This window comes from Arthrobacter sp. MYb227, from assembly GCF_002975435.1.
Taxonomy (GTDB): Bacteria; Actinomycetota; Actinomycetes; order Actinomycetales; family Micrococcaceae; genus Paeniglutamicibacter.
This window is the reverse complement of sequence record NZ_PCPT01000016.1, coordinates 1-57,671: the sequence shown is the minus strand read 5'-3', so window position 1 is coordinate 57,671 and position 57,671 is coordinate 1. Positions and strand designations below refer to the sequence as shown.

Below are 57,671 nucleotides of genomic sequence, written 5' to 3'. Positions count from 1 at the left end.
CTTATTGGTTCGCTGATTATCCGTCGCTCCTTAGCTGCGCTACAGAGAGTCTCTGCCGTGGCATCATCGGTTGCCAATGCCGAACTCGATTCCGGAACGGTGGCTTTGGAAGCTCGAGTGGCTCCTGGCGATTCAATTCCTGGAACCGAATCCGGCGATGTTGGGCATGCCCTCAATGCCCTCTTAGATAACGTGGCCACGGCTTTTGCCGCCCGTGAGGCGTCCGAGGCACAGATGCGCCAATTTGTTGCCGACGCATCTCACGAACTACGCACCCCGCTTTCGGCAATCCGTGGGTATACGGAACTGATAAGTGCCACCGAGCATTTCAGTGATGACGGTCAGCGGTCCTTGAACCGCGTGCTTGAGCAAAGTACCCGGATGAGTTCGCTGGTGGAAAATCTTTTGCTCTTGGCACGGCTCGATGAGAAGCATCAACTCAAAACCTCCGAGGTAAATTTATCTCAGCTTGCCAGTGAAATCACCGAGGATTTTAAGATCACCACCCCGGATCACCAATGGGTCGCCGAGGTACCGGAAGAACCCGTGATGATTTCTGCAGATGCCGGCGCGTTACGCCGGGTCATCACCAATTTGTTGGCCAATGCACGTAAACACACCTCGGTGGGTAATACGGTAACCGTGGCCCTGCACCGGGATACTGCAGCTCATGAAGCAGTTTTGAGCGTCACTGATACCGGTGAGGGTATCGACCCAGACTTCTTACCGCATGTGTTCAAGCGCTTTACTCGTGCTGATGCTGCACGCTCCGGAGCCGATGGCACGACCGGGTTGGGTTTGCCGATCGCTCAAGCGATTGTTGAGGCCCACCATGGGTCAATCTCGGTGGCATCGGTACCAGGTAATACGGTCTTCACGGTGCGTTTACCGCTACCCGCGCAGATCCCACCCAAACCGCTGGTACCACCTAGACCTGCCAAGGCACCCAAAGCGGGGAAACCTGCGCGTTCGCCGCGTTCCTAACCAAACCTGCTTCGTTACCGGTAGAGAAGAACCAACGCGCTACGCTCAAGAACATGCCCATTACCTTTCAGGCCATGCAGGCCGCCGATACCGCGCAGATCGTTGAATTCCTCTGCTCAAATACGTTCCCGTTCCATGTCCAATCTGCACCGCAAACGCAGGAGATTCGGGCCGGGGTCGAGGAAGGTCGCTGGTGGAATGAGGAGACTCAGGGCTATTGGATTTTCCAAGATGATCAGTTACTGGGAATGGTATCGCTGGAAGATTTGTGCGACGCCACCCCGCTCTTCGATCTTCGCTTGGATCAAAAACATCGCGGACAGGGGTTAGGCGTTGTAGTTCTCAAGGCTCTCACCGACTTTGTTTTTACCGCTATGCCGCAAATCCTGCGTTTTGAGGGGCAGACCCGGGAAGACAATATTGGGATGCGCAAGACTTTCCTTCGAGCAGGCTTCCTCAAGGAAGCCCACTACCGTTTGGGATGGCCCACCGGTGATGGCAGTTATGTGGCTTCACTCGCCTATGCCATCCTGCGCCAGGATTGGGAATCGGGTAACGTCACTCCCTTTCTGTGGGAAGACCTCAGCGCATAATCCATTGAGCATGCTCCGGCACACACAAAAGCCGTGGGGCTCTTTGTCTCTGGGACTACACGTCCACAGGCAAAGAGCCCCACGGCTTTAAGCCAAAAATTTAGCTTATAGATTTAGTGGGCAACACCGTACAGGCGATCGCCTGCGTCTCCCAGACCGGGAACGATATAGGCGTTTTCGTCAAGCTTCTCATCGAGCGCTCCAAGGATCAGGTGAACCTTGTCGTTATCGCCGTAGGCTTCTTCCAGACGTGCAAGGCCCTCGGGTGCTGCGATTAGGCAGATGCAGGTAACATCCTCGGCACCGCGATCAAAGAGGAACTTGATAGATTCGATCAAGGTTCCACCGGTAGCAAGCATCGGGTCAAGCACGAATACCTGACGGCCCGTCAAATCTGCAGGCAAACGCTCGGCGTAGGTGATGATGTCGAGGGTTTCCTCGTTACGAGCCATCCCTAGGAAACCAACCTCAGCGGTTGGCACCAAGCGGGTCATTCCCTCGAGCATGCCCAGACCCGCGCGCAGAATCGGGACCACCAGTGGGGTTGGCTTGGCAAAGGCGATACCGGTGGTCACTGCCACCGGGGTTTCAACCCTGACCTCAACGGTTTTGACCTCACGGGTCGCCTCATAGGCAAGCAGGGTCACCAACTCGTCGGTCAGCTGCCGGAACACCGGCGAAGGGGTGTTCTTGTCTCGAAGGACCGATACTTTGTGGGCCACCAGCGGGTGGTCAATTACCTGTACGCGCATGCACCAAAATCTACCAGCCTGATCTGGGAAAAACCGTGTTTTTTGCTTCAATCGCTCGTGATTCCCGCCATTGTCTTTCGGCAACACCTATTAGAGTGGTTGGCACCATGATTGACCCAACACACCTGCGCCTAATGGGCCTTGCCCTAAATGAAGCCCGAGCCGCCCTGATCACCGGAGATGTCCCGATTGGCGCGCTCATCCTGGGACCCGATGGAACGGTGCTGTCCACTGGCAGGAACGAACGCGAAGCACACGGTGATCCCACCGCCCATGCGGAGGTTATCGCCATTCGTGCTGCCGCGGAGGCTATGCGCGCTTCTGGCATTGATGACGGTTGGCGTCTAGAAGACTGCACCTTGGTTGTCACACTCGAACCCTGCGCCATGTGTGCCGGGGCCATTGTGCTCTCCCGCATTCCCAAGGTGATCTTCGGGGCGTGGGATGAAAAGGCCGGCGCTGTCGGCTCGGTATTCGACATTTTGCGCGAACCTCGATTGAACCACTGGGTTGAGGTCTACCCGGGCGTACGCGAAGAAGAATGTGCACGCCTACTCACCGATTTTTTCCGCACCAAACGCTAACCTGCTTTCGGGTCACAGCATACTCATCAGGCGTTTCTACGCTCATCCAAGACCGCAATGTTCTTGGCTCTTGATTTTGGGGAATCCAAACTGAAAGATCGAAAATCCCCTAAATCTTCGGCGATCCAGGCCTCAACCAGCGCAATTTTCTCTTTCACCGCGGGGGTGACCGGAGCAAAGGTCCACCAAGCAATCCGCGCATTTTCAGGATCGTACTGCCACAGGCCAATAATGCGTCCCCGATCAAGGATCGGGTGATCGGAAAGATCTGCGGCCAGGGCCGATCCGCTCATTCCCGTCACAGCTCCCCTCCCCACCTCATCAAATAGGTCCGCAGAATTTCGACGCAACAGCACTAGTGAATCGCTACCAGCCAGAAGCTGAATATCTTCTTCTGCCGGGATAACAAACTTAGCCAGCTTGGAGAGATCCTGAGGCATCATCCACAGCTCCTCTCCTGCTGCTGTATTCATTGGTGTTGCACCAACCGCGCTCAGCGCGGCCTTTGACTGCGCAACGGTGAAAGCTGTGAACCACCGAAGCTGCCCCAGGGTGGCCCCGCCGGTCCAACCCAAAAACCGTTGAACCATTCGAGCCCTGAGCTCTTCATCGTTTGCTCCAGTGGACGGCAGATCCCACAGGGTGTAGGAGTAGCGTTGTTGATCCAAGCGTCCATTGACCGGCACCCTACGGATTCGACCATCGGCCTGTAGTAGCCCAAGCGCTGCCGGCAACGTGGTGCTCGAGCCCTTCTTTTTGCCCTCTTCACCCATAGTGCGCACCGCGCCACCTAGAACCTCACGCAGCTGGCGCGGGTCCATGGAAGCTTCTGCGCCAGCCTGGCGTAACGTTTCCAAAACCTTTTCGGCTAAAGCTTCGATCTCGCTGCGTTCAACACCCAACCTGCCAAGAACTTTAACCTCTGTCTCGGCAGCGTTGCGCCCGAGCTGTAATCCCCAAGCAAACTCCTTCGCAGGTAGTACGTAAGTGCAGCCTCGAGCCGAGGGCAATTCGTGAATTTCTTGCCGAGCCACCACCCGATCGACTTTCTCACGCCGGATCCCGGCTCGAGCAAACAGCGTGAGGTAGGTATTTGAGCCGCCCACCGAACGCGCCCAGCCCACCCGGTCCAGAACTTCTGCGGCATCCACTTCGGCCAATGAGCCATCAAGTCCCTGCCTATGCCAGGACCAAGCCCGCAACAGCTCTTGGGTCAGCTGATCCGGAGGGATGAGGGGCAATTCGTTTCTCGAAGTCATGGTTTCATTCTGTCTTGCAAACCCCTCGTTTTTGCTGTGGGCCATTCTTCCGATAGAGTATTCAGGTCTGGAGACGTGTCCGAGCGGCCGAAGGTGCAACACTCGAAATGTTGTGTACGGTAACCCCGTACCGTGGGTTCAAATCCCACCGTCTCCGCCAGCGAAAACCCCCCGTAGATCATTGAATCTACGGGGGTTTTCATTGCCCAAAATACCGTGTTAGCCGAAAGTCTGTTTTGTTAGCTGAGCCTAGAAACGACAACTGGCGCCGCTACTCGCGCTAAATTTCTAGAGAGCGTTCTTCACCCGGTACCCCAGATATGTGCTTCCGCTAGTAAATGTTCGTTGCGCCATCAGTTCAAGATCCAGCTTTAGTCCCTCGGGCAATGCTCGCCTTCCCCCACCAACAATTACTGGTGAGACAAAGAAATGAACCTCATCAACAAGGCCCGCGGTGAGTGCCTGAGCTGCAAGCTCGGCACCACCGATTGAAATGTGAGTCCTTGTTGATTCCTTCAACCGAAGGATCTCCTGCACATCAAAGGAACTGCGGATCTCTGTTCGTTCGGTTTCGGGCGTGCGCAATATCTTGGAGTAGACGATCTTGCGAGCCGCATTCCAGATACTCGCGTAGTCATGGATATACGATGGCAGGCTTTGATCCTCGAAGAGCTTTTCCCACACCTTCAGAACGTCGTAGAATCGATGCCCCAACAGTTGAAGCTCAACGCCACGTTCCAGATCATTGATAAAGCTATGGACCTCTTCGTCTGGCATGCTCCAATCGAATTTTCCCGACTCATCAACAAAATAACCATCAAGCGAAATACTCATCGCATAAATCAGCTTGCTCATTTTTTCATCCGTTTCGTATTCGGCACGGCTTCGGTTTTCACATGTGTTTTATGAGTCTGCTCTTTGGACATCAGCTCGGCTGCAAATGCTGCAATGTTCTCGAGAAGATCAGCATGACCCGTTATCGCCTCGGTTGGCCTCGGTATACTGATCAGTCCTGGTGATCCTGTTTAGCTTCGGATACTCGTGGCTGGTTTTCTTCAGCGGAGGCAACGCGCTTGATCTCATCAGTCCTCGTTTCTAGGAACAATGATTATCATGCCTTGAGATTACGCCTGCGGTTGGCATCCGGGAAAGGTTTTCAGTGCTGTGGTACCGGGATCCGCTAGATACGAACCCAGCGGGCAAAACGTCGATTCTTCAACACCACAAAGTGATGCAATATCATCATGATTGCGGCCCAGGCACAACCGATGAGTAGCCCTGCCAAAACATCGGTGAGCCAGTGATGCCCCAAATAGACGCGGCTCCATCCCACCCCGAGAACAAAGGCTCCCAGCACGCAGATGCTGATGATCCGCGAAGCCTGGTGGCGCAGGAGAATAAAGAGAAGGTACCCAATGACGCCGAAGATTGCCGCGGAATTTAGCGTGTGGCCGCTGGGGAACGCATAAGAGGTAGGCTCCGGGGCAACTGCCTGTTTGATCGCCGGTCTGGCTCGATGAGTGGCGTTTTTTAGCACCACCGTTAGCGTGACGGACCCGGCGGCAGTCAGCGCGATCAACAAACCCGGCCAATAACTTCTGGTTTTCCAACTAAGAAGTGCAATAGCAATGAGGGCAATAATGCTCATCCACAGGGTGTCCCCCAAGGTAGAAAATAACCATGCAATATTGGTAGCTGCAGGGCTACGGTGTGCCACCATCCAGTCGAGCGTTGGCGCATCCCATGAGGCAAGACCCGAATCCATCCGCACCGAAATCCACATGCGTCGGGCGAGCGCAAAAACGCCTAGCACCGCAGCCAAAACAAATGTGATGGTGGAACCCGGAGTGAGGTTTCCGCGGCGTCTAGATGCATTCATGCATCTCAGCGTAGCTTCCCGCGCTGGAACAAGCCTTGAGAACGCTCAGGAAATGCTGGAACGGAAAATCAGTTGAGTGCGAGAAGATAGATGTATGAGTATCCGGGTGCTGGCTATTGGCAAAAAACACGAATCATGGGTGAGCGAGGGAATCGATCGCTACGAAAAGCGTATGAAGAAACCCTTTGATGTGAAATGGCACCTTTTACCGCACTCCTCACGTGAAGGCGATGCCGCCCGGACTGAGGAATCCGAACGGATTCTGGCCAAGGTTGATGCCAAGGATTTTTTGATCCTGCTTGATGAACGTGGAAAGAATATTGATTCTCCCGCGCTGGCTAAGACCTTACAACGTCCACTGGATACTTCCCGAAATATCACCGTGGTGATTGGTGGGGCGTACGGTGTTGATCCATCGGTGCATGACCGCGCAGATTTCGTGTGGAGCCTCTCCAAGCTAGTTTTCCCCCACCAACTGGTTCGGTTGATCCTGACCGAACAGCTTTACCGTGCCCAAGAAATTGCTGGTGGGGGAAAATACCATCACGTTTAGCATGCAAGGCATGCCACTAACTCAGCAATTTGTCTTGTCCGGCGTTTAGGCTTGGGATCAATGGCTAAGCAACCTCAGACCGATAGCGTCCTTGAACGATTCACCCACGCCACACGGGCATGGTTCCAAGGTGCCTTTGCCGAGCCGACTCCCGCACAAATCGGTGCTTGGGATGCAATATCCACCGGATCTCACGCACTGGTGATTGCGCCGACCGGCTCGGGTAAAACACTTTCAGCGTTTCTATGGGCCCTGGATTCCTTTGCACGTACCGCTACCGAAATCATGGCTCCGGCATTACCGGGTCTTGAAAGTGGTTCACCAGCGCCATCTAAGAACGGCTCCAACGTGCATTCCGGCGGCACCAAGGTGCTTTACATTTCTCCGTTGAAGGCACTTGGCGTTGACGTTGAACGAAATTTGCGCGCACCACTTGTAGGAATCAAGGCCACCGCCGCCCATCTGGGTCTGGCAGTCCCACAAGTATCCGTGGGTGTACGCTCCGGTGATACACCGGCCAATGAGCGTCGCAAGCTTGTCACTAATCCACCAGATATTCTCATCACCACACCCGAGTCGTTGTACCTGATGTTGACCTCCCGGGCGCGCGAGTCCTTGGCCGGGGTACACACGGTGATCCTTGATGAGGTCCATGCGGTGGCGGGCACCAAACGCGGCGCCCACCTTGCCTTATCACTCGAACGGCTTGATGCGTTGCTGAGAACACCAGCCCAGCGCATTGGTCTTTCTGCAACCGTTGAACCACGTGAAGAAGTCGCACGCTTTCTAGGTGGTAGCGCCCCGGTGCGCATCATTGCCCCGCCTATCACCAAGACCTGGGATCTAAGTGTGCGGGTCCCTGTGGAAGACATGACAGATCTTCCCGCGGCCGCTGCCGCCCACGATCTAGGACCCGGATCTGGATTGGCGCCACAGGCAAGTATTTGGCCGCATGTTGAGGAACAAATAGTTAACCTCATTGAGGACAACCGTTCAACAATTGTGTTCGCCAACTCCCGCAGGCTTGCCGAGCGTTTGACCGGACGGCTGAACGAAATTCACGAAACCCGGCTCACCGGCAACGCAACACCAACCTTATTGGCACCCACCGGGCTTGGTGCCACCAGCGCAGAGATGACCGGAGGAACACTCGCCGCAGCCACTCGAGCAGCCCAGGGAATCCAGCCGGGCACCGGTATGCCAGCGGCGATGATGGCCCAAGCCGGCATGGTCTCGGGTGCCGGTCCGGATGAAAACGGTTCAATCACTCCCCTGGCCCGGGCACACCATGGCTCGGTATCCAAGGAAACCCGAGCACAGATCGAAGATGATCTAAAAACCGGTGTCCTACGTGCAGTGGTAGCCACAAGCTCACTGGAACTCGGAATCGACATGGGGCTCGTTGACCTAGTCATCCAGGTCGAGTCCCCTCCCTCGGTGGCCTCCGGGCTACAGCGTGTGGGACGTGCCGGACACCAGGTCGGTGAAACCTCAATTGGCGCGTTCTTCCCCAAACATCGAGCCGATCTCTTAGCCACTGCACTGACCGTTTCACGCATGCGTGAGGGAAAGATCGAGGCACTACATATTCCGGCAAACCCGCTGGATGTATTAGCGCAGCAGACTCTTGCCGCCTGTGCGCTCGAAGACCTAAACGTTGAGGCTTGGTTTGATACGGTTCGCCGGGCAGCGCCATACGTCTCACTGCCACGCGCCGCATTCACCGCAACACTCGAAATGCTTGCCGGTAAGTACCCATCGGATGAGTTCGCCCAATTACGCCCACGCATTATTTGGGATCGAGATGCTGGAATACTCACCGGGCGTCCCGGTGCCCAACGCCTAGCGGTCATCAGTGGCGGAACCATTCCGGACCGTGGCCTTTTTGGTGTTTACCTTGCAGGCTCCGAAAATGAATCCGGGGCCAAAGGCGGACGTCGAGTGGGTGAACTCGATGAGGAAATGGTCTATGAATCCCGGGTGGGGGATGTCTTTGCCCTGGGTGCCACCAGCTGGAAAATCGAAGACATCACCCATGACCGGGTATTGGTCTCCCCAGCATTTGGTCAACCTGGAAAACTCCCCTTCTGGAAGGGCGATACCCAGGGACGTCCCGTGGAACTAGGTGCCGCGTTGGGCAAATTCACTGCATCCTTGGTCTCAATGTCCGAGGAAAATGCTCGCAAAGAATTAGCCGGCATTGGCTTAGATACGTTCGCGTCCGGGAATCTGCTGAATTACCTTGCGGCGCAGGCCGAAGCAACCTCGGTGGTGCCAAGCGATAAGACCATGGTGGTTGAACGTTTTGTTGACGAACTTGGTGATTGGCGAGTCATCTTGCACTCCCCCTTTGGCTTGCCCGTTCACGCACCTTGGGCGCTTGCCGTGGGGGCCCGTCTGCACGAACGCTATGGACTCGATGGATCGGCAATGGCAGCCGATGACGGGATCGTGCTGCGGGTTCCGGCCATGGACGATGAACCACCGGGAGCAGAGCTTTTTGCCTTTGAACCGGAAGAGATCGAAGATTTGGTGACTGCGCAGGTGGGCAATTCTGCGCTCTTTGCCTCGCGTTTCCGCGAATGTGCTGCTCGAGCGCTACTTTTGCCACGCACTAACCCGGCCAAACGCACCCCGCTCTGGCAGCAGCGCCAACGCAGCGCCCAGCTCTTGGATGTTGCAAGAAAATACCCGGATTTTCCAATCATTTTGGAGACGGTGCGCGAATGCCTCAACGATGTCTATGACCTACCGTCATTGAAAAACCTCTTAGGGCTCATGGGTTCGCGTGGCATTTCGGTGCGAGAGGTCCAAACCCGGCTGCCTTCGCCGTTCGCCCAGTCGCTACTTTTTGGGTATGTTGCCCAATTCCTCTATGAGGGAGATTCTCCGCTTGCCGAGCGTCGGGCCGCTGCCCTAAGTCTTGATCCTGCGCTGCTCAACGAACTGCTGGGGCGTACCGAGTTACGTGAACTGCTGGACCCACAGGTCATTACACGCACCCAGGCCGAGCTTCAGCGTTTAGCACCAGGCCGCCAATTATCAGGGTTGGAAGGTGCCGCCGATCTTTTGCGGATGCTTGGCCCGTTAGATATTTCCGCGCTTGCAGCACGCTTACGCAATGAAAGCAGCACGGAATCCGCAGAAACTTCCGAATCCCCCGGAGTGCCAGACCCTGCCCATCTTGCCGTAGCCAGAACATACGTTGAAGCACTAGTGCGCGCCAACCGAGCCCTAGAAGTCCGGCTTGGCGGAAACACCCTCTTTGCAGCAATCGAGGACGCCCCACGGCTGCGTGATGGGCTCGGAGTTCCGCTACCCCACGGGGTACCTCTGGCATTCATTGACCCCGTTGCGGATCCTGTGGGCGATCTAGTCTCCCGCTTTGCCCGTACTCATGGACCTTTCACAGCCTGGGACGTTGCCACTGCACTTGGCCTTGGTGTTGTTGTGGCCCGCGGTGCATTGGAACGACTGGTAGCCGATAACCGTGTGGTCACCGGCGCCTTTCGCCCCGCCGAGCTGCTAGCTACCACCGCACCATCCATTCCCGTTCTCGGGCAGCCTAGCGGTAGTGAACTGGAATATTGTGATTCCGGCGTCCTGCGGATGATCCGTTCGCGTTCTTTGGCTGCCTTGCGGGCAGAAGTGGAGCCCGTGGACCAAGCAACCTTTGGGCGGTTCCTTCCCGCATGGCAGGGAATTGGTCAGGGTTTGAACGGGGTCGATGGCGTCTTAGCGGTCATCGAACAATTGGCTGGAGTCCCGTTTCCGGCCTCGGCCCTTGAACCATTCATTCTTCCGGCACGGGTACGCAATTATTCCCCCGGCCTACTTGATGAGCTGATGAGCGCCGGTGAAGTACTAGTTTCCGGTGCCGGCGCGCTGGCCGGAACCGATGGTTGGGTAGCGCTACACACGTTAGAAAATGCTCAGCTGAGTCTTCCACTGCCAAATCTGGAATCCGTAGGACCGTTGGCCCGACGCCTCGTGGTGGTCTTGGAAGCAGGCGGTGCCTACTTTGCACCGCAACTGGCTAGGTTGGTAAGCCAGATCCCGGAGACGAATATTGCAGCGTCACGTGAACCAGCACATCATGAACCGCGTACCGAAGAAGTTCTTGAAGCCCTGTGGGAGTTATTCTGGGCGGGGGCGGTTGCTCCGGATACTCTGGCACCGCTTCGCGGGCTGCTTTCGGGGGGAAAATCTGCGCATCGTGCGCCGGCCTTGGCACCCCGAGCACGCACGGCACGACTGGGCCGGATGGCGGCACTGCGGCAGGGACGCCCCGGCTTTGGCGAGCCCGCACCAGTCGAAGAAACCGGTGGCGGTGTGCTCTCCTTGCGAGGAAAAGATCTAGTAGCCAGGTCACGACTTATTGGTGGTGCCGGGATACCCGAGTCTGGAAGCGGGCGTTGGTCCATGCTGCCTCAAATCGCCCAGGACCCAACGATTCGAGCACACGCAGCGGCCGAATTTCTTCTTGAACGCTATGGGGTTATCACGCGTGGATCTGTGGTTGCCGAGTCCGTGCCCGGTGGCTTTGGACAGCTCTACAGGGTGCTGAGCAAACTTGAGGAAGCCGGTCATACGCGCCGCGGCTATTTCATTGAACGTTTGGGCGCTGCACAATTTTCGACCTCCACGACCATCGACAGATTGCGTAGTTTTGTCCGCGACCTTGACCCTAATATGGACACAGAAAATCCAAAAATCATTATAAGCTCACTCCCTATTCAGGCCCTAGCGCTCGCGGCAACGGATCCGGCTAATCCCTACGGTGCCGCATTGGCCTGGCCGGCGGCCGACGGTGGGCACCGTCCCGGACGCAAGGCCGGAGCAATCGTGGTTTTAGTTGAGGGACGGCTGGCTTTGTATGTTGAACGCGGCGGAAAGACTGTCCTTGATTTTCTGGGCACAGCCCCTTCCCCAGCATTATTGAATGCGGTGGCAATCGAGCTGGTGGCCGTGTTGCGGCGCTCTGGAATTCAAAAACTCATGATTAATAAGCTCAATGGTGCTTCGGTCCTCGATACGGAACTTGGAAATGCGTTACGTGGCGCCGGTTTCTATTCAACCCCTAGTGGGCTCCGCTTTAGAAGCTAAGCAAGAAATTTTCCAGCCCACGACGCCACAACTACGGCTAGTCTAGTGACTAGGGTCACTCTCACAATGGGGATTGAGTGCCCTACTAGGCGATAGGTGGTAAGAACAATGCCCGAAGGGGATACAGTTTTCCGCACGGCTCGTCGATTGGAAGCCGCGTTGGTCGGCAAACGATTGAGTGTTAGTGATTTCCGGGTTCCGGAACATTCAACCTTGTCCATCGTGGACTGGTTAGTTGAATCGGTAGTGTCCCGCGGTAAACACCTATTGATCCGTGTCAATCCCCCAGCAAAGGTCGCCGCACCTCCGTTGAGCATTCACTCGCACCTGCTCATGGACGGGCACTGGGACGTTTATGCAACAGGGGAACGCTGGCGCACACCGGCATTCAAGGCTCGAGCCGTATTAGGCAACCCCGCGTTCACCGCTGTGGGATTCGAACTGGGCTTCCTTCAGGTCTTGCGCACAGCAGATGAGGTTGAGGTCATTGGCCACTTGGGGCCAGATCCCTTGGGTCATTCGTGGGATCCGGCAGAGGCGGTACGCCGGCTCCGGTTGAATCCCGATCGTCCCATTGGTCTTGCGTTGCTTGACCAGCGCCTCATCAGTGGGCTTGGCAATATTTACCGCTCCGAGGTGCTCTTTGTGACGCGCGTACACCCCCTGACAGCGGTAGGAGACGTCGAGGACCTAGCGCACCTGGTAGATATTGCTCACCGGCTCTTACAAGCCAACAAGGATAGGGCCCGTCGAGTCACCACGGGCACCGATGGTGTTGATCGCTACTGGGTCTATGGGCGTGCCGGCCAACCATGCATGCGTTGCGGTGGACCCTTGAGCAAGGAATCACTTGCCGAGTCACCACGCAGCGCCGAACGAGACGTATATTTCTGCCCCAGCTGCCAAAGCGCCGATGTTCCGGCTAGCGAAGCAACGCACTAACCCGCACCAGGGATCTGGAGCGCATCTGCAAACTGCGATCGGTGCGGGTAAGCATGAAAGACTTGGTTCCATGGCCATGATTTCCCCGCTGCCCGTGCGTAACGGTGTGAATGCAACGCGTCTGAGGATTCCTTCGAGCGGGGGATGGGAAAGCGTCTGTGAATATATGTTGCACCGCTTTGGGCATGTGGACGCCGAGGGTATTGTGCGTCGCTTTGAAACAGGTGAAGTTGTTGGGCTCGGCGGGGTTCCTCTGAACCCCACGACGCCCTTGGGTGAACACGAATTCGTTTGGTACTACCGGAATCTACCTACAGAGACCCCCATCCCTTTCACCGAATCAATCCTGTATCAGGACGAACATCTGCTGGTCATTGATAAGCCACATTTTTTACCCACCACTCCCGGAGGTCGCTTTATTCAGCAGTCTGCCTTGGTCAGGCTGCGCAACCGAGTGAATAATCCGGATTTGATTCCCATGCACCGTTTGGACCGAGCGACGGCTGGTGTTTTGCTGTTTTCCACAAACCCGGAAACTCGTGGTGCCTATCAAACCCTGTTTGAGCGCCGAGAAATCTCTAAGACCTACGAAGCCATCAGCGCACTTGTAGAAGTCGATGGCCGTCCACCGGGCGAGGTCATGGGCGTCGGAGGGCTTGGCGGCAGGGCCGAGGATCGCAGTGGAAACTTCATTCCCGGGGCCGCGGGGATTGGTAATTCGTTGCTCACCGCTGCAGAGCTTGAAGCGCAGCTCGCAAGTTTTCCTGTGGTGTACAGAAACCGCATGAGCAAGATTAAGGGTCAACTACGTTCATTGGTGGAGGCAGGGGAACCCAATGCGGAGTCTCTGATTGAACTTATCAACGTTGGCAGTTCCGCAGGTCATTTCCCCGGATTACGGGTTGCTAAATTCAGGCTCAGCCCGCATACGGGTAAGACTCATCAGTTACGTGTGCATCTTGCCGCGCTGGGATTGGGAATTCTCAATGATCCGTTCTACCCAACGCTCTTAGACCTAGCACCTGACGATTACACCCGTCCACTCCAGCTACTGGCCCGGTCAATTTCCTTTACCGACCCGATCAGTAACCAGCCGGTTACCTACACTTCCGCACAGGAACTTTCAGAGTCACCCGGATTACTGGGTTAACGGAAGGCACTGACCACCATGTTCACCGGATTAGAGGGCGCACTCGAGAGTTTCTTCGAGCCGTTCTTGTCCGGTAGTCAATGGTTCTACCCCCTACTTTTTGTTCTTGTTGCCTTAGATGCATTGCTTCCACCACTACCAAGTGAAATATTGGCCATGGGCACCGGCCCCATGGTTGCCGCCGGGTTACTCAATCCAGTAGTTGCTGTGACCATCTGTGCTGGTGCGTGTTTCCTGGGCGACACGATACTTTATGTACTTTTCAAACACGGTGGAAGATTTTTGACCCGCTATGGCTGGGGCAGGTGGTTACACAAGAACATGAGCGTTTTGGTGCTCAGGTTAGGCACCAGTGGCACCTACGCCTCATTACTTGGCATGAGATTCCTGCCCGGGGGACGTAGCGCTTCAATGGCGGCGGCAGGTATCTCACGTATTACGTGGAGTGTTTTTGCGCCATTGGCCGGCACCGGAGCGGTGCTTTGGGCCATCTGGATGATGACTTTAGGTCACTTCAGCGCACAAATTACGGGATTTCCCATCTGGGCTTCCACCATCGTGGGCATGATATTCGGTACGCTTGTCGGAATCCTACTGGCTGGTGCACTGGCCATTTACCGCAGACAAAGGGGTTAGGTATGAGCACATCGGACACCGATACCACTGCTGCGTCCGAGGCCCTGGCCCGGCTGCGCAAGGAAGCCCCCGACGTACCGCTGTCATCCGCTCCTCAACGATCCAAGGATGCCCCCGAGCCTACCGGCCAAAGCATGAGCGGTGCTTCCACACAATACCTGGTCCCAGAGAAGCCGCATACCCCACCGGTTATACCTGCAAACCTCGCTCAAGCACCGCCAGCACCAAACCTTGGGCCAGAAGAGCGGGTATCCGAACGCATTGCGCATCCGGTTCCACGCCACCTGCCCACGTTTCCCACCAAGATTGATGAACTCTTGGCACCGGCCCAGGATGATCCGGCGACTGGCCCCTCATTTAGGCATATGGGACAAGTAACGAAATCTTCCAAGGCAATCGATAGCAGCAACACGATCACCGAAAATTCTCAGGCAGTGGCAACTCGTGAGAAAACTGCAACAAGTGGTGGATTTGCCTTGATCAATGATTGGCTCGATTCCTTTGAGGATCCCGATTGGCAAAAAATTGGCGATACGGTCTATACCTCGCCACGAAGATTCAAGGTATGGATTAGCACGGTTCGTATCGAGCGTGCCAGAGCTGCCGAGCTTCGGGAGCGCACCAGGCTACTTGAGGAAGCCCACAGTAAGGCGCTGGCCGAAAATACCAAACGGCAGGCAACCCAAGATGCCGAACTACAGCGCAGCGAATACGAGCGGTTGGAACTCGAACATGCAGCGGAAGAGAAAATCGAGCAAGAACTTCATCAGAAGCACCTGCGCGAAGAGGAACAGCTTGAACTGGCTCGACACGAGCAAATAGCTCAGGCACGGGCACAGCTGGCCGCCACACAACAAACTGTGCAGTTTGACTCCCCGCTTTCCCCGGCGGAACCCTCCACAGCTTCGCCTCTCGCCTCAACGGCACGGGTACCCTTGGGCGCTCATGAATTAGCCGCCCTTGTCTCTCACGCCAAGGAAGCCATCGCCAAGCACCAGGCCCTGGTTGATCCAATCTATGTTGCTCCATATACCTTGCCAGATACCTCGGCGAACCAGGCCTCAACGTCTCAAGATTTGATTCGACGCATCATCCTTACGGCCATTGCCATTGGTGCAAGCATTGTGGCGTTCTGGGTCACCGGTGATTTAGTTGCCGGCTCTTTGGATGGGCAGCATGCGCGTAGTAGTTTGCTCTCGCTTGCCCCCACCGCGTATCTTTTGCTGCCGCTGATTTTTGTATGGGCTGTGTTCAGCTCCGGCTATGCCTGGTTGACCTCTCAACGATCGGCAAATCGTCAGCGGGCCATTGGATTCCTGCTGAGTGCCGCGTTGGCCGCTGGAGGCTTGTGGTTGCTCTTTGTCAAGGTCGAGAATCTTTTACTTGCTTTTATTGCCGCACTTCTTTGCATCTTGTTGCTACTGCGTACCGTGACAGAACTAAATAAAAATACCGCCCGCAACACCATCGAACGGGTCTTTACCGATGCCCCGGTGAGCCTGATGACCGGATTTTTCTTGGTTATTACCGTGTCCTCGTTCTGCGAGTTGCTCGCCGGATGGGAAATCTTTGATGTTCCCGAGATTCTTGCCGCTATATTCGTTGTGGGCTTGGGTTATCTTGCCACCAGCCTCGCGATGACCGAACGTGGCAGGATCATTCTAGCGACGGGCTTTGGATGGGGGATGTTCTGGTTGTTGGTGCCACGGCTTTTGGGACCAAACCCATCAATCTGGGTTGCCGTTTTAGCCGGAATGGCAGGCTTTGTGGTTATTTTAGCCACCGAAAATCGGCGCTATCAAATCCATCATGCCGAGCATCGAGCGGCACGCGGTAAGCGCACCGTGTTCTAGGCTCTGCGGTCGGCCCGGGATGGCTTCGGTTAGCGCCGCACAATAGTCCAGCGGCCCTTGGTTCGACGTAGCACCACAAGTTTTTCACTCACCGAGACCCCTTCAACGGCGGCACGCATGAGCGCAGCGGATTCAATGGCTTGGGCATCTGGCTGGCCATCATCTTCAACCGTGTACCGCACGGTAATCCGGGGAATTCCTGCAACAACATCTAGCTGGTTTGCATCCACGTGATGGTGTTCGGCAAGGCTTGCCACAGCAACTTTCATGACGGCTTCCGGTGCGTGCCCGGGACGCAGACCCATAATATTTAGTTGTGCACGGTAAGAAGGCATGCAATCCAGCCTAATACACACCGATCTCACGATTTCCGGTGGCAAACTTAGCGCATGAGTGCACCTATAGAGTTCTTGGCTGGGTGGTGAATGCGCGAGGAAGGCCTTGCCGTTGAATTCGGTTCGCTAACGCTCAGCAGCTTTCAATGGATTCCTACAATTCCTAGCCTCCGCGAGTTAGTTCCGGGCTGGTGGAGCGCGGATGCTTACGGAGCACACACTGTGTTCGTTACCCAAGATGCCATCACAGATCCCGATGGGGAGCCGCTTTCCGGGAATCTTAACAAAGCTCTTGATGAAGGTGACTTGATTCACTTTGTTCGCAAGGTCGATGTGCTGGTGGAGCTTGGCATGCGCGATGGGCGTTATATGATTCGTACCCGGAATCGCAATCACGAAAGATTGCGCAACTTTTTTGGTGTCCCGATTTTTGAGCATGCTCCCGCGCTCAAAGTCTCCGGGCGCTTCACTGCCTACGATTCCCCGTGGGTGGTACCAATCGGTAATTTTCGTGAGGATACAAAGATCACCGCCGAGCTGGTGGGTGATGTTGAATTTGAGTTCGGTGGGATCTCCCACCGGCTTGCCGTCACGCAGCAGGATGACGGTTCCTTAGCGTTAACCTTTGGTGATGAAAGCAATGGTTTGAGCACCGTGTCATGCCGCTGTGTCAAGGTGCCAGCACCGGGCCCGGGGGGGCAACCTCACCATTGATTTCAACCGCAGCCTGAACTATCCCATGGCGTTCTCTCCCTTTGCCTTGTACCCGGCGCTCGTTACCGGGAACCATGTGGCCGTTGACGTGAGTGCAGGAGAGAAACAGCCCTGAGCACACGTCATCACCGAGAAGTAGCGCCCACGGCGATGGTTCTTCAGAGAAAAATCATCCCTCCACGGACTGGAGAATGTAATGGGGGCTTACCGCGGAGCGTTTATTTGGGGCCCATGCGGATGGCCCCATCAAGCCTGATGGTTTCCCCGTTAAGCATCTGATTGGACACGATATGGGATACCAGGGCCGCGTATTCTTCTGGCTTACCTAGCCGCGCCGGGTGCGGGACTTGAGCCCCGAGCGAGGCTTGCGCCTCTGCTGAGAGCGAGGCCATCATGGGAGTCTCAAAAATACCCGGTGCGATGGTCATGACTCGGATATAGTTGCGGGCCAGTTCGCGGGCCAGCGGTAACGTCATTGATGCGACGGCGCCCTTGGAGGCGGCATAGGCGGGCTGGCCGATCTGCCCGTCAAAGGCCGCAACTGATGCGGTATTGATGATGACACCACGTTCGGGCGTGCCGGTTGCGGCATCGATGAGTGGCTCGGTGGCGACCATGGCTTCGGCGGCCAGACGGGTGACGTTGAAGGTGCCGGTGAGGTTGATGGCAATGACCTTCTCGAAGTTTGCCAGTGGTAGTACTCCTTCACGACCCAGCACCTTGCCCGGTGTTGCCACCCCGGCGCAGTTGACCACTATCCGTAAGGCGCCAAGCTCTCCGGCTGCCGCAATGGCGGCCCGGACCTCATCCTCGTTAGTGACATCCGCGGGAATGAAGATTGCCCGCTCCCCCAGCTGTGCGGCTGCCGCCACTCCATTGGACGAAGGTAGATCAAGGAGTACTACCGAAGCTCCTGCTTCATAGAGGGCTCGGGCGGTTGCAGCCCCAAGTCCGGAGGCGCCTCCGGTAATCAGTGCCACGGAATCTTTGATCTGCATGAAGCCTCCATCATTGGTGCGTCCAGCTCTCGGCAGCTTCCGGAGAAAGGAACACCCTTTGGGTTAGTGGTTCTTAACTGGTTCCAGCGTAGACGGGTGCTCGCAAAGTCCCAAGGGGTACGGCTCAGGATATTTAGGGGTGTGCGAAAGTCACCGGTGGCCGCAATAGACTTCAAAGATGAAGCATTTCATTTTGCTCTCCACCCGGGAGGACGACATCGCAGCCGCCGACGAGGTGCGCGGGGTGCTGGACACCAGCGGGTTGGAAGCCAACCGGTTACGGGCCATTCGGCTCTCCCGGGCTCCGTTAGGTCCACTCGAAAACCTCGATTTGGAGCACTGTGCCGGGATCATCCTGGGCGGCAGCCCATTCAATGCCTCGGATGAAGAGCAACAGAAATCCGCCCTACAGAAACGTTGCGAGGCGGACCTGGCCGGTTTGTTGGATGTGCTCGTTGCAAGGGATTTCCCGTTCTTGGGCGCCTGCTACGGGGTCGGAACCCTCGGGGTTCACCAGGGCGGCACTATCGATCGGCAATTCGGTGAGCCCGCGGGAACCTCGCGCGTCAGGGTGCTTCCGGCCGGGCGTGAAGATCCAATGCTGGCCGGGTTGCCCGATGAATTCGATGCCTTTGTGGGGCATAAGGAAGCGGTCTCCGCCCTTCCAAGCAATGCGGTGTTGCTCGCCGATTCGGCGAGCTGCCCGGTGCAAATGTTCCGGATTAAATCCAACCTCTACGCCACACAATTCCACCCAGAGTTGGATTCTTCCGGGTTTGCCCAGCGCATCATGATCTACCGCGACGCCGGGTATTTTCCTTCCCATGAGGCGCAGGAACTACACGACAAGGCACTGGTCTCCCGTGTTGAATATCCGGAATTGATCATGCGAAACTTCGTGAACATCTATGGCGGGAACCATAGCGCAGCGGCTGCGGATCCTGTCAGGCAAAACTAAAAAATGTTCTGGCCAGCATCTAGTTTGACCACGAATTCGGTAATCCTTTTCTGTCGGGTTTCTTCTCGTTTGGCATTGTGCAACCTAAAGTAAATGGCGAAGCGTTCGGAGGCACCGAGTGCGGCCAGCTTTGCTTGAGCTATAGGGTGCTCGGCGAGCGCGGCGAGGAAATCGTCGGGCAACTGGGCATCCTTTTGCCCCGCATATGCTTTCTCCCAACGCCCATCGGCCTTGGCCGCATCAACTGCGGCAATTCCTGCGGGAGCCATGAGCCCGGCGTCCAGCAATCTCGCGATGGTTCCGACGTTTTTGGCCGACCAGATGCTGCGCTTGGTACGTGGGGTGAACCTGTTGGAGAAGCTTTGCTCATCGCGGCCGTTGCGTCTGCCATCAATCCAGCCGAAGCACAGCGCCTGCTCAACTGCCTGCGCATAGGTCAGTTCGGTGATGCTCCCACCCTTCTTGTGGAGCACCAGTTGCACACCCCGGTGAGATGCATGGTTTTCGTCTAGCCAAGCCCGCCATGCATCTTCGTTGGGCACTAAGAGTTCTTCAAGTTCTATCGCCATAGTCTTTATCTCATCATGGCTCGGGGGCAGTTCGCCTATTATTCGAAAAATCGCTCGATAGTTTTCTCTAGGCAAAAGTCTGCTATTTTGCTAGCATCCTAGATATGCAGGCACAAGAGGAGACCTTAAGTCCCAAAATTCAGTTCAACATTTATCTCCCGGCGACTCTCGTGCGCCGGGTGAAACATGCTGCCATTGACGATGAAAAAAGCCTTTCCGCATACGTTGAAAAGGCCCTAACCGATTACCTGGAGAAACCCTGATGCTACGTGTACGACCAATCCTGAGCACCCCACACGAAGATGCATGGGTGTCTCTCCTTGAGGCACTAGGTCTTCGAGAAATCAGCGTAGGAACACAAAGTTCTGATCCAGAAACACCGCGGCCTCGCTGCTTTGCGGCCGGTTCGGGCCGAGTCATGCTTCAACCATCAAGCACGTTTCAGACGTCCCTGGGTTTCGAAGTCCGCGATGTTGAGAAGTTTGCTCAATGGACCATCAGTGATGGAACACCGGTTCGTTTAGAAACCCTCCAGTCCGCGGCCGAAGAACCCGAGGGGCACATCATTGCTCACTTGGTTGCCCCGGATGGGCTGGCTTTTACCGCCGTACCGGTGGATGCTTCCCTCACCGCCGGCACACCGCAACCTAGTACCGCCGGCCTCACTAGCGATGCTTCACTAAGTGTGCTCGCCTTGTGGAACACTCCCGATGTCCCGGGCTCTGCGAAAACCTTGGAAAACATTGGTGCTAAGCCAGATACCAGCTCCAACAGTGGAAAATGGGTGCAATTCCGTGCCAAACATGGCGGCTACGTCGCGGCACACGGCGGAAGTACGCCCAGCACGGTGCTCTCCTTCGAATACGACGGGGATCTAGTCGCATATGCTGCAGGTTTGCGGAATGCTGGATTTGAAACCGAAATTGTTGATGAGGCCTACGGCCGTACCCTCCTGGTTGCTCACCCCGATGGGGACCAGCTCTGGATCAATGAGCGCCAATCGGACCTGCATGGCTACACCCGCAGCGAATCATCCGCCTTGTGATTCCCCACAGGAATACCGGGGCTCACGGGTTCGTTAGGAACAGACATGAGTAAGCTTTTCACCCCGGTAACCCTTGGCGCACCCAATGGACCGGGCCTAGCCTTACGTAACCGCACTGTCTTGGCACCGATGTGCCAATATTCGGTCACCAACCATGATGGGGTGCCGCATCAATGGCACCTCACACATTTGGGTGCCCGTGCGACCGGTGGATTTGGATTGGTTTTTACCGAGGCCACCGCCATCACCGCACAGGGGCGCATCAGCGATCAAGACACCGGGATCTGGAACGATGAACAGGTTTCTGCGTGGGCGCCAATCGTCGAGTTCATCCATTCCCAGGGAGCCGCAGCAGGAATTCAGTTGGCCCATGCCGGCGGCAAGGCCTCCACCTACCCGTGGTTGCCCAAGTTTATTGGCGCCAACAGTGTCGGCAGCATGGATGTTGGAACTGGTGGGTGGGAAACCCTTAGTGCCTCGGCCACCGATGCTCTTGGTCTCAGGGTTCCCACCATCATGAGCTTCGACGATATTTCTGCTTCCATCTCCGCGTGGGCGCAAGCCGCCACTCGTGCGGACGCTGCGGGGTTTGATGTGGTTCAGATTCATGCTGCCCATGGCTATTTGATCCACCAGTTTCTTTCCCCACTAAGTAATCAACGCACCGACGATTATGGTGGAAGTTACGAGAATCGCACACGATATCTACGCGAGGTGATCAAGGCCGTGCGTAGTGCGTGGCCCGCGCACAAGCCCTTGGCTATCAGGTTCTCGGGTGAGGACTGGGTGCAAGACGGGTGGAGGATCTCTGACACAGTACGTTTTGCCGCCGAGGCGTATGAGCTGGGAGTAACTAGCTTTGATATTTCCAGTGCAGGTATTGGCACGTATCACGGGCCTAGCGGTCCGGGGTATCAGGTGTCCTTGGCAGCTGCGGTAAAGGCAGCTGTACCCGAGTCTTTCGTCACCGCGGTGGGCATGATTAATGAGCCCGAGCAAGCCGAGCAGATCTTAGTCACGGGTGCCGCGGATGGGGTTTCTATTGGCCGTGCCGCGTTGAAAAATCCGAATTGGCCGGCCGTTGCCGCGACCGTGCTGCATGAGCCACGGGAGAACACTCCGTTTGCCGAACAATATTGGCGCGCCCACTGGTGACATTCGCATAGAGAAGTTTGTGGCTTCTCTTAGCTACTTCCACAGCGCGCAGTTGGCTCACGTTCCCCCCTTTGTAGGCGAGGATGCGAGCCAACTGTTTCAACCACAAGTTTTCGTATGTTTATGTGTGTAGATCCTTACCGACAGACTCAGGCAACTTGTACGAAGTCACCGCACTGATCAGAAGCAAGATAATTGCATAAACCGAGAAGACCATCGGACCTGTGTGCATTCCAAACCAGGCGTTGAATCCGGCCTGCAGGAATGCTGCGGTGCCGCCGAAGGCAGCAACACAAATTGCGTACGGGATGGCCACACCTACCGTGCGAATAGCCGTGGGGAACAGTTCTGCATATACGGCCGGGACAATTGATGCCGAGGCCGCGATGAAAATCAGCATGACCGACATCGCAACGAATAACTGCCAGGCCTCACTCTTCACCAATGAGCTCATGGGGAACTGTAAGGCCGCGGCGCCAAGGCAAGAAATGATCAAGACCGGGCGGCGACCAATACGGTCAGAGAGTTTGCCCCAGAACAGCAGAGATCCCATGAAGACAAGGTTCGCTCCCACACCAATCCACAATGCGGTTGCCGCGTCCATCTTCAGCACCGAGATCGCGTAGGCAGGAGTTGAGATGCTCCAGATGTAGTAAACAACCGTCAGACCAACCGTCAGACCAATAACTTGTAATGCCTTACGCCAATTGGCAATCACCTGAGCAAAGATCGAGGGACCAGCATTACCGCTGGCGACCTTTGCAGCTTTCTGTTCCTCAAACTGATCGGTTTCCTTCAACCGCGCACGCATGATCAGCGTGTACAGACCCATCACTGCGCCAATGGCAAACGGGATACGCCAACCAAATGCGGCCATCTGCTCCTGATTCAACGTGACAGTCAAGATGGCTCCCAACAAGGTTCCAAAAACAATTCCCGCATTACCGGAGAAGTAAATCAGCGTTGAGTACAGGCCGCGCTTGGGAGCCGGGGCCATCTCGGCCAGATAGGTCTGCGCACTTGGCATTTCTCCGCCATGTGCCAGTCCCTGTAGGAGCCTAGCCACCAACAGAATAAATGATGCAGCGGCACCAATACTCGCGTAGGTGGGAGTGATAGCAATAATTAAAGAACCCACCGAAGCAAGGGCTACGGCCCCCGTCATTGAGGCTTTACGCCCAATTTTGTCCCCAATGAGTCCAAAGACCAAGCCACCAAAGGGACGAGCAACAAAGCCCACCGCAAAGATCGCCATGGTCGCCAAGAAGGCAGAGGTTGGATCTGCTTTGGAAAACAGCTGTCCGGAGATAAAGGACGCAAACGTCGCATAAATGGCCCAGTCAAACCATTCAACTGCGTTACCTGCACCAATACCGAAAAGTGCCTTGGCATTGGACTGGGTCTTGCTCTTTGGTGAACCTGTAGCACCTGCAGCCGCGTGCGGTGAGGATTTTTCTTTGATACTCATGGGGGTCTAAGTCCTTTGGGCAGTGCCTTATATGGGGAGTGAAACGGCTAGTACGCCGCGGATGCACTAAGTGCTTGAAGCCGGCTAACGGCCAGGTGTGTGTAGAGCGCGGTACCACGGGAGAGCACCGAATCATCAAATACCGCATACGGGGAATGGTTGTAGTTTGCGGTTGCCAGATCGGTACCGGGAGTCAAAGCGGAAAGGAACATGAAGGAACCCGGAACTTCATTAAGCACGCGGGAGAAATCCTCAGATCCGGCCAACGGGTCACGCATGGCAGTGAAAGCCGTGGAATCGAAAAGCTCCGCAACGGCATGGGTGGCAAAGGCCGTCTCCGCCTCATCATTAATGGTTGTCGGATACTCGGTCTCATACCTGACCGTGACTTCAAGCCCATGGGCCTGTGCAATACCTCTTAACAGCGCCGGCACCGAAACCTGAAGCTTCTCGTGGGCCTCATCGCTGAAGGAACGAATCGTCGCCTCAAAATAGGCGGTCTCCGGAATAATATTGCGCACCGTACCGGCACGAAGAACACCCACCGAGATCACCACCGGATCAAAAATATTGAACTGGCGAGTCACCATCGTCTGTAACGCTCCAACCATTTCCGCGGCAGCGGTCACCGGGTCCTTGGCAGCAAAGGGAGCCGAACCGTGGCCACCAGCACCATGCACTGTCACAAACAAACCATCACTGGCGCTCATCACCGAACCGGGTTTGGTGGTGAACATGCCGTTTTGCTCCATGGCGCTCATGACATGCAAACCAAACGCTGCATCAACCTTCGTGCCACTGGCCTCAAGCACACCCTCCCGAACCATATAGCTTGCACCATCCCAGCCTTCTTCACCGGGCTGGAACATCAAGACGACATCGCCACTTAGCGATTCACGACGTTCGGCCAACAAGGTGGCCGCACCGGCAAGCATCGAGGTATGCAAATCATGCCCACAAGCATGCATGGTTTGACCGGTCTGCGAAGCAAACTCGATCTCTGTCTTCTCCACCAACGGCAACCCGTCCATGTCCCCACGCAAAAGTACCGTCGGGCGCTCGCCGACCGGTTGTTGGGCTCCGGCACCGCCGCGTAGTACTGCAGTGACCGAGGTTAGATCCTTGCCAAGTGATACTTCGTAACCCAGCGGTTCGAGCCATTGCAGGACTTTTTCTTGGGTGCGGGGCAGCTGCAAACCGACTTCTGGGGTGCGGTGTAGGTCGTGGCGTAGTTTGGTGATTTCTGGTGCCAGTTCCTGTGCGTCTTGGAGGATTGAGGTGGTTGAGGTGCCCATGGCTTGTGCTTCTTTCCTGCTGCGGCTGGTGCGATTCACACTTTCGTGAGACGCGTCACTTTCGATGGTGAGGTAATTGCGGGACAATGGGAGAAAATCAATGAAAAATTGCGTACTGCATTGCAAAAACAGTGATTTACTGCGTAGATGGTGGGATAGCTATGGAACTACCAGTTGAAGACCTGCAATTGGTCAACGCACTTCAGATTGCTCCACGTGCCAGTTGGGCCGAACTTGGCGCGGTACTTAGGCGACACCCAGCAACCCTGTCCAGCCGCTGGGCACGGTTACACGAGGATCGCATGGCATGGACCTTGGGGCACCTAGGTGGACATCCCGAACAGCATTGCACCGCATTCATTGAGGTTCTTGTTGATCCGCAACTCATTGAGGAAGCCACCGCCGAGCTCTGCGCAATTTCTCAGGTCTTGACGGTTGATGATGCAACAAGCAGCGCCGATTTCCGGCTCACGTGCCTCGCTGCTGACTGGTTGACCATGTCCCGGGAGGTGCTCCCACAGATTAGATCCGCCCGCGGGGTGCAGCGTTTAAAGGTTTCGCTATGTACCAAGCTTTTTGCCACGGGCAATATTTGGCGACTCGATGTGCTGTCTCCGGCTCAACAGACAATGCTGCAACGACTCAATCCTCCCGTCCACTCCTCTCCAACGCTGATTCCCGAGACATTCTGGCCCATGCTACGTGTGCTGATGCATGATGGCAGAGCCACCGTCTCAGAGATTGCGCAGGCAACCGGTCAGCATGCTTCAACCACCGGCAGAGCGCTAAAAACAGCATTAGAAACAGGCATGGTTACCCTGCGTTGTGAGCTGGCGAGCCCCTACACAGGGTTCCCGCTAACGGTTCAGTGGTTCACCAAAGTTCCCGCCGGTACCGAAGAAAGCGTGGCAGCGGTCTTGGCCGAACACCGAAACCTCAGACTCTCGGCGGCAACCACGGGAGCGGCAAATTTCACGTTCATGATGCAGCTGCGCAGGCCCGCGGATATTGCAGATGTCGAAGCAGAATTGGCCGCACGCGTGCCTGGAGTCAATATTCTTGAATCCTGCGTTGGCGTGCGTACCTTCAAACGCATGGGGTGGATGATTGATGGCGATGGCCGCCCCACCGGTGAAATAGTCGTCTAATACTGCCCTGCACACTATTTAACTGGATCGGGTCCACCCACAATTTCTGTGAACGGACCCGATCTTGCAACTAGAACGTTGCGAAAATTTCTATACGCTTTAGTGCGCGTTTGAACTTTCCAGCGATTCTTCCGCGGGAGCCCTGGTCATGAACAACGCAATGATGATCATGCCCACTGCGCAAAGTGCACCGACTGTAAAGCCGGCGGAGAAACCCGCAATCTGGGCCTCGATCGGATCCGAACCAGCGGCGGCACCGGCGGCAATACGCGAAGCAAGAACACCCACAAGCAAGGCCGTGCCAGCTGCTCCACCAAGCTGCTGCAAGGTAGAAAGAACGGCCGACCCGTGCGAATGCAATGAGTTAGGCAGCGGATTCAGTGCCGTGGTGAATGCCGGGGTAAAGATCAGTGCAAGGGAGAACGACATGGTCAGGTGTAAACCAAGGATCACCGGAATCGGCGTATCGGCGTGCAGAAGCTTGGAATAGCCCAAGAGCGCCACCGCCAAAATCGTGGCACCTGGAATAACCAAAGGGCGCGGACCAAACCGGTCAAAGAGCCGTCCCACAAACGGTGCCAACAGCCCCATCAATAGCCCGCCGGGCAAGAGCATCAAACCGGTATTTAGGGTATCGAGACCACGCACATTTTGTAGGTACATGGGAAGCAAGATGATCACCCCAAACATCGCCACCATTGCCAGCACCATCAAAACAAGTGAGAGGGTAAAGGGGCGGTAAGTGAACGGACGCATATCCAACAACGCGTGATCTTTCTTTTGCAAGCGCAGCTGCAGAAGAACAAAGGCCACCAGCGAAAGCACCGCTACCACCAGCACCATCAGCGTCATAGAATCCAAGCCGTTTGACGAAAGCTTACTCAAGCCATAAACCAAACCACCAAAGGCCGGGACGGAGAGTATCACCGAAGGAATCGACAAGGGAGTTGTGGATGATTCGGCGTTCTTATTCAGACGCGGTGCACCAATGAACAGCGCGGCAATCGCGATCGGTGCAACGATCAAGAACATAAAACGCCAGTTCAGGAACTGCAGAATCAGTCCGGAAATGGTTGGACCGATGGCCGGGGCTACGGAGATCACAATAGAAACGTTGCCCATGATGACCCCACGGCGCTGCACCGGAACCAAATCAAGAATGGTGGTCATCAACAACGGCATCATGATTGCCGTACCCGATGCCTGAATCACTCGCGCGCCCAAGAGCAGCGCAAAGCTTGGCGAAGCAGCCGCAAGCAGCGTACCTAGGGAGAAAAGGCCCATGGCCAGTATGAACACGCTACGGGTGCTGAAGCGTTGTAAGAGAAACCCGGTAGCCGGAATGACGACTGCCATGGTGAGCATGAAGATCGTGGCAAGCCACTGAATAGCTTCCTCACTCACCTGGAATTCATGCATCAACACAGGCAAGGCAACGTTCATGATCGTCTCGTTGAGGATCACAACAAATGAGGAGACAATCAGCACCGTAATCGTTGCAAGGTCTCTGGGGTTGAGCTTTGTATTGGTCTCGGTCACTTAGTGTGGCCTCTATCCATGAAGGGTTTGGTGGGTGGGGAACATCAAATTGTAGCGCCCGGGAACCCCATTTCATTCCCCGTTCTAGGTCATCTCATGGTCGACTGGCTCACAACAAAGTGGTGTCATCCTCGCCTTTGGGGTGTTGCATGCACCAAGATGGTGAATATGAACGTACGCACTCCGGATCCATATCCAGGCTGGTTGTCAGATGAAGACCTCTACGAGGCTCGTGCCCGCCTACCGATGCTCTATGTTGAGGCGATCCCGGTGCGTCTAGACCCACTGGGCTACGTCAACGAAATCGGGCTACTGCTCACCGCAGATCCGGAGGGACGCATGCTGCGCACTTTCGTCTCGGGCCGGGTCATGTACCGTGAAACAATTCGTGCAGCGCTGACACGCCACATCGAAAAAGATCTAGGCCCGCTGGCAATGCCACAGTTGCCGCCATCTCCGGCACCGTTCACAGTTGCCGAGTATTTCCCGTCCCCGTCGGAAACAGGGCTCACCGATGAACGCCAGCACGCGGTTGCCATGGCCTACATTGTTCCAATGCGCGGTGAGTGTTCCCCACGCCAGGATGCACTCGAACTAACCTGGCTCACCCCACAGGAAGCCTTGAGCCCCAATATTCAAGAAGAATTTGTGGGTGGCCGTGGCAATATTGTTCGTCAGGCTTTGGCTCACGTTGGTTACATCGGCTAATCATTGGTCAAACAATGTTGGCGTCGGCTCGTTCACCGAGCCGACGCCAACATTGTTTGGAGCGCCTTTCACTGACAAACTGATATATGAGCGTTTCCTGCGATTTCGCATGGCAACTCGATGGCATTCAGATGGGCGGCACGATTCTACGGCCGGATGGCTCAGGGCCATTCCCCGCCGTGGTTTTGGTTGCCGGTAGCGGACCCACCGACAGAAATTGGTGCTCCCCACTACTGCCAGGGAACAATGGAAGCGGAAAACTTCTTGCCCAAGAATTGGCCAAGACCGGTATCGCTTCGATTCGCTACGACAAACGGGCATCAGGCCCATACCTCATGGAAAATCTGCCGCAACTCACTGGGAACCTGAGCATGGAATCGCACCTTGACGAGCTTGTCTCGGCGGTCGAGGTTCTGAGTGAGTATGACTTCGTTGATTCCTCAAGGATTATCGGGCTGGGTAATAGCGAGGGGACCTTGCATGTGTTGCACGATGCTTCCCGAACCCAACGGTTTCCCTTCAGTGGCTTGGTGCTCGCGGATCCTCCGGGCCGCCCCATCAGCGCGGCGTTGCTCTCCCAACTTGCGCTTCAAGCTGTAGCTCTTCCGGATAGTGAACTGCTCATGGACAAGGTTAAACAGGCGGTAGAGCGATATTCGGCGGGAGCGGCCATGAATCTGGATCCAGAACTTCCCGAAAACGTAAGGATGCTGCTGGCAAGTTTTGAGGTTCCAGCGAACCTAACATTTGCTCGTGAATTATGGAATGAGTCTGCTTGCGATGCATTACGTGCCATAACAATCCCAACGTTGGTGTTGATTGCTGAAAAGGACCTCCAAATCGATGTGACTGCAGATGGTGATCCGTTGCGTCAAGCGGCCTCGGGTCTGGCTCATGTCTCATTCGCTTTCCCTTCTAAAGCAAATCATGTCTTCAAAGAGGAACTACGCACCCGCCCCGAACTTGTAGCTGCACCGGTGAGCGGTTACAACGAGGAATCCACTCGGTTAGATCCGCAAAGCGTGGAAATCATCGGGGACTGGCTCCGCACGGTGTTTCAGTGACTCACGGGTGCCATACGGATGGGGTCTGCTCACCCCTCGGTTCCACCTATGCCCAACCCATACGGCACACTAGTTAGGTGCCCAACGATTCTTTTGACCCCACAGCAGCCCATCCCCGCCAAACCGATTTCTCCTTTGAGGTCGGCACCCGACTGAAAAATGCCGACGGTTCTCCGGCGCTCGGACGCACCGGAGTCATCGATACCCCACATGGTCAGATCAAGACCCCCGCGTTCATTGCCGTGGGAACCAAGGCCACCGTTAAGGCCGTCTTGCCGGAGGCTGTTGCTGAGCTTGGGGCTCAGGCAGTGCTTGCAAACGCCTACCATCTGTATCTGCAACCGGGCCCGGAGATACTTGACGAGGCGGGCGGGCTGGGCAAGTTCATGAACTGGCCCGGCCCCACATTCACCGATTCGGGTGGATTCCAGGTCATGAGTTTAGGCTCGGGATTCAAAAAGGTCATTGACATGAACTCGGTGGACCAGTCCGGCCCCGATGATGCGGTGGCACCGGGTAAGGAACGTCTGGCCAATGTGGATGATGACGGGGTCTGGTTCAAGAGCCACATTGATGGCAGTAAGCACCGTTTTTCCCCCGAAATTTCTATGAAGGTTCAGCACGAGATCGGTGCGGATATCATGTTCGCCTTCGATGAGCTGACCACGCTGCAGAACTCGCGTGGATATCAGGTTGAATCCTTGGAACGCACCCGGTTGTGGGCCGAACGTTGCGTTGCTGCACACTTCGATCTCACTGATGATCGGGTTGGCAAGGAATATCAGGCGCTCTTTGGTGTCATCCAGGGCGCTCAATATGAGGACCTGCGCCGCAAGGCCTGCCAAGATCTTGGTGCAATGGCCTTTGATGGCTTTGGTATCGGTGGGGCGCTGGAAAAAGAAAACCTTGGCACCATTGTTGGTTGGTGCGCCGAGGAACTTCCGGAGAACAAGCCACGCCACCTGCTGGGCATTTCAGAACCCGATGATATTTTTACTGCAATTGAAAACGGTGCAGACACCTTTGATTGTGTCTCCCCTACCCGGGTGGCCCGTAACTCGGCCTTCTACACGCCGCACGGACGATTTAACCTTTCGGGCTCGCGCTACAAAAAAGACTTCACCCCGCTGGCCGAAGGTTGTGAGTGCTATACCTGCACGAATTACACCCGGGCCTACATTAACCACATGTTCAAGTCCAAGGAAATCCTCAGCCACACACTGATCTCCATCCACAACGAGTACTTCGTGGTGAAGATGGTTGATGATGCGCGTCAGGCCATTGAGGATGGCACATTCTTTGAACTCAAGGAACGCGTAATGCGCGAATACTACGCAGGGAACCCGGACCCGCAGGGTCTCTAATATTGCCGGTTCCGGTGGGCCTGATAGATACCTACCGGAACCTAATATTCCCTAAATCGAATATCTTGAAATAGTATTTTGCCCCGTACTCATAAGCGCATTCCGGCCAAAGTGCATCAGTAGGCTCTGCAACTAGTCAGATTGGGTAGCTGGTCGTCTCCGAAGCACCAGATATAGTCCCAAAGCAATACACACTAGGTAAACCATTCCCACGGCAATCCACCCTGCGGCAAACCCACCCGGGGAGCTAATCAAGACCCCCATGGCAAGCGGCCCAATGGTGAATCCACCAAATTGTCCGGCGGTCACCCATCCCGTGGCCGAACCCATGGAAAGCACTGGAACACTTCGCAGCAGCGAGGCCATCAGCACGACCGAGACCCCCAGTGCCGAGGCGCCGTGCAGGATCACCGCTAGCCAGAGCAGGCCCGCATGTCCGGTAGCTCCCGCGGCCAGAAAAGTTCCGGCTCCACAGGTTGCCATGATGGCAAGAAGTAGTAAAAGTTTGGGGGCAGAAACGCCAAGGCTCATCATTTTTCCCCAGCCAATCCGGGCGCTGACCCCGACTGCTCCGGCTACAGCTGCTGTCAAGCCGCCGAGGACCAGCGAGAAGTCCAGTTCACGTACCGCAAAGAGCGGCAGGTAGACGTTTGTGGCTTGCACTCCCATGCCGTTGACAAAACCAAATACTGCTAGTGCCACAATGATGAATCTGGTACTTGATTCTGCCCTGACGGTACCGTTTGCCGATGACTTTGGAACCGGTTTGGGCTCGGGCGTCAGTGCCGGATAGCTGTTGATGGCCTTGGCCACCAGTAGACCGATTAGCCCGGCAATGAGTGCGCCCACCAGGTTCGCCCCGTGCCACCCAATCCAGGCTGCCAACACCGGGAATGCAAGGCTTGCCACTAGCTGGCTGACCTGTACACCTGATTGTTTGATCCCGGTCCACCCCATCCTGTGGGTGCCAGGAACTCGCTGGGCCAAAATCCTATTGGTCACCCCGTTTGGGAAGGACTGGGCAAGGCCTGATACTGCCGAGGCGACCAAGAGCAGCACGTAGCCACCGGGAATTGCGGCAAGTAGCATAGCAAATACTGCCATCCCGAAGACTAGGAGCAGCAGTGTTCGATCTGGCTGCCGGTCAGAGAATTTTCCAAACACCACGTTTCCGATGGCACCAAACCCAAAACAGGCAGTTGCAAGTAACCCAAATTGGGTTTCACTAATACCTAGGTCGGAGATGATCAGATCGCTTGTTGCACTGAGCCCGTAATTCAGCATCGGTGCAATACCCACTGCAGAAAGCAGAATTGCTAGCAGACTAAGCGGTGGGCGCCGAGACTTCGATTCCATAAGGGGACCTTTCGACGCTCAAGCTCAGTGCAAAGAGGACCACGCGATGCGACCCCGACCTCCAGTTTTGCATGCGAAGGCACAGTTCAGCGGATTGGTGTCGGTTGCGTTAACAGCTCGGGCACCGTGCTTAATCGCTCACCGGATCCCGTGAGCTTTCGAGTTCGCCGACGTGCTGGTGCTCACGGCCCACAACACCACCGCAACGATTCCTGCCACGGCCACCAGCGGGGGCGGTATGGGGTTCAGGAGTAACCCGGCAAGCAGCGCGACGCTTGCTACCACCATGACGTCATAGCCATGGGTGAAATGCTGAATCAGCGGCCCGGTGGCTTGTCCCAGTGCTGTCAACAGCAGCACCGACCCCCAATCGAGCTCCGGTCGGTAGGCCAAACGTACTCCACCAGCGGCCAACCCGAGACCTGTCAAAGCACCAAGGCTCAACAACAAGGGCATCTCTGCTGCCGTTGTTTCTACTGCCCAACCAAGAGTTGCGGCAAGCGATATACCCCACGGAATCGTCAATGCCGCGGCAATTAGCGTGTGCACCTGGCGCATGGCACTGCGCCCCAACGGAATGATGGCTTCCACGGATGGGACATCGGCAGCCTGTGCAGCAGCTGTTGCCGCAGCACGTGCGGCAACACAGCAACCAATGATGATTAGAGCTCCGAGTACCAAGGGGTGTCCACCCTGAGCCGCAAAGACACCGGCTAGGGGTATTCCAAACCCGGTGACAAGTCCGCGCCAGACGCGTGGTGCGCGCAGGAGCACCAGAAGTTCTGCACGAACCAGCGCACTATAAGGTCCACGAACCCAGTGAAAGGGGATGAGCCGAGAAAACACATCGCCCCCGCGTTTCCTTATATGCTCTCGTTTGCGTTGAGCCCTGCGTGAATCGTTGGTTCCCGCCTGTTCGATGGCCGTGGCCAACGACTTATCGTCAAGCAGCGCAAGTGCTGCTCCAGCATGTGCACTCGCAGCTCCCCTAGACACAAGTTCTTTGCTGTCTATAAGTTCAAGATGGTTACGTAAAATTTGAAATGCGCTAACCGCTATCAAGGCAAGAATCAGCGGGATCCACCAGTTACCGTTCTGTGCTGCGGCCGGCAACATCGAGGGCAACAACGCCCAGAATCGTGCCAGTGTGCCGGTCTGCGTGAGCAGCAAGAACACATCAAGAGTGTAGGCAAGCACCACACCTAGCATCGCGTAGTTCACCGTGGTACTAAAACCCTTACTCCAGCCTCGGGTTTGGGCAAGTGCGGCAAGTAGTGAAATCAGCACAAAGAGCAGTGCAAGGCTCGCCGAGCCCAGCAGCACCCCGACCAAGCCACCGGAGGAAATGCCACCAAGAGTCGTTCCATAGCCAATGGGTAACCAGAGAAATGCCCCATAGAGTGCCGTGGTCACCAAGCGTTGACGCAGCAATCTGGCCAAAAACGGGGATCGACGGACCGGCAGGGTGAGCCACCAAAAACCTTGGGCAGAGTCCACAGCAACCGGTCCCAACCGACAAACGAGCGAGAGCACCGCCAACATGCCAACCATAACCACTGCCGAAGCTGCTGCCTCACCGGATAGGACCCCAAAGCCCTCACGAACGAGTCCACCTCCAATATTCTCCTTGAGCGAAGCGGAGAATGCGTGGGAAAGACCTGCTGTGTAGGCAAAAACGATCCCGGCAGCCAGCAAAGATATGTAGGCGTCCGAGAGCCGTTCCCAAAAGTTCTCTCGGCGAACCTTCTTTTCGGCAACGTGGTTCTTCTTCCACGGGTCAAATTCAATGGGAGTGTTATCAAAAAGCGCGATAGTAGGATCACTCATTGGCAATCGCCGCCGCGCCCTCGGTGACGCTCACCGAGGAAATATTTCCATCGGCAATCACCAGCACCGAGTCTGCAACAATTTGCAAGAATTCGGGATCATGGGTGATGACCAGCAATGCCACTCCCGCCTTGACGCATTCACGCAAGCGGTTGGCAAGTAAAAAGCGCATGGTTGGGTCAAGACGTTGTTCGGGTTCGTCAAGAACCAAGAGCTGGCAAGGTCGTAATAATGCGGCGGCTAGGAGCAACCGCCGACGTTGTCCCGAGGAAAGCCGTTGCGGAAGTTCGGTGCGAGCCTCTTCGAGGTTGAAGAATTCTAATTCGGCTTCAACTGCTTCTTGCGGGTTGGCTACTCCATGGCCTCCAGCAATGAGCTGTAAATGCTCCTCGACGCTCAACGAGGGGAAAAATGCGTCCTCATCAAAGACTACCGAAACAGCCTTGCGATAAACGTAACTTGAGTCATCGTAGAAAGAGCCCAGGATGACCGATGCACCGCTGACTGGTTCTTGATAACCAACGAGTGTGCGTAGCAAGGTAGATTTTCCTGCCGCATTAAACCCAACGATGCCTATGGCCTGGCCCGGCTCTACGACTAGATCCAACGGGCCACAAATATCTTGGTGCCCATACCCGGCCACCAGATCTGTGGCTTTGAGCAGCTGTCGGTGATCGGTGTCCATGTCTTGACGCTACCGGGTATTGGTTCCGGCGATGATCAGCATTGCGGATGATTTTGCGTGAAACATCAAGGGCGGTAGGGCATTCACAACGAATAATCGCTATGAATGACCTACCGCCCTTGATGGAAAGCGAGGATCTTAGCTTTGCCCGTTTGGGGCTTGGGCCAATGCATAGCTTGGTTCGCGGCGCTTAAACCAACGAATCACCAGTGCTGTCACTGGGACAAAGGCAAATTCAACAGCCGTCTTGTAAATGAATCCAACCAGCACATAATTAGCAAAATCCGGTGCGGATTCTATGCCTATGACTGTAGCGGCGATCGAGCAGAAAATCAGGGTATCGGCGAATTCGCCAACACCTGTGGAGCCCATCAGCCGGCCCACGAGACCGCGCTCTCCAAAACGTTCCTTCATTTTGACAAGAACCCAAGAGTTCAGGGTTTGGCCAACAACAAATCCCAGTAATGAGGCCAAAACTATCAGCCAGATGGGTCCCAGTGTTCGTTCTAATGCCTCTTGCCCGTCATACCATTCGGCTGCGGGCAAGGCGATCATGATCCAGAAACACAGGGTGGAGAATGCCGCGAGAGCAAAGGTTGTGATGATGGCTCGTCGAGCGACCTTGAAGCCGTAGACCTCGGAGATGACGTCGCCAAGAATGTAGGCAAGTGGAAAGAGGAAAAATCCTCCGTCGGTGATGATGGCGCCAAAGGTTATTCCCTTGGCTGCACCAATATTGGAAAGAATGACCACCACTGCCATGAGGGCCAAGACGGTGGAGAAATAGGGGCTTCCCGCTGATGCAAAGATCGCGCGTGAGGCCTTCGGACGTTGTGAAGTTGAGGCGGTTATTTCGCCCATGGTTATACCCAATCAAAGAAGTGGTTCGCCAAGTCGCCTTGCACTAGACCAGCTCAGCCCATGTCATCTCAAAAATGATCATTGGCGGCCGGCATCTAGAGAGCACTCGCTGTATTAGCACTTGAGTTACAAGTATCCCATGGCAAATATTCACTTCAAGGACGGTGTTTTAGGGCATCGGAGCACCCACCTCCCTTCCCAACTGGTGTCGGGTTTTGGCACTGACAACGATATTCGTTTTTTGAACATGATCAAAAAGTAATAGAATGGCCTAGAAGCTAGGTAATGCAAGGAGAAACGTGTCAAAGCAAACCGCAAAAGGCGTTGAAACACGCCAACTTTTGCTAAACACTGCCCTGAGGCTCTTTGCCACCAAGGGTTTCGCTGGTACCACAATGCGCGCCATTGCAAAGGAATCTGGCCTTTCACTCGGCAACGCTTACTACTATTTTGAGTCAAAAGACGAGATAGTTCACGAGTTTTACCGTGGGTTAGTCGAACAGCACCGGACCACCGCATGGCCAATGCTCGTCGAAGGGAACACCCTTGAGACAAATATCCGTCTGGCGCTCGAACAAGGCCTAGCCGTGTTGGCTCCGTTCCACGAATTTGGTCCTGCTTTTATCCGCACAGCGTTCTCCGGCTCCCACGGCGAACTAAGCGATGTCCAGCGAGCCCTCGAATTTGGGCTGTGGCGTCAGGTTGTCACCATGTCCCGGCCGCTACCTCCCTTGGCTATCAGGCAGGATCTACCGCAACTTTTGTGGCTCATCCAGCGTGGAATCTTCCTATTCTGGGCCTATGATTCCTCAGAGAAAGCAATGCGCAGTCACCGTCTAGTCAAAAATGCGGCACCCATGATTGCCCGGTTGGTGGTTCTCTCACGCATGCCGGTGGTCCGGACCATCATCGATGATGTACTCTCACTGATTCGAACCGCTACCTAGCAAATATCTGGCTCGCAAAGCCCCGGTGTTCAGGCACTGTTTTACGGCTTTTTCCATGGACTCGCTTTCGGGCGTAGAGTCAAAGAAGACGCCACAGCAAGTCAGGAGAACCCAGATGCCCGCCGTTGCCAAAAACCTTCCAACATGGGTCAGTGATCTCGCACTGCTCCGCGACCGGCATATCACCCGTGACGATACCCAGGAATTACATAGCCGTGGCGATTCCGCCACCGACAGCGAGGTAATGCGCTGGTGGCCAGCGGAATCCGATTCCACGGACAGCGATTCATTGGTTTCTCACCAATTAGGAACCAAACTAAGCCTGCTCGGAAGCCCCAACGAAGCGTTTGCCGCGCAGCTGGCCTCCGCGGGGTGGCAGCTGACCGAACATCAGGTGCTACTGGCCGCCGCAACCAAAGACGTCGAACAGACAGCTTCACTTCCGGAAACCGCAACACTTTTTGATGCTCCTATGGATGATTACGATGTCCTTGAAATAGCAGACTTTGATGCACCCGTTGCCCGCGGACGCATCCGGTTCGGTGAAGGGTTTGCCCTCTTGTGCGAACCGGTGATCACTGCGACCAAAAATACTGAGATTTTCCGTCACGCGATCATTGCAAACCTTGCTGCCTCGGCCACACGTCAGGGCCTGGCATGGCTTTTCATGGTGACTTCCGCGGATAGTCCTTCAGGAACCCGCACACAGCGCGGCTCCGGTTGGTCAAACGCAACACTGATCACCACCTATACACTCCACTAAGATCCCGCCTCTGGGGACATGCCCTCTCGCTCGCCGGAACCTGCGTGTAAGACAATGGACTTCCCAAGCCCTGGCCGCGTGTGCAGATGCTCGCCAAACTCGCTCTAAACTAGAAGGTATGACTTCTGCCACCACCGGGACTCGTCCCGCCATTACTTTAACAATTGCAGGCTCCGAGGCCACCGGCGGCGCCGGTGCACAGGCCGATCTGAAGACCTTCCAAGAGCTTGGCACCTACGGTATCGCCGCGCTGACCTGCATCGTATCTTTTGACCCTAAAGACAACTGGAACCACCGCTTTGTACCAGTAGAGGCACAGGTCATCGCCGACCAGCTTGAAGCTGTACAGACCTGCTACGCAGCAGACCTCAAGACCGTCAAGCTTGGCATGATGGGATCTCCCACCACCATTGATACCGTTGCTACCGCCCTGGGTAACCAGGAATGGAACAACATCGTGCTAGATCCGGTGCTGATTTGCAAGGGTCAGGAGCCTGGCCACGCACTTGATACCGATCAGGCCTTAAAGACAAACCTGTTGCCGCTGGCGACTTTTGTCACGCCCAACCACTTTGAAGCAGAATCCCTTTCCGGCATGAGCATCAACAACGTTGAGGATCTCACCGCAGCCGCTAAGAAGATCCATGAACTCTCCGGTGCCGCGGTATTGGCCAAGGGTGGGGTTCGACTTGCTGGTAGCGAAGCGGTTGATGTGTTCTACGATGGCACGACCCTCGAGATCCTCTCAGCCCCGAAGGTTGGAGAAGTTGCCGTCTCAGGTGCTGGCTGCTCGCTTGCAGCTGCAATCACCGCGGAACTAGCCAAGGGTGAGACTCCGCTGCAAGCAGCACGCAATGCCAAGGCATTTGTCACCGAGGGCATTAAGAACCGTGTTGCCTCGGCAGCTCCCTTCGATGCGTTGTGGCAAGGTGGAGCACGCTAAGGCACCTAGTCTTATGTCATTTTTGAGCTAGCCGCCGGGAGCTTTCCCCGGCTTCACCAAGCGGTGGTCCCACCAGGAGTGGGGGCCACCGCTTGCGTGCTTTTATCACCGATTCCCGAACAAATACTTATGCATGGCATTCCAGCCACAGCGCACGGCATCGGCATTCAAGATAATACGATCCCAGCGGGAATCCTGCGCACAAAGGTTCCTTCTTGCACCCCATCGCCCCTAGCCGCTGGCACTTTGGTGACATTATTCCTTAGCAGTTATCACTTTTGGTGCCCCTGTACAAAAGTACACACTTTGAACGATTCTCAAACAACACCTTGATATATGACGCAGGACACATATGATTTCGCTTGTGCCCAGTTTTATATCAGACCTCCCATGGGCGCTTCTTTCAAACAAGGAGAATCATGATCAACCCGCGTCGCCCCAGACTCGCGCGGACGATCTTGGCTTCGGCCACAGGGCTTGCCCTGGCCTTAACCATGTCCGTCCCTTCCCTGGCGGCACCACCAAATATCACTCCCTCCCCCAACGGAGACGCAGTCTCCCTCGGTGGTCTAGCACCGGCATCTCTGCAGTCCCTCAAGGTTGCGGGCCCACTGAAGGATGCCACCGGAGACATCTCGGTCTACGTGCAATTCGAGGGCGAAGGCGCCTTCGAAGCCACACAACCGGTGGCAGCCGCAGAATCATCCGAAGCGCTGGTCAAGGATCCGGTAAAGGTCAAAAAGGTTCGAGAGAACATTAAAGCCAAGGGCAAGAACGCCGCTAAGGAAGCCAACGCCAAGATCATCTACACCACCACCAACTCGCTGCCTGGCGTTGCCCTGCGCGGCGATGCTGAGGCATTGCGGGCACTGGCCAAGCGCAGCGACGTCAAAAAGATCACGGCAATCGTGCCAAAGTCACCGGATAACAAGAACTCCGATATCGACACCAAGTCTCTTGAGGCTTGGAGCGCGTTGAAAGAAACCGGCAAGAACGTGACAATCGCGGTTTTGGACACCGGCATCGATTACACCCACGCTGGTTTTGGTGGCCTTGGAACCATCGAAGGCTATAAGCAGGCTCAGGCCTCTTCGGCCCTTCCAGCAAAGGACTCAGGGCTCTACGATCCCGATAAGTTCATCGGTGGCTGGGATCTTGTCGGCGATGACTACAACGCCGACCCACGCGCGGCCAGCTACCAACCCGTCCCCAAGCCGGATGCCAACCCACTTGATTGCTCGGCAGCCGGACACGGCTCACACGTCTCCGGCACCGCTGCTGGCTACGGCGTAAACGCCGATGGCACCACCTTCACCGGGGATTACACCAAGCTCACGGCAGACGAGGTTCAGGCCATGCGCATTGGCCCGGGCAGCGCACCTGAGGCGTCCCTAGTGGGCATCCGCGTCTTTGGTTGCGAAGGTTCCTCTTCAGTGGTCGGGCAGGCTCTCGATTACGTGCTTGACCCCAACAACGACGGCGTCTTCGATGACCGCGCACAGATCGTGAACATGTCGCTAGGCTCGGACCAGTCCCCTGCCGATGACCCGGAGACCGACATTGTCAACGCGCTGGCCAAGATCGGCATTCTCTCGGTGATCTCCTCCGGTAACGCCGGAGATATCACCGATATTGGTGGCGCACCGGGGAACGCCCGCTCCGCACTAACAGTCGCCAACTCGGTGGGTTCAAAGATCACCCTCGATGGCATCAAGGTCAATGAACCGGTGGCCCAAGCAGGAACTCTTGCCGGACAATATTCGGCGAACTTCAACTACTCGGCAGCGGATCCTGCCAAGCTCACCGGCCAGGTGGTCATGGCCCCGGCATCCAATGAATTTGGTTGCTCCGCCTTTGCTCCCGGGTCTCTGAACGGTAAATGGGTCTGGCTCAAGTGGAGCGAAAATCTAGAGTTCCCTTGTGGCTCTGGAGTTCGTTTCAATAATGCCGAAGCCGCCGGTGCAACCGGTGTCATTCTCGACTCCGAGGTAGCCGTCTTTGAAGCGGGAATCGCCGGCAATTCAACAATCCCTGGCGCCCAGTTCACCAAGGCAAACTCGGATGCGTTGCGTCCAGCAGCTGTTGCCGGAACACTGAATGTCACCCTCGATGATTCACTCGTGGGCACCGTTAGCTCACCCTCGGGCATCGGTGACACACTGAATTCATCGTCCTCGCGCGGCGTCCACGGTTCCGAAGGAATCGTGAAGCCAGATGTTGCTGCCCCGGGCACCTCTATTGGTTCGGTGGGTGTGGGCACAGGTAACCGTCCCGCGGTCATGTCCGGGACCTCGATGGCGTCCCCACATGTTGCTGGCATCGCCGCCCTGGTGGCCGGCAGCGGGGACTACACCCCGTACCAAATCAAGTCGATTGTCATGAATACAGCGGCACAGGATATCTTGGCAGCCAGCGGTAAGGCCTATGGGCCAAACCGTGTGGGCTCCGGACGTGTCATTGCCTCCGCGGCGCTTGAAACTCCTGCCTACGCCTATGCTCAGGACGCACCGGATCTCACCTCGGTAGTTTTCGGTGTTATCGAACTCGATAAGAAGAAGTACAAGGCAACCAAGACAATCACCGTACAAAACAAGTCCTCCAAGACGCAGACCTACAACGTGAAGTATGTGCCGTCCACCGAAATTCCCGGTGCCAAGTACACCTTGAGCGAGAAGAAAGTTACGGTCAAGGCTGGCAAGAGTTCCAAGGTCAAGGTGACTCTCGAGATTGATACAAAGAAGTTCGCCAAGACCCTGGACCCAACCATGGATCGAGATCAGTTGGGCGTTCCGCGTGCTTGGGTCAGCGATGTTTCAGGCCGTGTAGAACTCAGTGCCGCTAAGGTACCGACGCTGCGTGTTCCAATCCATGCCGCACCCAAGCCGGTCTCGGAGATGAGCGCCGGCAAGTCGATTCAGTTCGCCAAGGGTGCTACTTCCACCAAGGTTAAACTCGAGGGCGATCAGTTGCTCACCGGCAGCGGTGACTCGCGGATCCTTTCACTGGTTTCGGCCTTTGAACTCGGAGCAACCTCCGCACGCCAGGGCAAGAACCTGGATACGGTTCCGGGCGGACGCGAAATGGACCTGCAATATGTAGGTGCCGCAACAACTGCACCCACCACCGGTATTGCCGATGGCTTGTTGAACTTCGGTGTGAGTACCTGGGGTAACTGGGCTCACCTAGCCGGAGGCACCGAGGTTGATATCGAAATCGATACCAATAAGGATGGACGGGCCGACTATGTGGTCTTCAATACCACCGTTGAAGGCCTAGATCTAGACGTTGTAGCAACCTACTCGCTGAACCCGGTTCAACAGGTTGACTTGCAGTTCCTCAATGGGGTTGCCGGAGATCTGGATACCAACACCTTTGACACCAACGTTGCTTCCTTCCCTGTCTCGCTTGCGGCACTGGGTTTGAAGGGAACAAGTGCTCCGATCCAGTACCGCGTTGCTACTTTTTCGCAGTACAACTCGGATGAAGACGGAAACAATGTTCCCGTCGATCAGACCGACTGGATTGGTTTTGATGCTCTGGCACCGGCGCTGTCCTTCGATGGTGCTGGCACTGTCTTCGCCGACCTTGATAACAGCAAGCTGACAGCGAACCTCAAGCCAGGCAGCAGCGATGTCCGCGCCTTGTTCCTACACCTGCACAACGCCACAGGTGATCTGAGCGGAAAGAACAAGAACGCAACCGGTGATCGTGCCGAGGTAGTTTCGGTAAACATCAGCAAGAAAAAGGACAAAGACCACAAAGAAGACAAGGACAATGACGGAAAGGGACATGGCAAGAAAGGCTAATCTCTAGCCGCACTCCTTACCCTCTAGCCGGCCAGTTCCGTATAGAGCACACCGTGGGTGTGGTGTTACCGACGAAACATTCGCCGATAACACCACCCCCACTTCTGTTTGAGACATGATGTTTTCCACCAAGTAGTTCACTCGCCCTCGTACGCTAGAAGCCATGGAGACCAGATACGTCTTGGCCAGGCCACTCACCGCACTTCCTGCCGATTCCATTGCTGCTTTCAGGGATCCCGCATTATCGAAGGGTGAGATTATTGCCCGTGGTCCCACCGAACCATTACCCGTCTACAGCATCACCAAGTTGTTCATTGCCGTAGGGGGGGGGTATTGCGCGCTCGCGACGCCGGACTCTTGGCACTTAAAGACTCACTCGCCGCGCTGCTTCCCGGCGCACCTTCCGGTTGTAGCATCGGGCAGGTACTCCGCCACACGGCAGAGTTGGGAAACTACATAACAAACCCCGCGTACCTCCACGCGGTGCAGCATGACCCCGATTCCCCCCTGGGGAACGGGAAGAGATCGTGGCAGCAAGCACCCGAGTCACACCCGGCAGCTTCGAATACAGCAACACCGGATTTTGGTATTTGGGTTCAATGCTTGAAGAACTCTCCGGGATGTCGCGATCCCCATATTTGCACCGAAAAGTCTTTGAACCTGCCGATATGCGTGAAACTCGAAATCCGGAACTTGAGACGTCCTTGCCCCCACCGGTTATTCAACGTTGTGTACCGGCCCGGCCGGGGCCGCATATTCGACGCCCGCCGATCTCTTGCGTTTCGTGCAGTCCATGTTTGGAGATCGGAGTGTGTGGGCCCCACTGTTCTTCGAAGAAGCAACCAAAGAATTTTTACCACTGTTCTAGCAGCCGCACCAGCTCCGTCGGTTCACCCGGCGTACGGGGTCGGGGTCGTGATCGACCGCAGGCTGGGATTTTGGTGTCAGGGGTGGTCGGGCCCGGAATATTGTGGCTCTGTTTTCTCGGTTCTTGATTCCAGCCTTTGCGCAGCGATCATCTGCTCAACGATGGAACCGTTCTCCCCCGAGAAAATGCTCATGGATTGGCTAGTTACCGACAAGCAACAATCAGCCAGCTCGACATAGAAATTATCTAGTCAAGCTTGGCTTCAAGGACTTTCAGGGCCGCAGCATCAATCAGCTTCGCAAACGCTGGGTCTTGAGCAGCCTTGGCGTTTAGCGCTTTGGCCATGATCACCGTCTTTGAGGATTCGACACAGAGCAACACGGTGCCGCCGGCTTCAAAAAATCGGGTGGCTCGCGTGGCGAGGCTCCACGGTGAAAGCTGGGCAGCATCGCATACATCATCGGAGATGATCATGCCAGTAAATCCAAGATCTTCGCGCAACATCCCGCGCATGATCGTTGAGGAGAATGGGGCAATATTTGCCGGATCAATCTTTGAATAATACGCGTTTGAAACCATCACCCAGTCGTTTCCATCGGCTACTGCTGCTTTGAATGGTTCAAGGTATGAATCGTTGCGAGTGGTCTGGGTGTCGGTGACGTTCTTGGCAACATCGGTATTTTTAGTCATTCTCCCAAGCCCCGGGAAATGCTTCACCACAGGCGCGACCCCAGCCTTTCTCATCCCATGGGAAAATGCACGCACGGACTCGGTAACTGCCTGTGGGGTGAAAGCAAATTCTCTGCCAAAGTAACCAATGGGCGCATTTGAGGGCGCAAATTTGGCACTAGGTACGGTGTCAGCAACAGGTGCAAGATTGACGTTGATTCCGGCTTTGCTGAGCTCACGGGCCCAACTCATGGCGTTTTGTTCGAGAAGCTGTGCGCTCCATGAGCCTTGGATCTTCCCCGAAGGTATACGCGAAAATCCATTGCCCTTAAGAACTTGCACCAGCCCACCTTCTTGGTCGGTAGAAACCCACGGCACAATTCCTTGGCTTTGCCCTTCTTCGACTGCCTGGGTGGCGCGCTGAACAACGGCTTTGGTTGCGGTAACACCCGCGTTGCTACGTCCCTTGAGGAACACATTACCCAGAGAATTCTCGCTAATATTTGCTCGATCTTGTGTGCTGGCTCCGGTGGCGGGGATTCCTGCCATGAGAATCTGACCGATTTTTTCTTCGTTGCTGAGCTTGGCAACTAGCTGTTGCGCGGAGGAGGTTTCTGGGCTGGTAGTTGGTGATGGTGGAGTGCTCTTTAGCGAAGGGCTTGTCGCCGAGGGCTGGGGAATTGGGGTGTTCGAAGTTGGCGAACTTGATGCGCTAGGTAGGGTGCTTTGACCAGTTCCTGAGCTTTCCATGGGGGCAGCGCCCTGCTCCGCGCTACATCCAGCAAGTGCTAGGCACGGAACCACCAACCAAATGAAAAAAATTGACGTGAGCGCCCTTTTCTTACCCGTGTTCTTCATGATTCCCATCCCACAGAATAATTCAATGATTCTTCCAACGTGCTCGATACTGGCAAATGTGTGGTGTTTGCATCTTTGAAGGCCCAGCGATTGTCCGTGAGCCGTTGCTGGTGCATAGCGTCGGTTAGTGCCGCTACCCTAGGTCTAAGGCGAAGGAAGGTCTGGCCAAATGCACCAACACTCAGATTTTACAGTTATCGCGGAAATGGCTCCATGCTTTGGCGTTCGATCACCTTTTTCTGAACTTGGTATTCCAGGTATGTCGCCGAATGTATGGCTGATGCCCAGCCGTGGAATCGAATGGTGCGACTGCGGAAAACACCATGTGTTGGACCGCGACACCATTGAATACTTCGCGGCTCAAATCGTCAGCGATCCCGAGTGGATGACCCACGACGAAGTCATCGATACTGCAATGGATCTATGGAATTACGTTGCAGTGTGCGAGTTCTTCATGATGGGGATTCGCACTTCGGCGAGCGTAGTGACTGGCAATTTGGCTCCGAAATACAGGTACGAGCGAGGCCTTGAAATCGTTGCTTATTTTTCTAAGACTTGGCAAGGGTGCCCGGAAGAAATTTGTCGCTCGGTTCATGAGCGTGAGGATTAGGCGCGCACCACAGGTAGTTCCGACCAATCTGTAGTGAACTTTGGTGATGAATATTCGCGTTTCATCGACCATGTTGGTTCGATTGCAAATCCGCCCGAGCCCAAACCAATGGCTTTATCACCGAATTTTGCCTTGACAGCACCCAGTACATTTCCGACATGCTTTTGGCAGTTTTCTTCTTCAAAGATTCCAAAAGCTTCCTGTCCCGGGTCTGGTTGCAATCCGGAAAGGATCACGCCTCCGCGAACATAAGAAAGCCCCGGGCTCATGATTTCACGCATGGCCTCGGTGGCCAGCCGGCTTAGCAGAATGGGATCTTGGGTGGGGCGCGGTAATTTGATAGTCACCGAGGGGAATGACGAATCTCCTGTGGCAAAGCGGCTGGTGCCCGCGGTAACGCTCAGCAGTGTTGCCCAGAGTCCGTCGCTCATGAGCCGGGCGGCACCACGTTGCGAGTAAACGGACATGACCTCAAGCATGGATTCTAGGGTGGTTACCGGGGAGGAGAACGACCGGGAGTACATGATCTGTTGCTTATCGGCGCGTTCCTCAGCTTGAGCGATGCATGGGGTTTCGTTGAGTTCAAGAACCGTTCGCTGCAGGACTACAGAGAATTTTTTGCGGATTTCGGTGATATCGGCTCGTTTGAGATCCGCAATGCTGGTGATGCCTAGGCCAGCAAGTTTGGAACCTGTTTTGCTTCCCACTCCCCATAGATCGGTGACCGGCACCCTTGCTTGGATGCTGTCGATAATTTCTGGATCCATGGAATCTAGCGAGCACACACCGTTAAGGTGGGTATTGCGTTTGGCAACATGGTTTGCGAATTTAGCCAGCGTCTTGGTCGGTGCGATGCCCACGCATACTGGCACACCGACACTTCGCGCCAGCGTTGCGCGAATATGGGTGGCCAGTTCGCCTAGGTCATTCATGTTTCCTTGTACGCCGAGAAATGATTCGTCGATTGAGTAGACCTCTTGCCAGGTTCCAAACCGCCCAAGCACCTCCATGACGCGGGCACTCATGTCTCCGTAGAGTTCGTAATTACTCGAGCGCACCTCCATGCCGTGGCTGCGCATGAATTGTTTAACTTGGAAGAAGGGAGCACCGGTGGTGATACCCAGGTCCTTGGCCTCCTGCGAACGTGCGACGACACAGCCATCATTGTTGGAAAGCACCACGACCGGGCGATCTTTAAGTGATGGATCAAAGACGCGTTCGCACGAAACATAGAAGTTATTCACATCGATCAGTGCAATGCGCTCAAGACTCATACGTGCGTTACGGGTTTCAGACATGATGCAAGCACCTGGTCACGACACCCCAGATGCTGGTTTCCTCGGTGATTACCCCCGCGTGCTCGGGTGCCTGCTCATCACTACACAACACCATGGTGCCGTGATGGGCCACAAGCCTTCGAATCACGAGCTCACCGTCGAGTACGGCAATAACCACCGAGCCGTCTTTAGGGGTTAGCGCCCGATCAACAATTACCTCATCCCCATGAGCAATGCCCGATGCTGCCATTGAATGACCCGAGACGCGCATCAGAAATGTTGAGGTGCGATCGTGAATGAGCAGTCGGTTCAGATCGATTCCACCGGTGTAGTAATCCCGTGCCGGGGAAGGGAATCCCATAGCTTCAACGGCACCCACAGGGCCTTGCGAATCGGCTGTCGGCGCGGGAGGTTTAGGGGTATTGTTTCCAAACATCTAAAGACCCTCCCTAGAACATAGATTCGATGATCTAGCTTAGCAGTCCGTGCCTGAAGACACCGGGGAAGTGCCCCATCCAGCGCAACTGAGGTCATTAATTAGTTTCGGCGGACTCGTCAACCGTGGCCTCGCTGGCCTTCGTTGTAACTTCTGCCGTTGTGCGGCGGATAGCCGCACGGAGCCAGAAGAAGAGTAAAAGAATACCCACAAGAAGGGTCCAGACCCACGGGGGAACCATGGCGTCCAGCGTGCGTCCCAAGTTTTCAAACCACAAGATCATTGCGGAAGGCAGCAGCTCCGGGATGGACGCCATGCCGTTGGTGAAGATCATGAGCCAGCCAACAATTACCGTCACGAACCCCATCAGCACCGAAGTGCTGTGAAGTTTAAGCGGCCCAATTTTGAAGGTACGCCCTCGCATCCATTTGGTAGCCCCATGCCCGGACCTTCGAATTAGCAGCGCGATGAGCATGATGGGGATGATCATTCCCAATCCATAAAGCCCCAGCAGCAGACCACCTTGTAAGGTGTTGGCCGAGGTTAGCGCCAAGGTCAATATTGCACCAAGCACCGGCCCGGTGCAGAAACCGGCTACCCCGGAGACAGCGCCCAGAGCGAAGCTACCGCCCAAAGATCCGGCTACGCTACCCTTGCGCTTACCCGGAAACACACGAGAAATATCAAAACCCCCGCCAAACGCTGTGAGCACACCAAGAATAATCAGCACCCAACCAGCGCTGGTCAGCAGCACACCACGATCAATGATTAGGGTCCCACCAAGCCAGCCCAAGCCCAGACCCAAGGGAACCAAGGTGGCAAGCAGACCTGCTAGAAAGACGGTTCCTAGGCTCAGCAGCTTTGCCTTGGAGGCCGCAATATTCGCAAAGAATGCTGGTAGCAGCAAGGCGTTACAGGGGCTGAAAACCCCGAGCATGCCCCCAAAGATTGCGTAGGCGAAGCCAACTTCCATGATCCAGGCTTCTTTCGCTTAGCCCGCGAGCTCGGAATCAATCACTTGAACAAATGCCTCAAGTGGTTGGGCGCCAACCAGGGGTGAACCGTTGATCAGGAATGTGGGAGTGCCCGTAACCCCAAGATTGGTAGCCTCATCATGGTTTTTTTGCACCAGTGCCTTGGTCTCTGCGGAAGCCGCGTCGGTGACTAATTGCTGGTGATCCACGCCAATGCTCTTGGCAATGATCTTGACCCCATCGGCCGAAAAGTCTGCGTTCTTAGCGGTAGCACCATCTGCAAAGACCGCGTCATGGAATTCTTGGTATTTACCCTGCTTGCCTGCGGCAATCGCAAGCTCTGCGCTCTGCCGTGAATTCTCACCAAAGAACATAATGTCGCGGTATTCAATGCGCAATTTTCCGGTATCAACATACTCTTTGATGAGGGTTGGCAATGAATCATTGGCCCACTTGGCACAGTAGCCACACTGGAAGTCAGAATAAGTCACCAGGGTGACCGGAGCGTTAATATCGCCAACGGCCGTTGGGTCGCTGGCTTCGCGTCGCTCAATATTGATTTTCTGCGCCGGCTGATCTTGAGCCGGGGTTTCGCTTGATTGCGTAGTGGCCGCTGGCGGTGTTGCAACTTGATCACCGGGGGTAGGGATCTGCATGCCGATAATGACGCCGATCAGTAACGCCACGGGAATTGGCATGATCCAAAACCATGGAATTTTGGGCTTGGCCGGTGTCGCTGGGGAATCTGACATGAGTGAAACGCTGGATCCTTTTCAACGCGGATACCCTACGTTGTTGGCATAACCGTCGATTAGAACCGAAAATGCAAGACAACAAAGCAGAGAAGAGGTCTACTAGACAACGTATCGGAGTCGGGCCCTCAACTTGAAATCCGCGGCTTAGGAATTGTCTAACTGCTCATTGATGCTCAGCTACGCTGCCGCTCAAACGCTATATGATGCAACGATTTAATCCGTGGGACAAGAGATGGTGCCGGCCCGTCTATCCGTACCGATGGAACTACCTGCGAGATTGGCAACGCGGCTACCGGGGATGCCGGTGCACCCCATGCTTCACACCAGCTTTCAAGCATCTGCGAACTAGCAACAAAAACGATCCGGCCCAGTCCCGCCCAGCCATGAGCCGCCGCACACATTGGACAGTGCTCGCCGGAAGTGTAAACGGTGGAATTCTTACGTTCCAGTGCGGAAAGATTTCTCAGTGCCCACTGAGATATTGCCAGCTCGGGGTGGGCAGTGGTGTCACCCGATGAAACTTCATTATGTCCTCGATACAGAACCTCACCAGAATCAGCCACAAGCATTGAGCCAAAGGGCTCGTCCCCCAGCCCGAGTGATTCCTCGGCAAGATCCACACAACGAGCTAAGAAGACTAAATCCTCATCATTGATACCCATGGCTCCATCATCCGGCACCTTACCCCGGCAACTCAAGGAAGCGGCAAACTGCGGATGTTCGGTAGCCAAATGACCCAACTTTCGTCAACTTGTCCACGGCCGAATGCACCGGCGGCACAATCGGCGTAGGCTCAAGGGTAGGGCGAAAGGTAAACAATGAGCCAATCGGAATACTTTGAAGAACAGCTGAGCAAGGTGGAGGACGAATCCATCGCCGAACTCACTGCACTATGTCGCAAGTTGCAGGACCAACAACCTGGTTCCCGGGTTCCGCTGATCGATCCGATACACGATGTGGATGAGGCTCGGGTTATTTCCTTGCAAATCGCACCGGGTCCCGGAACATCCTCGGGGTTTTTGTCTTTGCGCAACGATGATCCAACAGCAGCGCGGCTCGCGGCAGTTTATGACGCTGCCGGGCTAGAACCACGTTATGGCATTCCATGGAATGTCTTCCCGTGGGAATTGCCCGATGGCGGAACCAAGCTCACCCCGGATCAGGTTAAGGCCGGTATCCGACCGCTCAAGGAACTAATGCGCATCGCGTATCGGACCTCGGCGATCGTGGCACACGGTACCGAAGCCAAGCGTCTGGTCCAGGCCTGGATCAAGGCAGGCGGCCAGCAGGTCATCAACCAACGTGGCATCAAGATTTACGAGGTTCGCTCCACCGCGGACCGCGCATTCTTGGGTTCGGCGGAGAAACAGCAGGGCTGGTTCGACGAAATGGTTGCTGCATACACCGATGCGATGGCTCGCGCCGGAGTGCGACCAACACAGAAGTGAAAGTCCTGATTCTCGGTGCCGGGGACCTCGGCACCGAGGTCGGGCTACGCCTGACTGCTGCCGGTCACCACGTGACTGCTTGGCGCAGACGAGCAGAATTACTTCCTAAGAGTTTTGCTAGTGCCTCAGTAGATCTAGGCGATGACTCTGTTGAGTTTCCTGTCATTGACCCGGACACCGAACTTGTGATCTTCACGCCTGCAGCAGCGGAACGCAGCTCCGGAGCTTACACGCGCACCTATTTAGTAGCGGCACGGCGTATTCTTGCCGCGCTAGACCGAGACCATGTTCTCCATGGTCGTTTCATATTGGTCTCTTCGACCGCAGTATATGGGGATGCCGCCGGTGGCTGGGTTGATGAGAACACCCCGGTTGCCCCACCGAGCCCCAGCGCTCAGATTCTGGCTGAGACCGAGTCAGTGATGAGCCAATATCCGGGCACCCCCATCATCCTCCGACTTGCCGGAATCTATGGCCCGGGACGCAACCATCTGATCGAACAGGTCAAAAGCGGTGTGGCTAGAACTCCAAGCAAAACATTCTGGACCAACCGGATTCACCGCGATGATGCTGCAGCCGCGCTGATCCATCTGGGCACCATGCTGCATACTCCTGAACCGCTTTATCTAGGCGTTGATCATGAGCCAGCCGATCTTGGCTTGTTACACGAATTCTTGGCCCATCGCCTAAACGTGAGCATTCCTGCTATTGGCGAGCGCGAGGCAAAGCGCGGCGGTGACAGGCGCCTTTCAAATGCGAGGCTCCTTGCCAGTGGCTTTAGTTTTGCGTTCCCTACGTTTCGCGAAGGATACTCAAGCGTTATAGCTGGCGAGGGCATCCGTCACCCTTAGAAATCCGTTGACCAGCGTTAACTGCGTGGCGGCAGACGCCACGGATACGGGAAATCTTGATCTATTCCCTGAAGCATCTCCAATTCCTCATCGCTGAGCACACCTTGTGCCGCCTTCCGAGCCAAGGCTAAGGCTTCTAGGTCACGTGAAGGGAACCTAAAATTGCCAACTGTAGCGCGCTCGGTCTGGCGGATCACCCAGGAATAGCGAAGTTTGCCCAGCCCCTTGCTTTGCCGACGGATCCTCAACAGATACAAGAAACAAGCGAAGAACAGCCCGAAGCTCAGTAAAGACATGAACCCATCACCTGCCGGAGTGTCCGGGTCAGAGAAGCCGATTCCGTAGCCCCACGAGGCAACTACTCCTGCGGCAAAAATCAGCATCATGATGGCGCACGCAGAAAATTGCATGCCCCAATAACCAGCCGAGCTTTTCTTCAGGGCCCTCTATTGCTCGGGAGTTAGTTCTGCGTGTGAATCATCCACAAGCTCAGGATTTCATATCTGGTTTATTTATTTTGCTTAGCAAACGACGTGGGGCTCGGTTTACGAAAAATAGTTTCCGTAAACCGAGCCCCACGTGCTGAATTTTGCTATCGCGTTAGCTCAAGAAGGCTTAGAAGCCCTTACGCAGCGGATCGAAGTGGCGTGCAACCGACGGCTTTTCCTTGCCAAGGATGCCAGCGGCAATCATCTTGCCGGTCAGCGGGCCAAGGGCAACGCCCCACATGCCGTGGCCGCCGCCAACGTGGACGCGTGGTGAGCGGGTGGCACCAACCAGTGGCATGCCGTCGGCGGTGCAGGGGCGACCGCCAACCCATTCTTCCTTGCGGTTTTCCCAGTTGATGCCCTTGTAGACCGGCTTTGCCGCGGCAACGATTGCTTCGATGCGCTTTGGCTCCAGCGGGTGGTTTGCATCGCGGAATTCCATGGTGCCGGCAATGCGGAAGCGATCGCCCAGCGGGGTGCACGCAACGCGCTGAGTCGGGAAGTAGATCGGGTGGGTCGGCATGACCTCTGGCTGTACCGTGAAGGAGTAACCACGGCCCGCCTGGACTACTACGTTGACGCCGAACTTCTTGGTCATGTCGTTGAGCCATGCACCGGTTGCCATGACGACGTGGTCAGCGGTGATCGAGCGGCCCTCTGAACCAATGACGGTGACCGAGTTTCCATTGTCACGGATATCGGTGACGTTGTAGGAGCCCACGATGTCGCCACCGCGAGCAATAACGGATTCGGCAAGCGATTCCATGTACTTCGGTGGGTTCAAGAAGCGCTGGTTCTTGATGGCAACACCTGCTGCAACATCATCGGCAAGAGTCGGCTCGATGGCGCGCAGTTCATCACCGGTGAGCAGATCGTATTCGACGTTGCCGCCGGTCTTCTTGATCATGTCGAATTCGTGAAGCAGACCATCGCGGTCCTTGAGGCTCTTGAAGCCGGTCAGGAACGGGTTGGCCGGGGTGGTCTTCTCAACGACGCCCGGACCAGCGTTGGTGCCTTCGGCAATCTCGTCGAATGCGTCAAGGCCGGTGGTGCCCAGCTCCGAGTAGATGCGCATGGCTTCTTGCCACTTCCTCGGAGTGGAGTGCCAGGTGAAACCGATCAGGAAGCGCAGCAGCTTGGCGTCGGCCTTCAGCGGGATGTAAAGCGGGGACGCCGGGTCCATCATCATCTTCAGACCGTTGGAGAAGATCGATGGTTCGGCGATCGGCAGGGTCAGTGCCGGGGTCAGCCAACCTGCGTTACCCCAGGATGCACCGGAGGCCACGCCGCCACGGTCAACGACCGTAACCTTGACGCCTTCTTCTTGCAGGTACCAAGCGGTGGAGAGGCCCACAAACCCGGCGCCTACGATTACTACATGCTCAGGCGTCGTTGCGCTGGCCATGGTCACACTCCATTCAAGAATTTGCTATTGCTTACCTCAACTTTGACGCTGAAATTGCTTCTTCGCAATGAGACTTCACTTTTCAACGGTGACGCAGACCACCACGCGGCGTGGCTTGTATTTAATACAGAGATTTTGAGGAAATTCCGTATTTTTTACGCACTGTTCCCTGAGTGCCCAATTTACATACCGTCAATACCGCTTTGAGGTCGATTTGGCTTTGGCGACAACGTGGGTACGCGAGCAAACCATTTCACGTGACATACCCTAGCTCTTGCGCCGCACCGATGAATTGCGCCGCAACAAATTTCAGCCTTTAGGCACCTTCTGTTGAAGCACTGACCTAAGTGACGCCGCCCTCGCTTAGAATACTTGCATGTCCTCCGCATTCCCCACGCTTGTTTCTTCTTCTCTGATTACCGAGCTGGTGGGTGCCACTTCCATGACACGCGGCGCTGACTACGCAAGCACCGGACGTGTGTTGGACACCAGTTGGATTGCGCCCATGAGCATGGTGCGCGGAAGTGTACTGGGCTCCGGAAACACGATTTATCGTGCCGCTATCCATTCACAGGTACGCAACGGATATCTTTATCCACAATATGGGGTTTGTACGTGCCCAGTTGGAAATAACTGCAAGCATGCTGCGGCATTGCTTTTCTCCTACATGTGGGATGAAAACTACGCACAGACACCCGACCCACGAGCGCCGTGGGAACGCACCCTCGATGACTTGATGGGTGATCAAGAGCCCGCTAGCTCTCAAGAAACAACTCGTTTCTTGGGCCTACAATTTGAGCTTCGCCCCAAGGTGAGCCCTCGTTACTATTCCGCTGCCGCCGATAAGATTAAGGCTGGGGAAATCCCCCATACTTCAAGGCTGGAACTTGCCATGCGGCCAATCCAGCTCAATGAAAAGAATCGCTGGGTTTCTGGAAATCTTGCGTGGCAGCATTTTCGTTTTACCCGCGATGGCGGAATTCCGGAGCTGCCTTTTGAATACCATTACGATCCTGCCCAAATTGAGTGGTTCTGCACCCTGCTTCAACTAAATTCCTTTGCGGCTTGGAACGGTTCGCACCTGCTAGCCAGTGATTTTTTGACTCCAATGGTTTGGAATCATTTCACCTCTGCAGCGGTCTTAGGGATCGAGCTCAAGGGTGCTTCGATTAAGTCCACGGTCAAGTTCCATCAGCCGGTAGATGTGCGTATTGATATCGCCGAAGAAGGCAAGAAGCTCCGACTTCAGCCCCTCATCAGTGAGATGCCTGCCAACCTTGATTCGAGTTTTGTTGGCTCCATTTCGGATCATGGGATCTTTTGGTGGGAGAGTATCGGAGCGCTGAAAAATGCCGACATTCATCTGGGCCCCACTAAGGATCGGCTCACCCCGTTGCTTACCGGCATGCTTCGTTCGGACAAAAAGGTTATGATTCCGGCCAATGGTCGCGAAAGTTTCGAAAAAGAATATCTTCCCAAAATTGCCAAGGCCGCCCCACTGACCTCTACCGATGATTCGGTTGAGGTTCCCGCCTCGGTACTTCCCACGATGGTGCTGAAGATTGCGCACGTTTCCGGTGAGCCAGACCGCATCCGGAAGCAGAAAAAAGATCACCCCGGCAAGCCCGGCATCATCCTGCACTGGGGGTTTGACTACGACGGATCATTCGCATCGTTATTCCGCACCGAAAACGACTTTGTTGAACGCGATACTCGTGCCGAACTTTCCTTAACACGTGAGGTTGCTGCGGCACTCACCGATTTTCCTGAAGCGTTTGCAGACCTACTGCCCAACCCTAAAACAGGAAAACTGTCCTCTACCGACTCTGTCGAATTTACCGGTGTTGCCGCAGCACGTTTCATTACCTGGGCGTTGCCGGGCCTGCAAGATCTCGAATCACTGGAAATACGAGTCACCGGCATTGCCACCGAGTTCGAGGAACTCACAGCAGATCCGCTCATTACGGTCTCGACGCAAAACACGGAGACCAACGACTGGTTTGATCTTGGTGTCGAAATCACGATCGAGGGAAATAAGGTTCCTTTTACGGAGCTATTCCAGGCTCTTGCGCACAACGACTCACACCTCATGTTGCCCAATGGTAAGTACTTCGAGTTGTTTCGGCCCGAGTACGAACAATTGCGCAGACTCATTGAGGAAGCCCGCGCACTTTCCGATCATCATAGTGATGACACCATCAGAATTTCGAAACATCAGGCTTCATTGTGGGAAGAACTCTCCGAATTGGCGACCAATGCCGAGGCTAGTGCCGAATGGAAAGCGTCAGCAGGGAGCCTTGCGAATATTTCTTCGGTCACGCATGCGCTTCTCCCCGCAAGTATCAACGCAACTTTGCGTCCCTATCAGCGCGAAGGGTTCGAGTGGCTTTCTTTCCTCTACGACAACTCGCTCGGTGGTGTACTGGCAGATGACATGGGGTTGGGTAAAACCTTGCAAACCCTTGCGCTCATTCAGCATGCCAAGGATACCCATGATGAAACAACCGGGAAGATCCCACCCTTCTTGGTTGTCGCCCCTACCTCTGTGGTTTCGAACTGGGTCTCCGAAACTCAGCGTTTCGCACCCAACCTGAGGGCTGTCTCGATCTCCGAAACCATGGCCCGTAGCGGGGTCCCCCTTGTACAGCTTGCGGATAATGTTGACATTATCGTCACTTCCTACGGGCTATTCCGCATTGATCAAGCCGCCTACCGTGAGGTCAAGTTCTCGGGTCTAATCCTGGATGAAGCCCAATTCGTTAAAAACCCCGCAACGCAGGCTGCCAAACAGGCCCGCGATTTCCCGACCAATTTCAGGTTGGCGATCACCGGCACCCCCATGGAAAACAATCTTTCGGAGCTTTGGTCAATGTTTTCTATTGCCGCTCCCGGTCTTTTCGCTTCGCTCAAGCGCTTTGATGAAACGTACCGTAAACCAATCGAAAAAGATGGCGATAATGAGGCTCTGAAACGGCTGCGTCGACGTATCCGGCCTCTGATGCTGCGTCGGACCAAGGAACTCGTGGCTACCGACCTGCCCGAAAAACAGGAACAGGTACTAGAACTCGAGCTAAGCCCGAAGCACCGCACTATTTACCAGCGCCATCTGCAGCGTGAACGCCAGAAAGTTTTGGGCATGCTTGAAGACATGGACAAGAACCGCTTTGCTGTATTTTCTTCACTGACCAAGCTGCGTCAGCTTTCACTCGATGCATCACTTATCGGTGAAGAATATGATTCGGTGCCCAGCAGCAAACTCGAAGCCCTGCTAGAGCAACTTCAAGACCTCACTGCCGAAGGCCATAACGCGCTGGTCTTCAGCCAGTTCACGTCCTTCTTGGGCAAGGCCAGAGACATGCTCAATGCTGCAGGCATAGAGCATGCTTATCTGGATGGTTCAACAACTAATCGTGGCAAGGTGATTGAGTCCTTCACTTCGGGCAAGGTTCAGGTATTCCTGATTTCCTTGAAGGCCGGAGGTTTTGGTTTGAACCTGACCCAAGCCGATTATTGTTTCCTGATGGATCCTTGGTGGAACCCTGCTTCGGAAAATCAGGCAGTTGACAGGGCCCACCGAATTGGGCAAAAACGTAACGTCATGGTCTATCGAATGGTTTCTAAGAACACCATCGAAGAAAAGGTCATGGCTTTGAAAGAGAAAAAGGCAAAGCTCTTCACCGCCGTGCTCGATGACGATGCTGCATTTGCCTCGGCCATCAGTGCCGACGATGTCCGTTCGTTGTTCGAAGAATAATTATCAAGAATCCAGGGCGCTATCTCACGTGCCCGCCCGTTAGTCGCTAGTATCGAAGTTCTGCCAAGTTTTAGGAAGCAACGCCATGTCTAAATCTAAGTCCAAGGCCGCTACGTCACGCAGCGGGCACCCAGCACGACGCTCTAGCGACGGCGCATCAGTCTTTGAACAACCGGTACGCAATGCCATGGCGCAGTATGTGGCGCAGCTACGCGCGTTCTTCAACGAGCGTCACACGGCCACCGATACCGAGGCCGGAATCGAGGGCTTGGTGACCCTGTTGACAGTTCATTCGCGACTGCGCAATAAGATTTCTGTTACCGAGCTGGAACACGACGCTCTCGCGACCCAATTTGCCGACCTGCGCGCCATCGGTGATGACGTAGCAATCGCCTGCGCCAGCATCCTCAAAGAGTTCGCCCTTTTCCTGGCAGAAACAGGTAAGTGGAGCGGCACAGTAGAAGAATTCCGTGCGGTCTTTGATTTAATCTCTGCACAGAGTGGTGAATCACCCATTGCGGTTCATGAACTCGATGAAGCAACAGCCGATGAAAAATGGGCCAAGCTAGAAATGGTCGCCACGGCTCGCAAATTGTTGGCATGGGTTGGTGAAGGGCGTGCCGTTGCGCCTAATGGATTACTGCTTGAATCAGAACTCGTATCTGCCGCTGCTGCAATCGGCCTAGATATTGTGTTCGATGCGCAGGCAGCATCCGCGCCTTTGCTCTGGGAACCAGTTTCAGGAACCAGCATTGGTTCCTTGGCCCAGCTGCCCAAACTTGGAGCCTACTGGGATGCTTTGCTACGTGCCGGGCTGCTCACCAAACAAGATGAGTTAGCCGTCCCGACGCCAGTGGTTTCCGATGCGTTACTCGCCGACACTGGTTTTGGTGCACGCGGCATCAAGGACATCATTGCCGAGGGTATCTACGCTCATATCTTGCTCAACGCCATTGGCCCAGAAAGTGATCACACGATCACTCAAATGGCCGCCGCATTGCTGAGCAAAGCGGGGTCGAACAATCCTCCTCGGACCCAAGTTGCCTTCCAGATTCCAGGAGTTGAAGATTTGGAGCCGGAGCAGGCTCATCTTCAGCCCCTGTTTGAGAAGACAATTCCGGGTGCCGAGGCAATCATAAAAGCACTAGAAGCCGAGGGTCTGGTGCGCATTGGCAAACACCTACGCGTTCCACGTGTGCTGCGGGCATCTCTTGAACGTGCGCTGACTCGCATTGCCGAAGAAGTACTTGGCTAACAGGGCTTAACCCAATGGAGGGGTCCAGTTCATTATGAACTGGACCCCGAAAGTTGGACTCGGTAAGTAAGAGTCTATGCCGCGAGTGCCTGAGCCCGATATTCCATGGGGCTCAGGCACTGCAGCGTTAATGAGATTCGCTCATAGTTATACCAGTGGATGTAGTCATCTAGCTCGCTGGTGA

General features: G+C 55.4%; 52 protein-coding genes and 1 tRNA gene (1 of these 53 running past the window's edge). 30 read left to right on the top strand and 23 right to left on the bottom strand.

All coding sequences use genetic code 11. The features are described from left to right. Positions 1-984 carry the 3' portion of a cell wall metabolism sensor histidine kinase WalK gene (locus CQ018_RS18725; protein ID WP_105551530.1) on the top strand. The gene continues 669 nt to the left of window position 1, outside the view, so the window shows 984 of its 1,653 coding nt (coding positions 670-1,653); its start codon lies beyond the left edge, outside the window; the stop codon is at positions 982-984. 53 nt (positions 985-1,037) lie between these two features. Then, positions 1,038-1,577, top strand: coding sequence for a GNAT family N-acetyltransferase (locus CQ018_RS18720; RefSeq protein ID WP_105551529.1), 540 nt, complete (start codon positions 1,038-1,040; stop codon positions 1,575-1,577). A gap of 113 nt (positions 1,578-1,690) precedes the next feature. Here CQ018_RS18720 and upp read toward each other — a convergent pair whose 3' ends face one another. Next, on the bottom strand, positions 1,691-2,329 hold the full coding sequence (upp, locus tag CQ018_RS18715) for a uracil phosphoribosyltransferase (protein WP_105551528.1): 639 nt from the start codon (positions 2,327-2,329) through the stop codon (positions 1,691-1,693). A 107-nt stretch (positions 2,330-2,436) separates the two neighbouring features. On the opposite strand from upp, the gene CQ018_RS18710 reads away from it, so the two are divergent. Then, positions 2,437-2,913, top strand: coding sequence for a nucleoside deaminase (locus CQ018_RS18710; protein WP_105551527.1), 477 nt, complete (start codon positions 2,437-2,439; stop codon positions 2,911-2,913). Positions 2,914-2,939: 26 nt separating this feature from the next. Here CQ018_RS18710 and CQ018_RS18705 read toward each other — a convergent pair whose 3' ends face one another. After that, the gene (locus CQ018_RS18705; protein WP_105551543.1) at positions 2,940-4,172 is read right to left on the bottom strand and encodes a DNA glycosylase AlkZ-like family protein; all 1,233 of its coding nucleotides are present in this window, start codon (positions 4,170-4,172) and stop codon (positions 2,940-2,942) included. 69 nt (positions 4,173-4,241) lie between these two features. On the opposite strand from CQ018_RS18705, the gene CQ018_RS18700 reads away from it, so the two are divergent. Beyond that, a tRNA-Ser gene (locus CQ018_RS18700) sits at positions 4,242-4,332 on the top strand. A gap of 128 nt (positions 4,333-4,460) precedes the next feature. Here the strand turns inward: CQ018_RS18700 and CQ018_RS18695 are convergent. Further along, positions 4,461-5,027 (bottom strand): dihydrofolate reductase family protein, encoded by a 567-nt coding sequence (locus tag CQ018_RS18695; RefSeq protein ID WP_105551526.1) that lies wholly within the window; start codon positions 5,025-5,027, stop codon positions 4,461-4,463. Between the two features lie 325 nt (positions 5,028-5,352). After that, the gene (locus tag CQ018_RS18690) at positions 5,353-6,051 is read right to left on the bottom strand and encodes a phosphatase PAP2 family protein (RefSeq protein ID WP_105551525.1); all 699 of its coding nucleotides are present in this window, start codon (positions 6,049-6,051) and stop codon (positions 5,353-5,355) included. Between the two features lie 94 nt (positions 6,052-6,145). On the opposite strand from CQ018_RS18690, the gene CQ018_RS18685 reads away from it, so the two are divergent. The 6 genes from CQ018_RS18685 to CQ018_RS18660 all read left to right on the top strand — a co-directional run bounded on the left by CQ018_RS18685 (position 6,146) and on the right by CQ018_RS18660 (position 16,291). Next, positions 6,146-6,604: a 23S rRNA (pseudouridine(1915)-N(3))-methyltransferase RlmH gene (locus CQ018_RS18685; RefSeq protein ID WP_181150011.1), complete on the top strand. Its 459-nt coding sequence runs from the start codon at positions 6,146-6,148 to the stop codon at positions 6,602-6,604. Positions 6,605-6,664: 60 nt separating this feature from the next. Then, a complete protein-coding gene (locus tag CQ018_RS18680; RefSeq protein ID WP_105551523.1) occupies positions 6,665-11,710 on the top strand; it encodes an ATP-dependent helicase in 5,046 nt (1,681 codons plus the stop codon). 108 nt (positions 11,711-11,818) lie between these two features. Beyond that, a complete protein-coding gene (locus CQ018_RS18675; protein WP_105551522.1) occupies positions 11,819-12,652 on the top strand; it encodes a DNA-formamidopyrimidine glycosylase family protein in 834 nt (277 codons plus the stop codon). Positions 12,653-12,728: 76 nt separating this feature from the next. Then, a complete protein-coding gene (locus tag CQ018_RS18670; RefSeq protein WP_105551542.1) occupies positions 12,729-13,802 on the top strand; it encodes a pseudouridine synthase in 1,074 nt (357 codons plus the stop codon). Positions 13,803-13,820: 18 nt separating this feature from the next. Then, complete coding sequence (locus tag CQ018_RS18665; RefSeq protein WP_105551521.1) at positions 13,821-14,438, top strand: DedA family protein; 618 nt, start codon at positions 13,821-13,823, stop codon at positions 14,436-14,438. 2 nt (positions 14,439-14,440) lie between these two features. Beyond that, positions 14,441-16,291 (top strand): MAP7 domain-containing protein, encoded by a 1,851-nt coding sequence (locus CQ018_RS18660; protein WP_105551520.1) that lies wholly within the window; start codon positions 14,441-14,443, stop codon positions 16,289-16,291. Between the two features lie 29 nt (positions 16,292-16,320). Here the strand turns inward: CQ018_RS18660 and CQ018_RS18655 are convergent, their stop codons facing one another. Next, on the bottom strand, positions 16,321-16,626 hold the full coding sequence (locus CQ018_RS18655; protein WP_105551519.1) for a hypothetical protein: 306 nt from the start codon (positions 16,624-16,626) through the stop codon (positions 16,321-16,323). A 90-nt stretch (positions 16,627-16,716) separates the two neighbouring features. Here CQ018_RS18655 and CQ018_RS18650 point away from each other — a divergent pair, with 90 nt between their 5' ends. Next, positions 16,717-17,340: a DUF1684 domain-containing protein gene (locus CQ018_RS18650; RefSeq protein ID WP_105551518.1), complete on the top strand. Its 624-nt coding sequence runs from the start codon at positions 16,717-16,719 to the stop codon at positions 17,338-17,340. Positions 17,341-17,365: 25 nt separating this feature from the next. Beyond that, the gene (locus CQ018_RS20895) at positions 17,366-17,455 is read left to right on the top strand and encodes a hypothetical protein (protein ID WP_374954219.1); all 90 of its coding nucleotides are present in this window, start codon (positions 17,366-17,368) and stop codon (positions 17,453-17,455) included. Between the two features lie 103 nt (positions 17,456-17,558). Here the strand turns inward: CQ018_RS20895 and CQ018_RS18645 are convergent, their stop codons facing one another. After that, positions 17,559-18,338, bottom strand: a complete 780-nt coding sequence (locus CQ018_RS18645; RefSeq protein WP_105551517.1) for an SDR family NAD(P)-dependent oxidoreductase — start codon at positions 18,336-18,338, stop codon at positions 17,559-17,561. Between the two features lie 178 nt (positions 18,339-18,516). Here CQ018_RS18645 and CQ018_RS18640 point away from each other — a divergent pair, with 178 nt between their 5' ends. After that, positions 18,517-19,296, top strand: a complete 780-nt coding sequence (locus tag CQ018_RS18640; RefSeq protein ID WP_105551516.1) for a glutamine amidotransferase — start codon at positions 18,517-18,519, stop codon at positions 19,294-19,296. Here the strand turns inward: CQ018_RS18640 and CQ018_RS18635 are convergent. Further along, a complete protein-coding gene (locus tag CQ018_RS18635) occupies positions 19,293-19,865 on the bottom strand; it encodes a YdeI family protein (RefSeq protein WP_105551515.1) in 573 nt (190 codons plus the stop codon). The two genes, CQ018_RS18640 and CQ018_RS18635, sit on opposite strands and share 4 nt — an antisense overlap. Positions 19,866-19,969: 104 nt before the next feature. Between CQ018_RS18635 and CQ018_RS20375 the strand changes: the two genes are divergently transcribed. The 3 genes from CQ018_RS20375 to CQ018_RS18620 all read left to right on the top strand — a co-directional run bounded on the left by CQ018_RS20375 (position 19,970) and on the right by CQ018_RS18620 (position 22,065). Then, on the top strand, positions 19,970-20,128 hold the full coding sequence (locus CQ018_RS20375; RefSeq protein ID WP_105551514.1) for a ribbon-helix-helix protein, CopG family: 159 nt from the start codon (positions 19,970-19,972) through the stop codon (positions 20,126-20,128). 155 nt (positions 20,129-20,283) lie between these two features. After that, positions 20,284-20,910 carry a hypothetical protein gene (locus tag CQ018_RS18625; RefSeq protein ID WP_146111956.1) on the top strand — a complete coding sequence of 209 codons (627 nt, stop codon included), beginning with the start codon at positions 20,284-20,286 and terminating at the stop codon, positions 20,908-20,910. Between the two features lie 45 nt (positions 20,911-20,955). After that, positions 20,956-22,065: an NADH:flavin oxidoreductase/NADH oxidase gene (locus CQ018_RS18620; protein WP_105551512.1), complete on the top strand. Its 1,110-nt coding sequence runs from the start codon at positions 20,956-20,958 to the stop codon at positions 22,063-22,065. Between the two features lie 121 nt (positions 22,066-22,186). On the opposite strand, the gene CQ018_RS18615 is transcribed toward CQ018_RS18620, so the two are convergent. Next, positions 22,187-23,533: an MFS transporter gene (locus CQ018_RS18615; protein WP_105551511.1), complete on the bottom strand. Its 1,347-nt coding sequence runs from the start codon at positions 23,531-23,533 to the stop codon at positions 22,187-22,189. A 47-nt stretch (positions 23,534-23,580) separates the two neighbouring features. Further along, positions 23,581-24,828, bottom strand: coding sequence for a M20 family metallopeptidase (locus tag CQ018_RS18610; RefSeq protein ID WP_105551510.1), 1,248 nt, complete (start codon positions 24,826-24,828; stop codon positions 23,581-23,583). A 161-nt stretch (positions 24,829-24,989) separates the two neighbouring features. Here CQ018_RS18610 and CQ018_RS18605 point away from each other — a divergent pair, with 161 nt between their 5' ends. After that, positions 24,990-25,976, top strand: a complete 987-nt coding sequence (locus CQ018_RS18605; protein WP_105551509.1) for an Lrp/AsnC family transcriptional regulator — start codon at positions 24,990-24,992, stop codon at positions 25,974-25,976. A 99-nt stretch (positions 25,977-26,075) separates the two neighbouring features. Here the strand turns inward: CQ018_RS18605 and CQ018_RS18600 are convergent, their stop codons facing one another. Beyond that, positions 26,076-27,515 (bottom strand): MDR family MFS transporter, encoded by a 1,440-nt coding sequence (locus tag CQ018_RS18600; protein WP_105551508.1) that lies wholly within the window; start codon positions 27,513-27,515, stop codon positions 26,076-26,078. 168 nt (positions 27,516-27,683) lie between these two features. Between CQ018_RS18600 and CQ018_RS18595 the strand changes: the two genes are divergently transcribed. From CQ018_RS18595 to tgt, 3 genes are all read left to right on the top strand, one after another. Further along, a complete protein-coding gene (locus CQ018_RS18595; RefSeq protein WP_105551541.1) occupies positions 27,684-28,223 on the top strand; it encodes an NUDIX hydrolase family protein in 540 nt (179 codons plus the stop codon). An 86-nt stretch (positions 28,224-28,309) separates the two neighbouring features. Further along, on the top strand, positions 28,310-29,287 hold the full coding sequence (locus tag CQ018_RS18590; RefSeq protein ID WP_105551507.1) for a S9 family peptidase: 978 nt from the start codon (positions 28,310-28,312) through the stop codon (positions 29,285-29,287). A 77-nt stretch (positions 29,288-29,364) separates the two neighbouring features. After that, positions 29,365-30,651: a tRNA guanosine(34) transglycosylase Tgt gene (tgt, locus tag CQ018_RS18585; RefSeq protein WP_105551506.1), complete on the top strand. Its 1,287-nt coding sequence runs from the start codon at positions 29,365-29,367 to the stop codon at positions 30,649-30,651. 132 nt (positions 30,652-30,783) lie between these two features. Here tgt and CQ018_RS18580 read toward each other — a convergent pair whose 3' ends face one another. From CQ018_RS18580 to CQ018_RS18565, 4 genes are all read right to left on the bottom strand, one after another. Beyond that, positions 30,784-32,007 (bottom strand): nitrate/nitrite transporter, encoded by a 1,224-nt coding sequence (locus tag CQ018_RS18580; protein ID WP_105551505.1) that lies wholly within the window; start codon positions 32,005-32,007, stop codon positions 30,784-30,786. Positions 32,008-32,145: 138 nt separating this feature from the next. Then, the gene (locus CQ018_RS18575) at positions 32,146-33,834 is read right to left on the bottom strand and encodes a DUF6297 family protein (RefSeq protein ID WP_105551504.1); all 1,689 of its coding nucleotides are present in this window, start codon (positions 33,832-33,834) and stop codon (positions 32,146-32,148) included. Next, a complete protein-coding gene (locus CQ018_RS18570) occupies positions 33,827-34,519 on the bottom strand; it encodes an ATP-binding cassette domain-containing protein (protein ID WP_105551503.1) in 693 nt (230 codons plus the stop codon). Before CQ018_RS18570 ends, CQ018_RS18575 begins: the two co-directional genes overlap by 8 nt. Before the next feature lie 138 nt (positions 34,520-34,657). Continuing rightward, positions 34,658-35,380 carry a queuosine precursor transporter gene (locus CQ018_RS18565; RefSeq protein WP_105551502.1) on the bottom strand — a complete coding sequence of 241 codons (723 nt, stop codon included), beginning with the start codon at positions 35,378-35,380 and terminating at the stop codon, positions 34,658-34,660. Positions 35,381-35,679: 299 nt separating this feature from the next. Between CQ018_RS18565 and CQ018_RS18560 the strand changes: the two genes are divergently transcribed. From CQ018_RS18560 to CQ018_RS20890, 5 genes are all read left to right on the top strand, one after another. Next, a complete protein-coding gene (locus CQ018_RS18560) occupies positions 35,680-36,327 on the top strand; it encodes a TetR/AcrR family transcriptional regulator (RefSeq protein WP_105551501.1) in 648 nt (215 codons plus the stop codon). Between the two features lie 115 nt (positions 36,328-36,442). Then, positions 36,443-37,090 (top strand): hypothetical protein, encoded by a 648-nt coding sequence (locus CQ018_RS18555; protein WP_105551500.1) that lies wholly within the window; start codon positions 36,443-36,445, stop codon positions 37,088-37,090. A gap of 118 nt (positions 37,091-37,208) precedes the next feature. Further along, positions 37,209-38,033 (top strand): bifunctional hydroxymethylpyrimidine kinase/phosphomethylpyrimidine kinase, encoded by an 825-nt coding sequence (gene thiD, locus CQ018_RS18550; protein ID WP_105551499.1) that lies wholly within the window; start codon positions 37,209-37,211, stop codon positions 38,031-38,033. A gap of 419 nt (positions 38,034-38,452) precedes the next feature. Next, complete coding sequence (locus CQ018_RS18545) at positions 38,453-41,839, top strand: S8 family serine peptidase (protein ID WP_105551498.1); 3,387 nt, start codon at positions 38,453-38,455, stop codon at positions 41,837-41,839. Between the two features lie 527 nt (positions 41,840-42,366). Beyond that, positions 42,367-42,834 carry a serine hydrolase gene (locus tag CQ018_RS20890; RefSeq protein ID WP_181150009.1) on the top strand — a complete coding sequence of 156 codons (468 nt, stop codon included), beginning with the start codon at positions 42,367-42,369 and terminating at the stop codon, positions 42,832-42,834. A gap of 119 nt (positions 42,835-42,953) precedes the next feature. On the opposite strand, the gene CQ018_RS18540 is transcribed toward CQ018_RS20890, so the two are convergent. Continuing rightward, positions 42,954-44,126, bottom strand: a complete 1,173-nt coding sequence (locus CQ018_RS18540; RefSeq protein ID WP_258142743.1) for a glycoside hydrolase family 3 N-terminal domain-containing protein — start codon at positions 44,124-44,126, stop codon at positions 42,954-42,956. Between the two features lie 277 nt (positions 44,127-44,403). On the opposite strand from CQ018_RS18540, the gene CQ018_RS18535 reads away from it, so the two are divergent. After that, the gene (locus tag CQ018_RS18535) at positions 44,404-44,844 is read left to right on the top strand and encodes a hypothetical protein (protein ID WP_105551496.1); all 441 of its coding nucleotides are present in this window, start codon (positions 44,404-44,406) and stop codon (positions 44,842-44,844) included. Here the strand turns inward: CQ018_RS18535 and CQ018_RS18530 are convergent. The 5 genes from CQ018_RS18530 to CQ018_RS18510 form a co-directional block, all read right to left on the bottom strand. After that, the gene (locus tag CQ018_RS18530; RefSeq protein WP_258142742.1) at positions 44,841-46,142 is read right to left on the bottom strand and encodes a Y-family DNA polymerase; all 1,302 of its coding nucleotides are present in this window, start codon (positions 46,140-46,142) and stop codon (positions 44,841-44,843) included. The two genes, CQ018_RS18535 and CQ018_RS18530, sit on opposite strands and share 4 nt — an antisense overlap. After that, the gene (locus CQ018_RS18525; protein WP_374954220.1) at positions 46,135-46,482 is read right to left on the bottom strand and encodes a LexA family protein; all 348 of its coding nucleotides are present in this window, start codon (positions 46,480-46,482) and stop codon (positions 46,135-46,137) included. The genes CQ018_RS18530 and CQ018_RS18525 overlap by 8 nt, the downstream gene beginning before the upstream one ends. Before the next feature lie 172 nt (positions 46,483-46,654). Then, complete coding sequence (locus CQ018_RS18520; protein ID WP_105551494.1) at positions 46,655-47,530, bottom strand: cytochrome c biogenesis CcdA family protein; 876 nt, start codon at positions 47,528-47,530, stop codon at positions 46,655-46,657. 18 nt (positions 47,531-47,548) lie between these two features. Further along, positions 47,549-48,283, bottom strand: coding sequence for a thioredoxin domain-containing protein (locus tag CQ018_RS18515; RefSeq protein ID WP_105551493.1), 735 nt, complete (start codon positions 48,281-48,283; stop codon positions 47,549-47,551). Positions 48,284-48,459: 176 nt separating this feature from the next. Then, complete coding sequence (locus CQ018_RS18510) at positions 48,460-48,948, bottom strand: nucleoside deaminase (protein WP_105551492.1); 489 nt, start codon at positions 48,946-48,948, stop codon at positions 48,460-48,462. Between the two features lie 156 nt (positions 48,949-49,104). Between CQ018_RS18510 and CQ018_RS18505 the strand changes: the two genes are divergently transcribed. Beyond that, on the top strand, positions 49,105-49,734 hold the full coding sequence (locus CQ018_RS18505; protein ID WP_105551491.1) for a uracil-DNA glycosylase: 630 nt from the start codon (positions 49,105-49,107) through the stop codon (positions 49,732-49,734). After that, the gene (locus tag CQ018_RS18500; RefSeq protein ID WP_105551490.1) at positions 49,731-50,585 is read left to right on the top strand and encodes an NAD-dependent epimerase/dehydratase family protein; all 855 of its coding nucleotides are present in this window, start codon (positions 49,731-49,733) and stop codon (positions 50,583-50,585) included. The genes CQ018_RS18505 and CQ018_RS18500 overlap by 4 nt, the downstream gene beginning before the upstream one ends. A 17-nt stretch (positions 50,586-50,602) precedes the next feature. On the opposite strand, the gene CQ018_RS18495 is transcribed toward CQ018_RS18500, so the two are convergent. Both CQ018_RS18495 and CQ018_RS18490 read right to left on the bottom strand, forming a co-directional pair. Beyond that, positions 50,603-50,995 (bottom strand): hypothetical protein, encoded by a 393-nt coding sequence (locus tag CQ018_RS18495; RefSeq protein ID WP_105551489.1) that lies wholly within the window; start codon positions 50,993-50,995, stop codon positions 50,603-50,605. 205 nt (positions 50,996-51,200) lie between these two features. Beyond that, positions 51,201-52,478 (bottom strand): FAD-binding oxidoreductase, encoded by a 1,278-nt coding sequence (locus CQ018_RS18490; RefSeq protein WP_105551488.1) that lies wholly within the window; start codon positions 52,476-52,478, stop codon positions 51,201-51,203. Between the two features lie 376 nt (positions 52,479-52,854). On the opposite strand from CQ018_RS18490, the gene CQ018_RS18485 reads away from it, so the two are divergent. Then, positions 52,855-56,232 carry an SNF2-related protein gene (locus tag CQ018_RS18485; RefSeq protein WP_105551487.1) on the top strand — a complete coding sequence of 1,126 codons (3,378 nt, stop codon included), beginning with the start codon at positions 52,855-52,857 and terminating at the stop codon, positions 56,230-56,232. Positions 56,233-56,317: 85 nt separating this feature from the next. After that, complete coding sequence (locus CQ018_RS18480; RefSeq protein WP_105551486.1) at positions 56,318-57,487, top strand: hypothetical protein; 1,170 nt, start codon at positions 56,318-56,320, stop codon at positions 57,485-57,487. Positions 57,488-57,561: 74 nt separating this feature from the next. On the opposite strand, the gene CQ018_RS18475 is transcribed toward CQ018_RS18480, so the two are convergent. Further along, the coding region (locus tag CQ018_RS18475; protein ID WP_146111881.1) for an IS3 family transposase at positions 57,562-57,671 on the bottom strand (110 nt) is incomplete at its 5' end.

Excerpts from the sequence above, each read along its gene's own strand:
- CQ018_RS18720 (WP_105551529.1), top strand. The coding sequence starts at position 1,038 with ATGCCCATTACCTTTCAGGCCATGCAGGCCGCCGATACCGCGCAGATC.
- upp (WP_105551528.1), bottom strand. The coding sequence starts at position 2,329 with ATGCGCGTACAGGTAATTGACCACCCGCTGGTGGCCCACAAAGTATCG.
- CQ018_RS18710 (WP_105551527.1), top strand. The coding sequence starts at position 2,437 with ATGATTGACCCAACACACCTGCGCCTAATGGGCCTTGCCCTAAATGAA.
- CQ018_RS18705 (WP_105551543.1), bottom strand. The coding sequence starts at position 4,172 with ATGACTTCGAGAAACGAATTGCCCCTCATCCCTCCGGATCAGCTGACC.
- CQ018_RS18695 (WP_105551526.1), bottom strand. The coding sequence starts at position 5,027 with ATGAGCAAGCTGATTTATGCGATGAGTATTTCGCTTGATGGTTATTTT.
- CQ018_RS18690 (WP_105551525.1), bottom strand. The coding sequence starts at position 6,051 with ATGAATGCATCTAGACGCCGCGGAAACCTCACTCCGGGTTCCACCATC.
- CQ018_RS18685 (WP_181150011.1), top strand. The coding sequence starts at position 6,146 with ATGAGTATCCGGGTGCTGGCTATTGGCAAAAAACACGAATCATGGGTG.
- CQ018_RS18680 (WP_105551523.1), top strand. The coding sequence starts at position 6,665 with ATGGCTAAGCAACCTCAGACCGATAGCGTCCTTGAACGATTCACCCAC.
- CQ018_RS18675 (WP_105551522.1), top strand. The coding sequence starts at position 11,819 with ATGCCCGAAGGGGATACAGTTTTCCGCACGGCTCGTCGATTGGAAGCC.
- CQ018_RS18670 (WP_105551542.1), top strand. The coding sequence starts at position 12,729 with ATGATTTCCCCGCTGCCCGTGCGTAACGGTGTGAATGCAACGCGTCTG.
- CQ018_RS18665 (WP_105551521.1), top strand. The coding sequence starts at position 13,821 with ATGTTCACCGGATTAGAGGGCGCACTCGAGAGTTTCTTCGAGCCGTTC.
- CQ018_RS18660 (WP_105551520.1), top strand. The coding sequence starts at position 14,441 with ATGAGCACATCGGACACCGATACCACTGCTGCGTCCGAGGCCCTGGCC.
- CQ018_RS18655 (WP_105551519.1), bottom strand. The coding sequence starts at position 16,626 with ATGCCTTCTTACCGTGCACAACTAAATATTATGGGTCTGCGTCCCGGG.
- CQ018_RS18650 (WP_105551518.1), top strand. The coding sequence starts at position 16,717 with ATGCGCGAGGAAGGCCTTGCCGTTGAATTCGGTTCGCTAACGCTCAGC.
- CQ018_RS20895 (WP_374954219.1), top strand. The coding sequence starts at position 17,366 with ATGGCGTTCTCTCCCTTTGCCTTGTACCCGGCGCTCGTTACCGGGAAC.
- CQ018_RS18645 (WP_105551517.1), bottom strand. The coding sequence starts at position 18,338 with ATGCAGATCAAAGATTCCGTGGCACTGATTACCGGAGGCGCCTCCGGA.
- CQ018_RS18640 (WP_105551516.1), top strand. The coding sequence starts at position 18,517 with ATGAAGCATTTCATTTTGCTCTCCACCCGGGAGGACGACATCGCAGCC.
- CQ018_RS18635 (WP_105551515.1), bottom strand. The coding sequence starts at position 19,865 with ATGGCGATAGAACTTGAAGAACTCTTAGTGCCCAACGAAGATGCATGG.
- CQ018_RS20375 (WP_105551514.1), top strand. The coding sequence starts at position 19,970 with ATGCAGGCACAAGAGGAGACCTTAAGTCCCAAAATTCAGTTCAACATT.
- CQ018_RS18625 (WP_146111956.1), top strand. The coding sequence starts at position 20,284 with ATGCTTCAACCATCAAGCACGTTTCAGACGTCCCTGGGTTTCGAAGTC.
- CQ018_RS18620 (WP_105551512.1), top strand. The coding sequence starts at position 20,956 with ATGAGTAAGCTTTTCACCCCGGTAACCCTTGGCGCACCCAATGGACCG.
- CQ018_RS18615 (WP_105551511.1), bottom strand. The coding sequence starts at position 23,533 with ATGAGTATCAAAGAAAAATCCTCACCGCACGCGGCTGCAGGTGCTACA.
- CQ018_RS18610 (WP_105551510.1), bottom strand. The coding sequence starts at position 24,828 with ATGGGCACCTCAACCACCTCAATCCTCCAAGACGCACAGGAACTGGCA.
- CQ018_RS18605 (WP_105551509.1), top strand. The coding sequence starts at position 24,990 with ATGGAACTACCAGTTGAAGACCTGCAATTGGTCAACGCACTTCAGATT.
- CQ018_RS18595 (WP_105551541.1), top strand. The coding sequence starts at position 27,684 with ATGAACGTACGCACTCCGGATCCATATCCAGGCTGGTTGTCAGATGAA.
- CQ018_RS18590 (WP_105551507.1), top strand. The coding sequence starts at position 28,310 with ATGAGCGTTTCCTGCGATTTCGCATGGCAACTCGATGGCATTCAGATG.
- CQ018_RS18580 (WP_105551505.1), bottom strand. The coding sequence starts at position 32,007 with ATGGAATCGAAGTCTCGGCGCCCACCGCTTAGTCTGCTAGCAATTCTG.
- CQ018_RS18575 (WP_105551504.1), bottom strand. The coding sequence starts at position 33,834 with ATGAGTGATCCTACTATCGCGCTTTTTGATAACACTCCCATTGAATTT.
- CQ018_RS18570 (WP_105551503.1), bottom strand. The coding sequence starts at position 34,519 with ATGGACACCGATCACCGACAGCTGCTCAAAGCCACAGATCTGGTGGCC.
- CQ018_RS18565 (WP_105551502.1), bottom strand. The coding sequence starts at position 35,380 with ATGGGCGAAATAACCGCCTCAACTTCACAACGTCCGAAGGCCTCACGC.
- CQ018_RS18555 (WP_105551500.1), top strand. The coding sequence starts at position 36,443 with ATGCCCGCCGTTGCCAAAAACCTTCCAACATGGGTCAGTGATCTCGCA.
- thiD (WP_105551499.1), top strand. The coding sequence starts at position 37,209 with ATGACTTCTGCCACCACCGGGACTCGTCCCGCCATTACTTTAACAATT.
- CQ018_RS18545 (WP_105551498.1), top strand. The coding sequence starts at position 38,453 with ATGATCAACCCGCGTCGCCCCAGACTCGCGCGGACGATCTTGGCTTCG.
- CQ018_RS18540 (WP_258142743.1), bottom strand. The coding sequence starts at position 44,126 with ATGGAAAGCTCAGGAACTGGTCAAAGCACCCTACCTAGCGCATCAAGT.
- CQ018_RS18535 (WP_105551496.1), top strand. The coding sequence starts at position 44,404 with ATGCACCAACACTCAGATTTTACAGTTATCGCGGAAATGGCTCCATGC.
- CQ018_RS18530 (WP_258142742.1), bottom strand. The coding sequence starts at position 46,142 with ATGTCTGAAACCCGTAACGCACGTATGAGTCTTGAGCGCATTGCACTG.
- CQ018_RS18525 (WP_374954220.1), bottom strand. The coding sequence starts at position 46,482 with ATGGGATTCCCTTCCCCGGCACGGGATTACTACACCGGTGGAATCGAT.
- CQ018_RS18520 (WP_105551494.1), bottom strand. The coding sequence starts at position 47,530 with ATGGAAGTTGGCTTCGCCTACGCAATCTTTGGGGGCATGCTCGGGGTT.
- CQ018_RS18515 (WP_105551493.1), bottom strand. The coding sequence starts at position 48,283 with ATGTCAGATTCCCCAGCGACACCGGCCAAGCCCAAAATTCCATGGTTT.
- CQ018_RS18510 (WP_105551492.1), bottom strand. The coding sequence starts at position 48,948 with ATGGGTATCAATGATGAGGATTTAGTCTTCTTAGCTCGTTGTGTGGAT.
- CQ018_RS18505 (WP_105551491.1), top strand. The coding sequence starts at position 49,105 with ATGAGCCAATCGGAATACTTTGAAGAACAGCTGAGCAAGGTGGAGGAC.
- CQ018_RS18495 (WP_105551489.1), bottom strand. The coding sequence starts at position 50,995 with ATGCAATTTTCTGCGTGCGCCATCATGATGCTGATTTTTGCCGCAGGA.
- CQ018_RS18490 (WP_105551488.1), bottom strand. The coding sequence starts at position 52,478 with ATGGCCAGCGCAACGACGCCTGAGCATGTAGTAATCGTAGGCGCCGGG.
- CQ018_RS18485 (WP_105551487.1), top strand. The coding sequence starts at position 52,855 with ATGTCCTCCGCATTCCCCACGCTTGTTTCTTCTTCTCTGATTACCGAG.
- CQ018_RS18480 (WP_105551486.1), top strand. The coding sequence starts at position 56,318 with ATGTCTAAATCTAAGTCCAAGGCCGCTACGTCACGCAGCGGGCACCCA.